Genomic DNA, 57099 nt, shown 5'->3' on the forward strand with positions numbered 1-57099 from the left:
CAACGCCTCGAAGAACCTCGTCTTCAGCGCCTCAAAATCCATGATCCCCGCAACCCCTGAACTCCAGGGTGTTGCGGGGATCAGTAGAACCCACGATCCGGACGGGGGCGCTCGACGAGCGGCTGGCGTCAGCCGATGAGCTCGCGCGCCAGGCGGGCGGTCTCGGACGGCGTCTTGCCGACCTTGACACCGGCGGCCTCGAGGGCCTCCTTCTTCGCCTGGGCGGTGCCCGAGGAGCCGGAGACGATGGCGCCGGCGTGGCCCATGGTCTTGCCCTCGGGGGCGGTGAAGCCCGCGACGTAGCCGACGACCGGCTTGGTGACGTGCTCGGCGATGTAGGCCGCGGCACGCTCCTCGGCGTCGCCGCCGATCTCACCGATCATGACGATGAGCTCGGTCTCCGGGTCCTCCTGGAACGCCTTGAGGGCGTCGATGTGGGTGGTGCCGATGACCGGGTCACCGCCGATGCCCACGGCCGAGGAGAAGCCGATGTCGCGCAGCTCGTACATGAGCTGGTAGGTCAGGGTGCCCGACTTCGAGACCAGACCGATCTTGCCGGAGGTGGTGATGTCGGCCGGGATGATGCCGGCGTTCGACTGTCCGGGGCTGATCAGGCCGGGGCAGTTCGGGCCGATAATCCGGGTCTTGTTGCCCTTCGAACCGGCGTACGCCCAGAAGGCGGCGGTGTCGTGCACCGGGACGCCCTCGGTGATGACTACGGCCAGGCCGATCTCGGCGTCGATGGCCTCGACGACGGCGTCCTTGGTGAACTTCGGCGGCACGAAGATGACGGTGACGTCGGCACCGGTCTTCTCGATGGCCTCGGCGACGGAGCCGAAGACGGGCACCTCGGTGCCGTCGACGTCGACCGTGGTGCCGGCCTTGCGCGGGTTCACACCGCCGACGATCTGGGTGCCGGAGGCGAGCATGCGGCGGGTGTGCTTCATGCCCTCGGAGCCGGTCATGCCCTGGACGATGACCTTGCTGTCCTTGGTAAGGAAGATAGCCATGGTTAAGTCCCCTTCCTTACTTGGCGTTGGCCAGCTCGGCGGCGCGGTCGGCCGCACCGTCCATGGTGTCCACGCGCTGGACCAGCGGGTGGTTCGCGTCGTCGAGGATCTTGCGACCCAGCTCCGCGTTGTTGCCGTCGAGGCGGACGACGAGCGGCTTGGTGACGGCCTCGCCCTTCGACGAGAGCAGCTCCAGGGCCTGCACGATGCCGTTGGCGACGGCGTCGCACGCGGTGATGCCACCGAAGACGTTGACGAAGACCGACTTGACGTCGGGGTCGCCCAGGATGATCTCCAGGCCGTTGGCCATCACCTCGGCGGAGGCGCCGCCACCGATGTCGAGGAAGTTGGCGGGCTTGACGCCGCCGTGCTTCTCGCCCGCGTAGGCGACCACGTCGAGGGTGCTCATGACGAGACCCGCGCCGTTGCCGATGATGCCGACCTCGCCGTCGAGCTTGACGTAGTTCAGGCCCTTGGCCTTCGCCGCCGCCTCGAGCGGGTTGGCGGCGGCCTTGTCCTCGAGCGCCTCGTGCTCGGGCTGGCGGAACTCGGCGTTCTCGTCCAGGGAGACCTTGCCGTCGAGCGCGATGATCTTGCCGTCGCCGGACTTGATCAGCGGGTTGACCTCGACCAGGAGGGCGTCCTCCTTGATGAAGACGACCCAGAGCTTCTGCAGGACGTCGGCGACCTGGTCCGCGATCTCGGCCGGGAACTTCGCGGCGGCGACGATCTCGGCGGCCTTCTCCGGGGTGACACCCTCGTTGGCGTCGACCGGGATCTTGGCGAGCGCGTCGGGGTTCTCCTCGGCGACGACCTCGATCTCCACACCGCCCTCGACGCTGGCCATGGCCAGGAAGGTGCGGTTGGTGCGGTCCAGCAGGAACGAGACGTAGTACTCGTCCTTGATGTCCGCGGTCTGGGCCAGCATCACCTTGTGAACGGTGTGGCCCTTGATGTCCATGCCGAGGATCGCCTCGGCCTTGGCGACGGCGTCCGCCGGGTCGGCGGCGAGCTTCACGCCACCGGCCTTGCCTCGGCCACCCACCTTCACCTGAGCCTTGACGACGGCGCGGCCGCCGAAGCGCTCCGCGATGGCGGCAGCGTCTGCGGCGGTCTCGATGACATCACCGTCAAGCACGGGCACACCGTGCTTGGCGAAGAGGTCCCTCGCCTGGTACTCGAACAGGTCCACGTGTTTGTCCTTGTTCGTGGTCGCGGATTGTGTCTCTACGAGCGTGCCACGGCAGGATCTTCGCTGCGGGTCGTCGGGGCGGTGCGGGTACGCAGAAGTACGGCCTTGCGGCCCACACAGCCACGGGCGCACACGTCAATCAACACGCGCGTCACGTCCGTCTGGCAGGTTATCCCCGGACGACGGGCGTGTTTCGCCCGGGACCGGCCCGTCTTGGGTGAGAACCGTCACAGAGAGCCTGCGACCGTGTGTCGCGCGCCCTGCTCAGCGGGCGGGCGGATCCGGGGCTGTGAGCGGGCGCGGGTTCGCTCGTTCGGGTGAACCCGAGCCCGGGTTGATCACACGCCCTGCTCCGGTACCGGGATCGGCCGCTTCTCGATCGCCGCCGCCATGACGTCCGGGAAGACGTCGGGGGTGCAGGCGAACGCCGGGGCTCCGAGCGCGGCCAGCGCCGCCGCGTGCGCGTGGTCGTACGAGGGCGCGCCCTCGTCGGAGAGCGCGAGCAGCGCGATGAACTGGACGCCGGCCGCCTTCATCGCCGCCACCCGCTTGAGCATCTCGTCCCGGATGCCGCCCTCGTAGAGGTCGCTGATCAGCACCACGATCGTCTCGGACGGGCGGGTGATCCTCGACTGGCAGTAGGCGAGCGCGCGGTTGATGTCGGTGCCGCCGCCGAGCTGGGTGGCGAACAGGACGTCCACCGGGTCGGCGAGCTGCTCGGTGAGGTCGACCACCGAGGTGTCGAAGACGACGAGCCGGGTGTCCAGCGACTTCATCGAGGCGAGCACCGCGCCGAAGACCGCCGAGTGCACGACGGACGGGGCCATCGAGCCCGACTGGTCGATGCAGAGGATGACGTCCTTCTTCACCGCGCGCTGGGCCCGGGCGTAACCGACCAGCCGCTCGGGGACGACGGTGCCGTGCTCGGGCAGGTAGTTCTTCAGATTGGCCCGGATGGTGCGGTCCCAGTCGATGTCCCGGTGACGGGGGCGGTTCACCCTGGCGCTGCGGTCCAGCGCACCGCCCAGGGTGGCCCTGGTGCGGTCGGCGAGCCGGCGCTCCAGCTCGGCGACCACCTTGCCGACCACCGCGCGGGCAGTCTCCCGGGTGGTCTCGGGCAGCGCGTGCTTGAGCGAGAGCAGGGTGCCGACCAGGTGGACGTCGGGCTCGACGGCCTCCAGCATCTCCGGCTCCAGCAGCAGCCGCTCCAGCCCGAGCCGGGTGATGGCGTCCTGCTGCATCAGCTGGACGACGGTGGACGGGAAGTACTCGCGGATGTCGCCCAGCCAGCGCGCCACCTGCGGCGCCGAGCCGCCCAGGCCGGCGCTGCGGCGGCCGGACCGCCCGGCGCGGCCCTCCTCCGGTGCCCCGCGGTAGAGCGCCGCGAGGGCGCCGTCCATCGCGGCGTCCCTGCCGCGCAGGGCGCAGCCCGTGCCGTCCGCCTCGCCGCCGAGCACCAGCCGCCAGCGGCGCAGCCGCTCCTCGGCGGCAGGGGTGGTGGTCACTGCCATCGGATGCTCCTTCACGAGGTCGGGGTCAGGTGTCGCGGCCGGGCGCCGGGGTCGGGCGCCATGGTCGGGCCGGGCCGGGTGCCGCGGCCGGGCGCCGGGCTCAGGTGTCGCGGCCGGTGGCCTGTTTCGGGATGCGCGCCGGGCCGCCGCCGGGGTGGGCCTGGCAGCCGGGCAGGCCGAGCAGGGTGGCGACCACCGGCAGGACGGCGTCGGCGCGGCCCCGGTCGAGTGCCGGGCCGGTGCTCGCGTCCGCCGCCGGCCCGGTGCCGAACGGGCCGGCCGCGACCCGGCTGCCGATGGTGGTCCGGACACCCGCCTCCAGGGCGGAGAAGGTGCGGCGCAGCAGCGGCAGCACGTCGGTGAAGACCTCGGCCGGCACCTCCGTCAGCCAGGCGTCGAGCAGGCCCAGCAGGCGAGGGTCGTGCAGCAGCAGGGCGCCGCCGCCGGTGAGGAAGCCCTCGACCCAGCCGGCCGCGTCCGCCGGGGCGCCGGCGGCGGAGAGGACCAGGCCCATCCGGCGGCCGGCCTCCTCGGAGTCGAGCCGTCCGTCGTCCAGCAGCAGCCGGACGGCGCGGCCGCGCAACACGCCGGGCACGCCGGTGGCGGGGCCGCCGTCCGGCTCGCGGCGGGCGAGCGCCCGCAGGGTGGCGGCCCACCGGTCGGCGAGGCCGCCGTCCGGCGCCAGCAGGCCGATCGCGCCGTGCACCTCATCGAGGTGACCGCGCATCACCGCCGCGCCGGCCGCGTCCAGCCCGGTGCAGGCGGGCGGCAGGCCGATGCAGATCCGGTCGGCGAGGCCGGCCGCGACCTCGCCGAGCGCGCCGTCGTCGGTGCCGCGGACGTCGCCGTAGCGCAGGGCGCGGACCAGGGCGGGCAGGGCGCCGGCGAGGTGGGCGACGTCGGTGTCCAGGGCGGCGCAGTCGGCGAGCACCCGCATCACCGCGGGCAGGGCGCTGCCGAGCCCGGCGAGCAGGCACGTCTCCACCAGCCCGGTCAGCTCGGCGAGCTCCGTCGCCGCCCGGGCCGTGCCGACGGCCTTCGCGCCGGCCGCGTCCTCGACCGTGGTGCCCCACTGGGCGGCCTCGGCGATCCGGACCGCGAACTCCGGCTGCCAGCAGAGCCGCCAGCTCTCCCGGAAGGTGCCGGTCGAGTTCACCGCGGACCGGCTGGGCACGCCCCAGTCGATGCCGAGCAGCCGCAGCCGGTGCAGCAGCCGGGAGCGGGCGGCGCCGGTCTCCTCGCGCAGGTCGAGGTCGAGCTCGCGCGGCTCCGCCCCGGGCTTGAGCCGCAGCGAGCGCTGGAGGCGGGTGAGGTCCCGCTGGAGCGGCACCGCCGGGGCGCCCTCCGGGACTTCGCCGAGCGCGTCGCCGATCACCAGCCGGTCCTGCACGAGGGCGAGGGCGACGTCCGAGCCGTCGCACATCACCGAGCGGACGGCGTCCAGCGTCTCGGTGAGGCCGGCCAGCGGGCGGCCGCGCATCACGGCGAGCGTGCGGGCCAGCCGGACGGCCTCGATGACGTGGGCGGAGGAGACCGGGTGGTCCTCGGCCCGGAGCAGCTCGGCGGCCCTGGTCAGCCACTTCGGCAGCGGGTCGCCCGGCTCCGCGAACAGGTGGCGGTACCAGCCCGGCGAGACGATCCCGGCGCCGTAGCCGCTCGACTGCGCGAGCCGCCGGTGCGTCCAGGGCACCCAGGTGATGTCGGTCCTGACCTTCTTCGGCAGGCCGGCCAGCAGGGCGCGGTCGTGGGCGACGGTCGGCATGCCGGCCAGCGCGGGGACGTGGAAGGCACCGCAGACCACCGCGATCCGCCGGTACCCGGCCCGCTTGGCGGCCCGGATCTGCCGGCGCATGTACGCCTCCCGCAGGTCGTCCCGCCGGGCGGTGCTGCCGGCGGCCAGCCCGGCCTCGCGCAGCGCCGTCATCGCCTCGGCGACCGCGGCGAACGGGGCCAGCGCGTCGGCGCCGGGCGAGCGGTGCTCGATCACGTCCTCCCACCAGCGCTCCGGGTCGTCGTGGCCGGCGGCCTCGGCGAGCAGCGCGATCGGGTCACCCGGCCGCTCCTCCGCCGCCTCGCTCCCGCCGTCCGTCTCCCCCGGCTCCGCGGCGCCCTCGGCGCCCTCGGCCTCGGCTGCCCCCTCGGCCCCGTCGGTCTCCGCGGCGAATCCGTACGCCGCCGGGAGGTCGATGAAGTGCACCGGCAGCCCGGCGTCGACGGCGTAACGGATCGCCACCCACTCCGGGGAGAAATCCGCGTACGGCCAGAACGCGGCCCGGGCCGGGTCGTCCACGGCATGGGCGAGCAGGGCGACCGGGGGCACCATCTCCTTCTCCGCCGCCAGCCCGATGATCGGATCGGCCTCCGGCGGGCCCTCGATCAGCACCACGTCCGGCTCCAGCAGCTCCAGCGCGGCCGCCACCGCGCGGGCCGAACCGGGGCCGTGGTGCCGTACGCCCAGCAGCGTCACCTCTGCGCTGATCCGCTCACTCATCGCGCCCTCCCTCCTCCAACCTCGAACTGCGGTGCAATCAGCGGGCGTTCTCGCGGGCCGCGCGGTAGAAGTCCTTCCAGCCGTCGCGCTCCCGCAGCACGCCCTCGACGTACTCGCGCCACACCACCTGGTCGGCCGCCGGATCCCGGACGACGGCGCCGACCACACCGGCGGCGACGTCGCCGGCCCGCAGCACGCCGTCCCCGAAGTGCGCGGCCAGCGCCATCCCGTTGGTCACCACCGATATCGCCTCCGCCGTCGACAGGGTGCCGCTCGGCGACTTCACCTTCGTCCGGCCGTCCAGCGTGATCCCGGCCCGCAGCTCGCGGAAGACGGTGACCACGCGCCGGATCTCCTCGGCGCCGCCGGGCAGTTCGGGCAGCTCCAGCGAGCGGCCGAGCTGGTCGACCCGCCGGGTGACGATGTCCACCTCCTCCTCCAGCGAGCCGGGCAGGGGCAGCACCACGGTGTTGAACCGTCGACGCAGGGCGCTCGACAGCTCGTTCACGCCCCGGTCCCGGTCGTTGGCGGTGGCGATCAGGTTGAACCCCCGCACCGCCTGCGTCTCGCCGCCCAACTCCGGCACCGGCAGCGTCTTCTCCGACAGGATGGTGATCAGACTGTCCTGCACGTCGGCCGGGATGCGGGTCAGCTCCTCGACCCGGGCGATCTTCCCGTCCGCCATCGCCCGCATCAGCGGCGACGGCACCAGGGCCTCCCGGCTCGGCCCGTCGGTGAGCAGCCGGGCGTAGTTCCACCCGTAGCGGACGGCCTCCTCCGGCGTCCCGGCCGTGCCCTGGACGAGCAGCGTGGAATCACCGCTGATCGCGGCCGCGAGGTGCTCCGACACCCACGTCTTCGCCGTCCCCGGCACGCCGAGCAACAGCAGCGCGCGGTCCGTCGCCAGCGTCGTCACGGCGACCTCGACGACCCGGCGCGGCCCGATGTACTTGGGCGTGATCACCGTGCCGTCGGACAGCTCGCCGCCCAGCAGGTAGGTGGCCACGGCCCACGGGGACAACCTCCATCGTTCGGGGCGCGGACGGTCGTCCTGCGCGGCCAGGGCGGCCAGCTCCGCCGCGAAGGCGTGCTCCGCGTGCTGCCGCAGAACGTCGGTCATAGGGGGCTCCTTCGGGCCGGCCGCCGGACACACCTGTGGCAGGCGGCGAAGTGATCGGGGGGAGCCAGGCCGGCGTTCCGGCCTGCGAGAACAAGCCTGCACCGAGCCACTGACAATCCTGACCGGACCTCAGTTCGACCACCGGGACTGTCAGTCCCTGCCCCTACCGTCGTCGCCATGGAGGAACGCTGGAGCACCGAACACGTCCTGTCCCTGGCGCCCGACGCCGCCTCGCAGAAGGCCGCGGGCAAGCTCTCCTCGCCCGCGGCCTGGTCGGCCACGGGCACCGACGGCGGCGCGCTCTGGGGCGAGTGCCGGGGCAGCGGCAGGACGCCGTACCGCACGGTCGTCGAGCTGGCCACCCCCGCCTACACCTGCACCTGCCCGAGCCGGAAGTTCCCGTGCAAGCACGCCCTCGGGCTGCTCCTGCTCTGGAGCGGCACCCCCGAGGCCGTCCCGGCCGCCGAGCCGGCCGACTGGGCCTCCGCGTGGCTGACGGCGCGCCAGGAGCGGGCCGGGCAGCGCGCCGCCGCGCCGCTGCCGCCCGCCGACCCGGCCGCCGCCCGCCGCCGCGCCGAGAAGCGCTCCGCCCGGGTCGCCGCCGGCGCCGCCGAGCTGCGGCTCCGGCTGGCCGACCGGATCCGCCACGGCCTGGCCGACCAGTCCACCGCCGGCCCCTGGGAGGAGGTCGCCGCCCGCATGGTCGACGCCCAGGCGCCCGGCCTCGCCGCCCGCGTCCGCGCCCTCGACACCACCCCCCAGCAGCACCTCCTGGAGGAGTACGCCATGCTCCACCTGCTCGCCACCGCCGCCACCCGGGTCGGTGAACTGCCCGCCCCGCTCGCCGCCACCGTCCGCGCCCGGATCGGCTACACCACCGACACCGCCGACCTCCTCGCCGGCCCCACCGTCCGCGACCGCTGGCACGTCCTCGGCAGCCGCACCTCCCCGCTGGAGGGCGGCGCCGACGACCGCCTCACCACCCGCCGACTCTGGCTGCGCGGCGCCAAGACCGGCCGTCCCGCCCTCCTCCTCGCCTTCGGCCGCCCCGGCCAGGCCCCCGACCTCGCCCTGCCCACCGGGCACGTCCTCGAAGCCGAGCTCGCCTTCCACCCCGGCGCCCGCCCGCTGCGCGCAGCGCTGGGCACCCGCTACAGCGCTCCCGAACCCGGCCCCGCCACCCCACCGCCCGGCCTCACCGCCGCCGAAGCCGTCGCCGCCTACGGCACCGCCGTCGCCGACGACCCGTGGCTCGACGCCTGGCCCACCGTCCTCACCGACGCCGTCCCCGTCCTCACGCCCGACGGCTGGCACCTCACCGACGGCCGGCACACCCTCCCGGTCCACCGCGCCGCCACGCCCGAATCCGCACTCTGGCGTCTCGCCGCCGTCTCCACCGGCCGCGCCCTCACCGTCTTCGGCGAACACGGCCACCAGGGCTTCACCCCCGTCACCGCCTGGGGCCCGGACCACCGCCCGATCAACCTCACCACCCCGTAGCCCGGCGCCTCACCGCACGCCCGCACCGCCCACACCACAACCTCAGGAGCCCACGTGTCCGACCCCTGGGAGTCCCTCCACACCACCGCCCTCCTCGGCACCGACCGCCGCCCCCTGCCGCAGCCCACCGGCGAGTCCCCCGCCCACCGGGCCGTCGACCGCACCGACCCGGCCACCGCGCTCCTCGAACTCGCCGCCCTGGAGACCGTCCGCCGCCGCGCCGGCGCCCTCCCCGCCCCCGTCACCGAGCCCCTCGCCGCCCCCGCTCCCGAGGACGACCGCCCCGAACTCCCCGCCCCCGCCGCCCGCCGCCTCTCCCTGCTCCTCGGCACCCGCGGCGGCGGCACCACCCTCGCCAACCTCACCGAGCTGCTCCCCCAGTGGCTCACCACCGCCCGCGCCCGCGGCTACCGCCCGCCCGCCGCCCTCGTCCCTGCGCTGCTCGACGCCGCCCGCGCCCGCAGCGAACTGCGCCCCGACGCGGTCGCCCTGGCCGGCCCGCTCGGCCGCTGGCTCGCCCCCCGCAACCCCGACTGGCGCTTCGTGCTGCGCACCACCGCCGTGGAGCCCGCGGAAACGGCCGGCCCCGGCGACGACCGCCTCTGGCACGAAGGCCTCTTCGCCGAGCGCGTCACCCACCTGACGCTGCTGCGCCGCACCGACCCGGCCGCCGGTCTCGCCCTCCTCCGCAGCACCTGGTCCACCGAGCGCGCCGAGGACCGCCTGCTCTTCCTGGACGCGCTCCAGGACGGCCTCTCCGCCGCCGACGAGCCCTTCCTGGAGGCCGCCCTCGGCGACCGCAGCAAGAACGTCCGCGCCACCGCGGCCGAGCTGCTCTCGACGCTCCCCGGCTCCACCCTGGCCGGCCGCATGGCCGAGCGCGCCCGCGCCGCCGTCCGCCTCTCCGACCGCGGCACGCACCTGCTGGTCACCCCGCCCGCCGAATGCGATCCGGCGATGCAGCGTGACGGCATACCACTCAAGTCGCCCACCGGGCGCGGCGAGCGGGCCTGGTGGTTCGGCGAGGTGATCGCCGCGGCACCACTGGCCCTCTGGCACGAGTCCACCGGCCTGACGCCGGACCGGCTCCTCGCCCTGCGGGTCGGTGACAGCATCGACGAGACCAACAGCAGCTGGGCCGACGACCTGCGCGAGGCCTGGGCCCGGGCAGCCGTCCGCCAGCAGGACGCCGACTGGGCGCGGGCGCTCCTCGGCGCGGCCCCGGCCCCCTCCCCGGAGAGCCGGCGGGCCCGCCCGCCGCGGACCACCGGCGCCCCCGCCAAGCTGCTCTCCGTCCTGCCGCCCGCCGAACGCGCCGCCTGGACTGCCGCGTTCATCGAGGTGCACGGCCTCGGCGAGGCCTTCCAACTGCTCGGCGCCTGCGCGACCCCGTGGACGCCGCCGCTGTCCACCGCCGTGGTCGCCGCCCTCGCCCGGGCGGCCGCCTCCGGCGCGTACCCGTGGAGCCACAGCGGGGTGCTCGGGATGACCGAGCGTGCGCTCGCCCCCGAGACCGCCGCCGCCGTCGAGGCGCTGGTGGCCGACAGCGCCCCCGCCACCGCCTGGGCCGAGACCTTCACCCGCCTCGCCGGCACCCTGCGCTTCCGCGAGGCCATGCTCGCCGAACTCGCCTCCTGACCCGCGACGCACCCGCGCCGGTACGGGAGGAGACCCGCGACGCACCCGGGCCGGCACGGGAGGAGACCCGCGACGCACCCGGGCCGGCACGGGAGGAGACCCGTACCGGCCCGAGAAGATGCAGACGTACCAGGGCTTTCTGACAATCCCTAGCTGGCGACCCGCAGGTTCGCCTCGACCCAGGCCACCACGTCCCGGGTCGGCGTGCCAGGGGTGAAGATGTCCGCGACGCCCATGGCCTTGAGCTCGACGATGTCCTCGTCCGGGATGATCCCGCCGCAGAAGACCTTGATGTCCTCCGCCTCGCGCTCCTTCAGCAGCTCCAGCACCCGCGCGCAGAGCGTCATGTGTGCGCCCGAGAGGACCGACAGCCCGATGCCGTCCGCGTCCTCCTGGATCGCGGTGTCGACGATCTGCTCGGGCGTCTGGTGCAGGCCGGTGTAGATGACCTCCATACCGGCGTCGCGCAGAGCGCGCGCGATGACCTTGGCGCCGCGGTCGTGACCGTCGAGCCCGGGCTTCGCGACCACCACACGGATCGGCCCTGACACACCCATCACTGCCTCCTGGACTTCGTCGTCCACCACCCCAGACCTCGTCGGGCACGGGCGCGGTTAACCAGCAATAACCAACCTGAGGGGAGGTTAGCGTCACCCGGCCCCCCTGGCCGTGCCGCCCCTCAAGAGGAGGGGAAAATCACAGCCCCGCCCCTTGCTACCAGTCGGTATACCCCGCAATTCCCACCCACAGCCCACCAACTCACCTCTTGACTTACGGACTTTTGTCCGCATGTCGGCGTTGCGGCTACAGTCTCGGCAGTTTTCCCCTCGTCTTTCCCCTCGCCCGACGACGTGCCGAAGGCCCACCGAGGAGGCAGCCCCCGATGGCTCCCGACGCAGCCGCCCGCCCGACCCGAGCGGAGCTGCGCATGGCCGCCCGCGAGCAGTCGCGTGCCCAGCGGCGCGGTGCCGCCAAGGCCGCCACCAGGACGGCGCTGCTGCGCGTCGCGCTGCCGTCGGTGGCCGCGCTCGGGGTGGCCGCGGCGGCCGCCGTGACCGTCCAGGGCGAGGCCGGCCAGCAGCGCCTCGAGGCGGCCGGCCGCGTGCCGCAGCAGGCCACGGCCGCCGACGCGCCGGACAACGCGGCCGCCCGGACCTCCGCCCAGCAGGCCCTCGCGACGGACAGTGCCGGCCAGGCCTCCCGCAGCGACTCCCGCCAGCCGCTCTCCGGCGGCCAGCCGACCGCCGAACCGATCGCCGAACCGACGGCCGAACCGGCCGCGCCCAAGGTGGTCATGCCGGTCGCCGAGCACGGCCTCGGCGAGCTGTTCGGCGAGGCCGGCACCCACTGGGCCAACCGCCACACCGGCATCGACTTCCCGGTGGACGGCGGCTCGCAGGTCATGGCCGTCGCCGACGGCACGATCCGTACGCAGTGGAACCCGTCGTACGGCTACATGACGATCCTGAAGATGGCCGACGGCACCGAGGCCTGGTACTGCCACCTGCGCTCGTACAAGATCCGCAAGGGCACCGTGAAGCAGGGCGACGTCATCGCCTTCGTCGGCAGCAGCGGCAACAGCACCGGTCCGCACCTGCACTTCGAGATCCGGCCGCCCGGCAGCGGGCCGGTCGACCCGCTGCCGTGGTTCCTCTCGAACGGACTCGACCCGCGCTGAGCGGTCAGAGCTTCTCCACCGGCGCGTACCGCAGCAGCAGCTGCTTGCGCCCCTCCGTCCCGAAGTCGACGGTGGCCTGCGCCTTGTCCCCGACGCCCGTGGTGGCCACCACCGTGCCCAGGCCGAAGGTGTCGTGGGTGACCCGGTCCCCGACCGCCAGCGCCACGACCTCCCGCTCGACCGCCGTACCGGACCGCCGCGCCGACTGCCCCCAGCCCGCCTTCGGCGAGGCCGCCGCGCCGCCGCGCGAAGCACCGCGCGAGGAGCCGCCCGAACCACCCGAGCCGCCCGAGCCGGCGGACCTCCCGCCCCAGGACGACCCCGAGGAGTACCCGCGCGAGGCCGGCACCGAGGCCGCCCCCGTCCGCTTCCACTCCACCAGCGTCTCCGGGATCTCCTCCAGGAACCGCGAGGCCGGGTTGTACGAGGGCTGCCCCCAGGCGCTGCGCAGCACCGAGCGGGTCAGGTAGAGCCGCTCCCGCGCCCGGGTGAGCCCGACGTACGCGAGGCGCCGCTCCTCCTCCAGCTCCTTGACCTGGTTGAGCGCCCGCATGTGCGGGAAGATCCCGTCCTCCATGCCGGTCAGGAAGACCACCGGGAACTCCAGTCCCTTGGCGGTGTGCAGGGTCATCATCGTGATGACGCCCTGCCCCTCCTCGTCCTCGTCCGGGATCTGGTCCGAGTCGGCGACCAGCGCGACCCGCTCGAGGAAGTCGGCGAGCGAGCCGACCGGCGGTGCGCCGTCCTCGCCGGCGTCGGGCCGCTCGCCCGGGTCCTGCTCGTACTCCAGCGCCACCGAGGCGAGCTCCTGGAGGTTCTCCACCCGGGTCTCGTCCTGCGGGTCGGTCGAGGACTGGAGCTCGGCGAGGTATCCCGTCTCCTCCAGCACCGCCTCCAGCACCGCGGCCGGCCCGGCGCCCGACTCGACGACCTGCCGCAGCCCGGCCATCAGCTCGTTGAACTTCCTCACCGCGTTCGCCGAGCGCGCGGCCATCCCGTACGCCTCGTCCACCCGCCGGAGCGCCTGGGCGAAGGAGATCCGCTCGCGCGCGGCCAGCGCGTCGATCATCGCCTCGGCACGGTCGCCGATGCCGCGCTTGGGCACGTTGAGGATCCGGCGCAGCGGCACGGTGTCCTCCGGGTTGGAGAGCACCCGCAGGTACGCCAGGACGTCCCGGACCTCCTTGCGCTCGTAGAAGCGCACCCCGCCGACCACCTTGTACGGCAGGCCGACCCGGATGAACACCTCCTCGAACACACGGGACTGCGCGTTGGTCCGGTAGAAGATGGCGACGTCGCCGGGCTTGGCGTCGCCCGCGTCGGTCAGCCGGTCGATCTCGTCGGCGATGAACTGGGCCTCGCCGTGCTCGTCGTCCGCGACGTAGCCGACCACCTTCTCGCCGTGGTCCCCGGCCGTCCAGAGCTTCTTCTCGCGGCGGCTGGTGTTCCGCTCGATGACGGCGTTGGCGGCGGTGAGGATGGTCTGCGTGGAGCGGTAGTTCTGCTCCAGCAGGATGGTGGTCGCGTTCGGGTAGTCCTCCTCGAACTGGAGGATGTTGCGGATCGTCGCGCCGCGGAAGGCGTAGATCGACTGGTCCGCGTCACCGACGACGCACAGCTCGGCGGGCGGCACCTCGGCCAGCCGCCCGGCCGCCGGGTTCACGAACTCGCCGTCCACGGTGCGCTTCGGCGCGGCGGCGACGGCGCCCCCGCTGAGCTCGCGCACCAGCATGTACTGGGCGTGGTTGGTGTCCTGGTACTCGTCGACCAGGATGTGCCGGAACCGCCGCCGGTAGTGCTCCGCGACGTCGGGGAAGGCCTGGAGCAGGTTCACCGTCGTCATGATGATGTCGTCGAAGTCGAGCGCGTTGGCCTCCCGCAGCCGCCGCTGGTAGAGGAAGTACGCCTCGGCGAGCTTCTTCTCCATCGGGTTGGCGGCCTGGTCGGCGTACGTCTCCTCGTCGATCAGCTCGTTCTTCAGGTTGCTGATCTTCGCGGTGAAGGACTTCGGCGGGAACTGCTTGGGGTCGAGGTCCAGGTCCCGGCAGACGAGCGACATCAGCCGCTGCGAGTCCGCCGAGTCGTAGATCGAGAACGACGAGGTGAAGCCGAGCAGCTTGGACTCGCGGCGCAGGATCCGCACGCAGGCGCTGTGGAAGGTGGAGACCCACATCGCCCGGGCCCGCGGGCCGACCAGCTGCTCGACGCGCTCGCGCATCTCGCCGGCCGCCTTGTTGGTGAAGGTGATCGCCAGGATCTCGCCCGGCTGCACCCCGCGGGCGCCCAGCAGGTGGGCGATCCGGTGGGTCAGCACCCGCGTCTTGCCGGAGCCGGCGCCGGCCACGATGAGCAGCGGCGAACCCGCGTGCAGCACCGCCTCGCGCTGCGGGTCGTTCATCCCCTCCAGCAGCTGCGCCGGGTCCACCACCGTCCGGGCGGCGCCGTTGCGGTACCAGGAGTCCCGCTCCGTCTGGGCGGCGTGGTCGGTGTGGAACAGCCCCTCCGGGATCGCCTCCTCGTACACGTCGTACGGGACGTCGTCCTCGTACGGCGGCGGCTCCTCGTCGATGGGCGCGGCGGCGTGCGGCTGCTTCGACCCGGCGGCGGGCCCGGCGGCGGGGGCCTCGAAACCGGGGAGCGGGAGGTCGTCAAAGAGGCTACTCATGGCACTCCGAGTCTATGGCCCCCCACCGACAAGCCCGCCCGGACCGGAGGGATCCGGACCGGGCGGGCGGGTGCGCGGGGCGTCAGACCAGGCGGCGGGCGGTGGCCCAGCGGGTCAGCTCGTGCCGGTTGCTGAGCTGGAGCTTGCGCAGCACCGCCGAGACGTGGCTCTCCACCGTCTTCACCGAGATGAAGAGCTGCTTGGCGATCTCCTTGTACGCGTAGCCGCGCGCGATCAGCCGCAGGACCTCGCGCTCGCGCTGGGTCAGCCGGTCGAGGTCCTCGTCCACCGGCGGGGTGTCGGTGGCGGCGAAGGCGTCCAGCACGAAGCCGGCCAGCCGGGGCGAGAACACCGCGTCGCCGTCGGAGATCCGGAAGATCGCGTCGACCAGGTCGGTGCCGGTGATGGTCTTGGTGACGTAGCCGCGGGCACCGCCGCGGATCACGCCGATCACGTCCTCGGCCGCGTCGGAGACGGAGAGCGCGAGGAACTTCACGCCCTCCCGCCGCCCGCCGCCGCCCTTGTCCGAGCCGCTCCGCGCCGCCCCTCCCGACTGCTCGCCCATCAGCCCGGCCGAGCGGCGCAGCACCTCGACCCCGCCGCCGCCGGGCAGGTGGACGTCGAGCAGCACCACGTCCGGCCTCGTCTCGGCGACCACCCGGACCGCCGACTCCACGTCGTCGGCCTCGCCGACCACGTCGATCCCGGTCACCTCGGTGCGCCCGATCTCGGCCCGGACCCCGGTGCGGAACATCCGGTGGTCGTCGACCAGGACGACGCGCGCGACCCTCCCCCCGCCGTCGGCCGGGACCCCCATCGGCGCTGCCTCAGTCATTCGTTCTCTCCATCTCCAGCTCGACCTCGGTCCCGCCGTCCGGCGCGGGCCGCACCCGTGCGGTGCCGCCGTTGCGCTTCATCCGGCCGAGGATCGACTCGCGGACACCCATCCGGTCCTCCGGCACCGTGTCGGGGTCGAAGCCGGGGCCGTGGTCGCGGACGAACACCATCACCGTCTTCCCCTCCACCTCGGCGTAGACCTGGACCGGTCCCCCGCCACCGTACTTGGCCGCGTTGACCGTCGCCTCCCTCGCGGCCTGCATCTGGGCCGCGATCCGCTCGTCCATCGGGCAGTCGCCGACGATCACCAGCTCGACCGGCACCCCGTGGCGGTCCTCGACCTCGGCGACCACCGCGCGCAGGCTCTCCGCCATGGTGTCCGGCGCGGCCTCGGCGGCGGCCTCCGGGCGGTACAGCCAGAGCCGCAGCTCGCGCTCCTGGGCACGGGCGAGCCGCAGCACCTCCTTCGGGTCCTCGGCCCGGCGCTGGATCAGGGTCAGCGTGTGCAGCACCGAGTCGTGGACGTGGGCGGCGATCTCGGCGCGCTCCTGGGCGCGGATGCGGGCGGTCCGCTCGGCGCCGAGGTCCTGCCACATCCGCAGTGCGTAGGGGCCGACCAGCACCAGCACGCCGGCCAGCACCGCGAGCGAGGCCTCGATCACCGAGCCGAGCGTGGAGCCGCTGCCCTGCATCGCGAGGAAGGCGATGGTGCCGGCCACCACCAGCAGCACGCCGCCGCCCACCCTGGTGTAGGCGCCGCGCCGCTTCTCGCCCTCTTCCAGGCCGAACCAGCGCTGCCAGCGCGAGTCGTCGGCCTGCCGCCAGACCAGCGCGACGCCGACGCCGATCGCCAGCAGCGGCCAGGTGTACGGCCGGGCGGTCTGCACGCCGAGCGCGTTCAGCAGGGCGATCAGGCCGATCACCACCATGACCAGCGCGGCGAGCTGCCCCAGGCCGCCCTGGCGCTTCGCGGCCGGCCGGACCGGCGCCGTCCCCGTCCCCGGCACCGCGCCGGGCTCCGCGGCGGGCTCGCCCTGCAGCGCGTGCTGGAGCAGCTCCCGCAGCCGGCCGATCCGGCCGCGCCGGCCCTTGCTCAGCTCCGCGCCGGACGCGCCGGAGGCCTGCCAGGACCCGGCCGGCACGAAGGCCCCGTCGACGTACACCCAGTGCGCGCCGCCGCGCTGCGCGGGCTCGCCGATGCCGATCGGCACCACGAACCAGAACGCCGCGTACAGCAGCGCGCCGATCCCCTGCGCGAAGAAGAGCAGGACGAACGCGACCCGGACCCAGGCGACCGGCAGGCCCAGGTGCACCGCGAGACCGTGCGCGACACCGCCGAGCATCCGGCCCTGCGGGCTCCGGTAGAGCCGCCGGTACGGCGACCGCCCGTCGCCGGGGACGGACGGGTCGGCGCCCGCCGACGGCGGGGCGTCGGGGACGAGCGGACGGGGATCGGTACCGGGGGCTGCCACGCGACCGATGGTTCCACGCGGGCGGGCCCGGACGCATCAGGGTGGAGCCCTACCCGTTCTCAGGGACAAGTCAGGGTACGGACAGGGACGGCACCGGTTGGGCGGGCGCGCCGGAGCCACCAGGATGGTGGGCATGACCGAGGACCACCGCACCCAGGAGGCCGGGCCGAGCGCCCCGCCCGAGCCGGACCGACCCCCGCTGAACCGGACCGAGCACCACCGCGTGGTCGCCGGCGTCTGCGGCGGACTGGGCCGGCACCTGGACATCGACCCGGTGGTCTTCCGCGTGGTGACGGTGGTGCTCTGCCTCTCCGGCGGGCTCGGCCTCTTCCTGTACGGGCTGGCCTGGCTGGTCGTCCCGACCGAGCCCGTCCCGGACGGCAAGGGCGGCAGCCGGTCGGGCCGGACCGAGCTCCAGCGGGTGCTCACCGGCCGGGTCGACGGCCAGTCGGTCGGAGCGGTGCTGCTGACCGTGATCGGCACCGGCGTCTTCTTCTCCTCGATGGGCGACGGCGACCAGCTGTTCCCGCTGCTGCTGCTCGGCGGACTGGTCTTCCTGGCCGTCCGCTACGACCCGGAGCGCCGCCACAACCGGCTGCGCGGGCGCCGGCGCGGCCGCAACCGCCACGAGGGCCCGTACGACCGGTACTTCCCCGGGTCCGGGCCGGCCGCCGCCTACTCCTGGCCGCTGACGGACGAGCAGCCGCCGCCCGGTGACGACGAGTCGGCCCGCGAGCGGCACGCCCGGGAGCGGGCGGCCGGCACGGTGCCGGCCGACACCCCGCACGCGGGCCCGAGCGGCTACCTCTGGGACCCTCGCCACCCCGAGCGCAACCCGTACGGCGACACCGGCGCCGCCCCGCACGGCGCCGCGGCCCCGCCGCCCGGCGGCCCGGCCCAGCCCTGGTGGCAGCGCGCCGACCTGCCGGAGGGGGACCCGCTGCGCAAGGACGGCCCGGCCCGCCGGACCCGGCCGCCGGTGGCGGTGCGCCACCACCGCGAGCGCTCGCCGCTCGGTCTGATCGGGCTGCTGCTGGCGGTCGGCGCGGCCAGCGCGGTCTGGGGGGCCTCCGCCCACGGCGACACCGACGTGCTGACCGGCACCGTGCTGGCGACCGCCCTGCTGGTCATCGGGCTGACGCTGCTGGTCGCCGCCAAGTTCGGCCGGGCCCGCAGGCTCGTCGTGCCGGGCCTGCTGCTCACCCTGGCGCTCGCCTTCACCCACGGCTCGTCGATCTCGGTGCACAACGCGTTCGGCGACCGCGACTGGAGCGCCGCCTCGGCCGGCGAGCTGCAGCCGCGGTACACGCTCGGGCTCGGCAACGCCCGGCTGGACCTCAGCCGGATCGACCCGGCCGGCAGCACCCTGCACAGCACCGTCGAGCTCGGCGCCGGCGAGCTGACCGTCCTGGTGCCGTCGAACGTGACGGTCGACCTGGAAACGAGGATCGGCCTCGGCAACGCCGCCGTGCCGGGGCAGGACGAGGTCAGCGGCAACAGCTCCCGCACGTTCCGGCTGGCCCCGGTGAACGGTCAGGCATCCAAGGGCACGCTCGACCTCAAGCTGATGGTCGGGCTCGGCAACATCAAGGTGGTCCAGTCGTGAGGAAGCACCAGCTCGATCTCTTCTCGCTGATCGCCGGGGGGTTGTTCACCGTCATCGCGGTGCTCTACCTGGTGGCGGCCGTGAACGACATCTCGGTGAACGGCCGGATCGTCATCCCGGTGACCTTCATCGTGCTGGGCCTGGGGGGCCTGATCGGGGCGGTCGCGGCGGCAGCCCGGCGCGGCCGGACTGACGCGCCGGACTGACGCGCCGGACTGAGGCCGCGGCGTCAGCTCTGCAGCGGCCCGAGGTTCAGCTTGTCGCCGTCCTTGGTGACGCCGTACTTGGGCAGCGGCTTGGTGGCCGGGCCGTTGACCACGGCGCCGGTGGCCGCGTCGAACCGGGAGCCGTGGCAGGGGCAGTACAGCTGACCGTTCTTCGGTGCGTCGACCGCGCAGCCGGAGTGCGTGCAGACCGCGGAGAAGGCGCAGTACTGGCCGGCCTTGGGCTGGACGATGTAGACCGCGTCGCCGGTGGCCGGGTCCTTGACCTGGGCGGAGCCGCCGACCGGGACGCTCGCGGCGGCCACCGAGACGGGCGGCCCGGCGGGCGCCCTCCCGGCCGGGGCAGCGGACGGCCCGACCGCCTTCTTGTCCCGTCCGAAGGTGGCGGTCAGCGAGCCGGAGAGCAGGCCGGCGCCCCCGATCGCGACGGCCGCGATCCCGCCGTCCACCAGCGCCCGCCGGCGGGTGTGGGCCTCGCCCAGCCCGCGCTCGCGGTCCCGGGCGGCCCGCTTGGCCAGGTAGCCGTCCAGCGAGAGGTACGGGGTGCCGGCCAGCAGCAGCGGGGTCCAGGCCATCAGGTAGGCGAGGTCGTTGCCGAGGTAGTACGGCGAGACGTTCCAGCTGACGGTCAGCCAGAGGCTCAGGTTGATCAGCGCGCCGCCGAGGGCCGCGACCCGGCCCCAGAGACCGAGCAGGGTGCCGAGGCCGACCGCCAGTTCGCCGAAGGCGATGGCGAGCGCGAACAGGGTGGGGGCGTCGAGGGCGGCGCCGAGCAGGAAGGAGATCGGGCTGGAGCCCTTCGCCGCCTGGGTCTGCGAGACGAAGGAGGCCGGGTCGCCCGCGCCCGCGAGGTAGTGCGTGTCGGAGAGCTTGTCGAGCGCCGCGTAGACGAAGGTGACGCCGAGGAACATCCGAAGCGGCAGCAGCGCGTACCGCGAGGCCACCGCCTTGCGCGCGGCCACCCACCCGGTACTGCCGTCCGCCGCCCGCGCGCCGGTCGTCACGGAGCCGCCGGCCACCGTGGGGCTGCTGGCCTCCGTCATCCCTCACACCTTCCTTCACGGCCTGCCAACCGCCTGACAGGTCCGGTCGCATTCTGCACGTTTGTGAGCGCTTTCGGTGGGAGGTCCCACCCGGTGGGCCCCCGTCCACCGCGAACGGCCGCGCCGCCGCTCCCCTGTATACGGGAACGACGGCGCGGCCGTTCAATGCCGGTCCGGGGCCTTCTCAGGGCCGGCCGGCGGGAGTGATCACTCCCACTCGATGGTGCCCGGCGGCTTGCTGGTGCAGTCCAGCACCACGCGGTTGACGTCCTTGACCTCGTTGGTGATCCGGGTCGAGATCTTCGCCAGCACGTCGTACGGCAGGCGCGACCAGTCGGCCGTCATGGCGTCCTCGGAGGAGACCGGGCGCAGCACGATCGGGTGGCCGTAGGTGCGGCCGTCGCCCTGGACGCCGACGCTGCGGACGTCCGCGAGCAGCACGACCGGGCACTGCCAGATCTTCCGGTCCAGGCCGGCCGCGGTCAGCTCCTCACGGGCGATCGCGTCGGCCTCGCGCAGCAGGTCCAGGCGCTCCCTGGTGACCTCGCCGACGATCCGGATACCCAGGCCCGGGCCCGGGAACGGCTGGCGCTGGACGATCTCCTCCGGCAGGCCGAGCTCCTGGCCGACCATCCGGACCTCGTCCTTGAACAGCTTGCGCAGCGGCTCGACCAGCGCGAACTGGAGGTCCTCGGGCAGGCCGCCGACGTTGTGGTGGGACTTGATGTTGGCGGTGCCGGTACCGCCGCCGGACTCCACCACGTCCGGGTACAGGGTGCCCTGGACCAGGAACTCCACCGACTCGCCGTGCTCGCCGGCCTCGGCCACGATCTCCGCCTGGGCCTGCTCGAAGACCCGGATGAACTCACGGCCGATGATCTTGCGCTTCTCCTCGGGGTCGGAGACCCCGGCGAGCGCGTTCAGGAAGCGCTCCTGCGCGTCGACGACCTTCAGCTGCACGCCGGTGGCCGCGACGAAGTCCTTCTCGACCTGCTCCGTCTCGCCCTTGCGCATCAGGCCGTGGTCGACGTAGACGCAGGTCAGCTGCTCGCCGATGGCCTTGTTGACCAGGGCGGCCGCGACCGCGGAGTCCACGCCGCCGGAGAGGCCGCAGATCGCCCGCTTGTTCCCGACCTGGGCGCGGATCAGCGCGACCTGCTCGTCCACCACGTTGCCGGTGGTCCAGGTCGGCGCGATGCCGGCGCCGCGGTAGAGGAAGTGCTCCAGGATCTGCTGGCCGTGGTCGGAGTGCAGCACCTCGGGGTGGTACTGGACGCCGTAGAGCCGGGCCTCGTCGTTCTCGAAGGCCGCGACCGTCACCACGTCGGTGGACGCGGTGACGGTGAAGCCCTCGGGGGCGGCCGAGCAGGCGTCGCCGTGCGACATCCAGACCGAGTGCTGCGCCGGGACGCCCTCGAACAGGGTGGAGCCGGTGCGGGAGACGGTCAGCGGGGTGCGGCCGTACTCACGGGCGCCGCTGTTGTCGACGGTGCCGCCGAGCGTCTTGGCCATCAGCTGGAAGCCGTAGCACATGCCGAAGACCGGCACCCCGGCCTCGAAGATCGCGCGGTCGAGCTGCGGTGCGCCCTCCTCGTAGACCGACGAGGGACCGCCGGAGAGGATGATCGCCTTCGGGTTCTTGGCGAGCATCTCGGCAACCGGCATGCTGCTCGGCACGATCTCGCTGTAGACCCGGGCCTCACGCACCCGGCGGGCGATGAGCTGGGCGTACTGGGCACCGAAGTCGACCACCAGGACGGTGTCGGTCTCAGGTACGGACTGGACGGGAATAGCAGAGGACACGGACGGCCTTCCGGCAGCGGTACGAAAGGTGTCGCGCGCAGCGCTTCCGTCGAAGGGCGGCGGCGGGCGACGAGCGGGGGTCTGTGGTCGAGTCTACCGGGCGGGCCGGTTTCACTCGTCTGCACGTCCAAGAGACCGTGACCGCCCCGGCCGCCGGTTCGTTGCTTCTGACGACCGTACGACCGCGCCGCGCCCGCCAGGTGCGCCGCCTCCGCCCCGGCCAGGGGCGCCGCCGTACGGGCTTGCAGGACCACGCGTGGAGCTCATCCCAGTCCACCGGCGCGCGTGGCGCCGCCGCTGTCCCGGCCCCGCCGGGAGCGGTGCGCCGTGGGACCGTGCGCGGGTGCAGCGGCCGGCCAGCAGGGGACAGCGACCCCGGCCGCGACTGGACCAACGAGGTGGGGTGGCCGGCCTCCGGGGACGCCCGGAAGCCGGCCGCCGCACCCCGGCGCAACCCAGGCGCACACCGTTCACCGTCCCGCGCCGCTACGCGCGTCCCCGTGCGCTCCGGCCGACACCACTACGCACCGTGATCATCGATGTGGCCTTCCCGGACCTCCCCGAGGGCCGCCGGGCGGCCCCTGGCAGACCTCCCCGGACCGGTCCGGCCGAAAATGGACTGTGCCGAATCATGCCGAATCGGTTGCAGAGCAAGCCCTTCGTCCAGCACGATGCTGCTTGGAAGAGGTTCTCCCGGTGGCCGAAGGCCCACTGCGGAGGCCCGGCCCGGTGCCGCCGAGACCCTTGGTGGCAACGATTGTCACCTCACGCTCCGTGAGCGAAGGCCCGGCGCAGCCATGCGCGCCGGACCGGCCGCACCGCGAGCGTGCGCGCCCCGCGCGACCGGCACACCCACGCCGGTGCTGCGACGGCGCGGTCCCAGAAGCCAACCGACAGGACGGCGCTCCTCCCCCGGCGCCGTCACCCCAGCACCGGCGCAGCCCTGACGCCGCGTGCTGAACGACAAAGGGCCCCGTTCCCCCGCGGGGCCCTTTGCCCTTCTCCGGGCCGGTCGGGTCCTTGTCCGGCCTCCTCGTCCGCCCCGTCGGAGGCCTTGTCCAGGCCTTGTCCAGGCCTTGTCCGGGCCTTGTCCGGGGCCGGGCGCAGCGGGGTGACCGCTGCGGCGGGGGGCGCCGGGACGACGCGAGGGGCGCGGGCCGCCGAGGCGCACGCCCCCCGGCTCGCTACGGCTCCTTGCGCCAGACGCTCGCGTCGGCGGCATCCCCACCGTCCCCGGGGGCGGCGGTGCCGGGGGCCGGCGGCTGCTGGTCGTGCGAGCCGATCACCTCGCTCACCCCCGCCACCTGACCCGGCACCAGCGGCCCGCCCTCGTGCACCACACCCGCGGGCGCGGCGTCCGCGTGCACCGTCTCCCGGGGCACCGCTCCCGCGTACGCCGCACCCTCGTACGGGCCGCCCTGCGGCGGCACCGCTCCGAGGGGGCCGCCGGCCGAACCGCCGCGGACGGCCGCCAGCAGCGGCGGCACGGCCAGCGCGCCGACCGCCGCCCAGATCACGTTGGCCGCCAGCTGGGAGCCGAAGAGCAGACCGACCGAGAACTCGCGGTCGGCGCCCGTCCGCCCGCCCGAGGCCCCGCTGCCCGACGTCGCCACGAAGCCGGCCACCGCCATGAGCAGGGTCAGCCCGGTCGCGTACACCACGGCGAGCCGGATCCGGTCGGCCGCGTCGAGCCCGCGGCGGTGGGCCGTCCAGCCGAGGTAGGCCGTCGCGGCCAGGGCGAGCAGTAGGGTCCACCGCCAGTCGGCGGTCTCGCCGTGCAGGTCGAAGAGCGAGAACTCGTCGCGCGGGCCGCTCGACCCGTAGCCCGGGCCGTCCCCGTCGTAGCCGCCGTAGCGGCTGCTGCCGTCGCCCGCCCGCAGGGTCGCACCCGAGCCCAGGCCGAGCAGGCTCAGGCCGAGGTTCGGCAGGAAGGCCACCGAGACACCGGTCGCCCACCCCTCGTCCTGCACGGCGACCAGCACGAACCCGGCCAGCGCACCGAGCCCGACCGACACCGCCGCCGCCCGGCCCGCGGCCAGCCCGGCCACCGCCCACCCGCGCACCGCGCGGTTGCGCCAGGCCGCCCAGCGCAGCGCGTCCGTCCCGTACACGGTGAAGGCGAGCAGCCCGGCCAGCAGCGCGCTCCAGCCGACCGCCTCCAGCCAGCCGGAGTCGGACCGGTACTCCACCGCCCCGTAGTAGTCGCTGAAGCTCGCCCCCCGGCCGTTCGAAGGGGACCAGACGGCGCCGCCGACCAGGCCCACCAGCAGGGTCGCCGCGGCCACCACCAGGGCGGTGCGGACCGCCTCGCCGGCCGCCTGCGCCCGGCTCTGCTGCGCACCGGTGCGGGCCTGTCGCAGGCGTACGCCGGCCCGCAGACCGAGCCAGAGCGCGAACAGCCAGAGCGCGGTGACCGTCATCGGCACCGTCCGCACCAGGAGCGACGGGCCGCTCTCCCCCCGGAACAGCCGGCCGCTGAGGCCGAGCTTGAAGGGTGCGCCGAGAGCGGCCAGGGCCATGGCCAGGGCGGTGCCGAACCGGTCGCCGAAGTCGGGCGAGTCGTAGAGGTAGCCGACGTTGTAGTCGCCCGGGATCGCGGCGATCAGCGCCGCCAGCAGCAGCACCGCGGTCGGCGCGATCACCGCCTTCACCGCCGGCCGCCAGTCCTCGCCGGTGAGCCACCGCAGCGCGGCGGGCTGCGCGGCGGCCGCGTCGTACGGCCGGCCGGTGCCCCAACTGCCCACCGTCGGCGGGACGGCGGGCGGCGCGTACCCGGGCCGGCCGGGCGCCGCGGCCGTCGGGTACCCCGGCGCGGACGGTGGCGGCGGGGGCAGCACGGGCTGGGTGAGCGGTGCCGCAGCTGGCGGGGGCGGCGCCAGCGGCCGCCCGCAGGACGCGCAGCCGAGCGCCCCTTCCGCCGAAGCCGCGCCGCACGATGCGCAGATGGCCATGGACCGTGATCCCCCCGTGAGAACAAGCCCCTGGTCCCCCCAGGGAGCCCGTTTATCCCATCGTGCGCGGACGGCTGTCAACCGGCTCCGGCGCGTCGCGGGCCCGCCCCGGCGAAGCGTCAGGGAGCCTGCGTGCCACGCTTCTTCGGCACCTCGGGGACGGCCAGCAGCGGCAGGCGCAGCGCACCGAAGGCCTCCTTCGGCACCGCCGGGCGTACCGGCGCCACCGACTCGACCCGCCGGTACGCCTCGCCGGGGGCCGGGCGCCGGTCGTCCTCGCCCTTGTTCGGCCACATCGACATGGCCCGCTCGGCCTGCGCGGTGATCGTCAGCGACGGGTTCACCCCGAGGTTGGCGGAGACCGCCGAGCCGTCCACCACGCTGATCCCGGGGTGGCCGAAGAGCCGGTGGTACGGGTCGACCACGCCGGTCTCGGCGGAGTCGCCGATCGGGCAGCCGCCGAGGAAGTGGGCGGTCATCGGGATGTCGAAGATCTCGCCGACGGTGCTGCCCGCGAAGCCGTTGATCTCGTCGGCCAGCGCCTGGGCGCCCTGCTCGGCGGCCGGGATCCAGGTCGGGTTGGGTGCGCCGTGCCCCTGGGTGGAGGTCAGCTGGCCCTTGCCGAGGCCCTTCTTCTTCAGCGAGACGGTGATCGAGTTGTCCAGCGACTGCATCACCAGGCCGATGATCGTCTTCTCCGACCACCGGTGCTGGTTCATCGAGCGGGCGAAGGTCACCGGGTGCCGCACCGACGAGCCCAGGTAACGCAGCCAGCGCGGGCCCTTGCCGCCGCCCTTGACCTGCGCGATCGACAGCGCGCCCATCGCGTTGGAACCCTTGCCGTAGCGCACCGGCTCGATGTGGGTGTTCGCGTCCGGGTGGATCGAGGAGGTGATCGCGACGCCCTTGGTGAAGTCCGTCCGGGCGCCGTACAGACGGTCGGTGGTCTGCGCGCCGACCAGCGCCTCGGAGTTGGTCCGGGTCAGCTCGCCGAGCCGGCCGGAGATCCGGGGCAGGTGGCCGCCGTCGCGCATCCGGTGCAGCAGCGACTGGGTGCCGTAGGTGCCGGCCGCGACCACCACCCGGGCGGCGGTGATGGTCCGTGCCCCCGCCTTCACCGGGTCGGTGGTGGAGCGGGCGTCGGTCCGGCGGACGTCCACCTTGAAGCCCTGCGTGCCGTCGGCGCCGGTGTGCTCGCGGATCCGGGCCACCGTGGTGAGCGGGTGGATCTCGGCGCCGCCGCGCTCGGCCAGGTGGAGGTAGTTCTCGGTGAGCATGTTCTTGGCGCCGTGCCGGCAGCCGGTCATGCACTCGCCGCACTCCACGCAGGCCCGCCGCGCGGGGCCGGCGCCGCCGAAGTACGGGTCCGGGATCTCGTCGCCGGGCGCCGCCTCGGCCGCGCCCCCGGCGTCCTTCCCGTCACCGAAGAAGACCCCGACCGGCGCCATGTGGAAGGTGTCCCCGACGCCCATCTTCTCGGCCGCCGCCCGCAGATGGACGTCGGACGGGGTCATGGTCGGGTTGAGCCGGACGCCCAGCATCCGCTGCGCCTGGTCGTAGAACGGCGCCAACTCCTCCTGCCAGTCGGTGATGTGGGCCCACTGGCGGTCCTCGAAGAACGGCTTCGGCGGCACGTAGAGGGTGTTGGCGTAGTTCAGCGAGCCGCCGCCGACGCCGGCGCCCGCCAGGATCAGCACATTGGCCAGCAGGTGGATCCGCTGGATGCCGTACAGGCCGAGCTTGGGCGCCCACAGGTACTTGGCCAGGTCCCAGGAGTTCTTGGGCAGTTCGTCGCGCTCGAAGCGCCGCCCGGCCTCCAGGACGGCGACCCGGTAGCCCTTCTCGGTCAGCCGCAGCGCGGAGACCGACCCACCGAAGCCCGAGCCGATCACGACCACGTCGTAGTCGAACTCCGCCTCATCGCGGGACCCCACCATGTGCCACTGCTCCTTCGGGAAAAGAACTGACGTCGGGACGGACTGCCGTGAGCCGTCGGCTACTTGAAGCGCAGCGCCTTCAGCACCCGTAGGCCGCCGGTGAACACCGCGGCGAACTGCTTGTCGTCCAGCCCGAACGAGGGCGCGAGCGGCATCAGCCGCTGGCTGGCGACGGTCTGCGCCTCGGTGAACCGCAGGATGCCCTCGGCGCCGTGCCGCCGGCCGAGCCCGGACTCGCCCATGCCGCCCATCGGCGCTCCGACCGAGCCGTACGCCGCCGCGTAGGCCTCGTTGACGTTGACCGTGCCGGTGCGCAGCCGGGCCGCGACCGCCCGGCCGCGCCGCAGGTCCTTCGTCCAGACGCTGGAGTTGAGTCCGTACGGGGTGGAGTTGGCGGCGGCCACCGCCGCGTCCTCGGTGTCGAAGCGGTAGACCGAGACCACCGGGCCGAAGGTCTCCTCGCTGCAGACCGCCATCTCCGGGGTGACGCCGTCCAGGATGGTCGGCTCGTAGAAGAACGGGCCGAGATCCGGCCGGGGCCGGCCGCCGGTGACCACGGTGGCACCGGCCTTGACCGCCTCGTCCACGTGGCGGGTGGTGGTGTCCAGCTGCCGGACGGAGACCAGCGAGCCCATGTCGGCGCCGTACGCGAGGCCGCCGCCGAGGCGCAGGGCGCGGGTCCGCTCGGCGAACTTCGCCAGGAACTCGTCCGCCACCGAGCGGTGCACCAGCAGCCGTTCGATCGAGATGCAGAGCTGGCCGGCCGAGGAGAAGCAGGCCCGGACGGCACCCTCGGCGGCCCGGTCGAGGTCGGCGTCGGCCAGCACCAGCATGGCGTTCTTGCCGCCGAGTTCGAGCGAGACGCCGACCAGCCGGGCGGCGGCGCGCTGGGCGACCTCGCGGCCGGTGCGGGTGGAGCCGGTGAACGAGACGTAGTCGGCGTGCTCGACCACGGCCGGGCCGATCACCGGGCCGTCGCCGATCACGACCTGCCAGAGGTCGGCCGGCAGCCCGGCCTCGATCAGCAGCTCGCGGGCCCAGAGCGCGGTCAGCGCGGTCTGCGTGTCCGGCTTGTTGACCACCGCGTTGCCGGCCACGAAGGCGGGCAGCGCGTCGCCGATGCACAGCTCCAGCGGGTAGTTCCACGGCGAGATGTGCCCGACCACGCCCTTGGGGCGGCGGGCCTCGATCGCCTGGGTGAGCAGCGGCAGCGCGCCGCCGCGCCGCTTGTCGCGCAGGTAGCCGTGCGCGGCGCGCCCGTAGTGCCGGGCGGCCATGGCGACGGCCAGCACCTCCTCGAAGGCGTGCAGCCGGGCCTTGCCGGTCTCGGCCTGGATCAGGTCGAGCACCTCGTCCTGGCGCTTCAGCAGCAGGTCGTGGAAGCGCAGCAGGACGGCGGCGCGACGGCGTACCGGCAGCGCGGCCCAGGCCGGCTGGGCGCGACGGGCCAGCTCGAAGGCGACCTCGACGTCGGCCGGGGTGGACTGCGGCAGGCCGGCCAGCCGCTCGCCGGTCAGCGGGGCGACGGTCTCCACCAGGCTGGGCTCGCCGGTCGCGGTGATCCCGCCGGCCAGGCGGGTGACCAGCGACGACGGGACGGCCGCGGCGACCGTGCGGCCGCCTCCGGGGGCGGCGGGGTTGCGGTCCGCCGCGCCTGCACCGGGCTGCTGGAGGGCCGAGGCATCTGCTGTGAGGTCCGTCATACGGCGCAGCCTAGGCGCTCGGCGGCCGGTTCGGTACCCGTGGGTAACAAGAAACTCCGAGCGGCCCACCCGGCCGGCGGGTCACCGGCTCGGCCGGTCACCGGCTCGGCGCTTCTCGACGGCTCGGCGCTTCTCGACGGCTCGGCAGCTCGGCGCTTCTCCGGGCCAGCGGGTCAGCGCTTCCCGGCGGCTCAGCGGGTCGGGGTGAAGTGACCGAGCACCGCGTTGAACCGCTGCTCCCCCTCCGGCCAGTCCTTGTCCGTCTCCGGGCAGGACAGGTAGATGGCGTAGCCGGTCCCGTCGTCGTCGATGAACTCCGCCTCGATCGCCCGCCGCCGGCCCCCCTCCTTGGCCGCGTAGCTGAACTCCCAGACCGCGGCGTCGTGGCCGTTCACCAGGACGCTGGTCAGCTTGTGCTGGCGGTACTCCTTCAGCTTGGAGACGGTTGTCTCCATCTGCCGCATGTGGTCCAGCGGCTTGACCGACTGGCCGACGGTGACGGCGAACTGGAGGTAGTGCGTCTTGTTGTCCGGGCTGTAGAAGATCTGGTTGGCGGTGTCGGTGCTGCGCTGCCAGGCCGGGGTGGCCACCGGCAGCGGGAACCGGAAGCCCGCCGGGTCGTCCACCCAGCGGTAGCCGGTGGGCGCGGGGTCCGCGTCGCCGGACGCGGTGGGCTGCGGACCGCCGGTGGCGGTCGGGGTGGGGTCGGCGACCGGGGTGCCGGAGTGCCGGGTCACGAGGAAGGTCGCCCCCGCGGCCAGCACGGCGACGCCCAGCCCGATCGCGGCGATCCGCAGCACGTTGCGGCGTCCGGCCGGCCCGCGCGCGGGCGCGACGGGGTGCACCACCAGCGCGGGCCGCCCGGCGGGCGGCCCCACGGCGGCGGCTCCGGCGCCCACGGCGAGGGCTCCGGCGTCCGCCGCGGCGGCGGACGCCGGCGCCGGCGGTGCGACCGGCCCGGGCGTCGTCTCCGGTTCGGAGTCCGGCCCCGGCCCGGGCGCCTCGGTCCGGTCCACCACCGGCACCGACTGGGTCGGCGTCTTCACCGGCGCGACCGGCTTGAAGCCCATGGTGTGCCCGGCCTGCACCTCGGCCAGCATCCGGGCCGCCTCGTCCGCGGTCGGCCGCTCGGCCGGGTCCTTGGCCATCAGCGCGGCCAGCACCGGCCCCAGCGCCCCCGCCCGGCGCGGCTCCGGCAGCGGATCGCCGACCACCGCGGCCAGCGTGGTCAGCGGCGACGTCCGGCGGAACGGCGACTGGCCCTCCACCGCCGCGTACAGCGTCGCCCCGAGGCCCCAGAGGTCGGAGGCCGGGCCCGGGCGGTCTCCCTGGGCGCGCTCGGGCGCCAGGTAGTCCGGCGAGCCGACCAGGTCACCGGGCCGGGTCAGCTCGGCCGAGCCCTCGTACGTCGCGATGCCGAAGTCGAGCAGGACCACCCGCCCGGTGCCGCGCTCCAGCAGCACGTTGGCCGGCTTCACGTCCCGGTGCAGCACACCCAGCTGGTGGCCCCGGTGCAGCGCTGCCAGCACCTGGCTGCCGACCTCGGCGGCGGCCCGCGGCTGCAGCGTGCCGTCCTGGCTGATCACGTCGGCCAGCGAGCGGCCGTCGACCAGCTCCATCACGATCCACGGCCGGCCGTCCTGCTCCAGCACGTCGTGCACGGTGATCACGCCGGGGTGCTTGATCCGGGCGGCCGCGCTGGCCTCCCGCTTCATCCGGGCGTGCAGGATCTGCAGCTCCTCCTCCGGGAGGTGGCTGACGGTCAGCTCCTTGACGGCGACCTCGCGGTCCAGCATCCGGTCCCAGGCCCGCCAGACCGTGCCCATGCCGCCGCGGCCCAGCCGGTCGCCCAGCTCGTAGCGTCCGGCCAGCAGCCGCTCCGCCTCGGCCGCCTCCGGCCGGTCCTGCACGCTCATCGGCGACCGCTCCCCCTCATTCACCTGCCGTCACCTCGACGGAGGGCCGGTGCAGACCATTTTTCAAACAGATCCCACGCACACATTAGGCGCCCCGCCCGCACCCCGGTAATCTCCCCCGCCCGTCCGGCCGGCGGGACGGCCCCGACAGGCACCGTCAGCCTGCGAACATCAGGCCGCGAACACCGGGGCCGCCACCATCAACCCGCGAACGTCAGCCCGCGAACACCGGCACCGCCACCATCAACCCGCGAACACCACGACGGCGACCACCCCGAGCACCAGCAGCAGGAAGACCCCGCCCACCAGCACCGGTCCGAGCAGCGCCGGCGGTATCAACGGACGCCGGACCGGCTCCGGCCCCGCGTCCGCCGCGACCGGCTCCGGGGCCGGCCCGCCCCGGCCGCGCCGACGCGGCGTCAGCGGCACCAGCGGCCCCTCCGGCCGCAACTCCAGCGCCCGCGCCGACCGCTCCTCGTCGGCCGGCTCCGGCGCGCCCGCCAGGAGGCCCGCCAGCTCCCGCTGGACGGCCTCCGCGGTAGGACGCAGCGCGGGGTCGGGCTGGAGCAGCCGCTCCACCAGCGGCGCCAGCGGCCCGCACACCACCGACGGCTCCCGCCGGCCGTCCCGCACCGCCGTGACCAGCTCCGGCACACCGTGGTCCGGGAACGGCGAGCGGCCGGTCACCAGCCGCTGCACCAGCACGCCCAGCGCCCAGCAGTCCCCCGCCGGGCCGCCGTCCAGCGGCCAGCGCTCCGCCACCGGACCGACCAGGGTGGCCCGCACGTCGTACCGGCGGCGCCCGCCGGGCCCGCCCAGCTCCTCGGCCAGCGCCTCCTCGGCCACCCCCGGGAGCAGTCCGCCCAGCAGCGCCGCACCGTCCTCGCAGACCAGCACCGACGCGGTGGTCAGATTGCCGTGCGCGAGCCCGGCCTCGTGCAGTGCCCGCAGCGCACCGGCCAGGTCGGCCGCCAACTCGGCCGCCCGGTACGGCGGGACCGGCCCGGCCGCGACCAGCTCGGCCAGCGGCACCCCGGCCGGCCGTTCCTCGACCGTCCAGAGCAGATCGCCCTCGACGAAGGCCCCCGCCCCCTGCAACAGCCTGGGGTGCGAAGGCGCCGTCGACCCGGCCGTCGCCACCCGGCGGACCAGCCGCTCGCCCTGCTCGGGGACCGGCTCGTCCGGATCGTGACCGCTCGTCAGCAACGCCGGCAGCTCCAGGCCGCGCAGCAGGACCGCCCCCCCGGTCACCTCGTCCACGGCGGAGGCGCGCAGCGCCTCCGGACGGTCCGTCAGCCGGTAACGCCCTGCCAGCACCTGACCCGGACCCGCTCGCATGCGTGTTCCTCTCGCTCGCGCCCCAGCCTAGGGCGTGCGCATTACGCTCGGTCCCATGGACTGGACCGATCTGATCGAGGCGGCCTTCGACGTGGCCGGCAACAGCAACAGTGACACCCGGGCGCAGGCCCTGCGCACCGTCGAGGCGAACGTGACCCCCGAGGAGAGGCCGGTCGCGTCCACGGCGGGGCGCCATCCCGACCATTTCCGCAAGGGCGTCCTGGTCCTCACCACGCACCGGCTGCTGTTCCTGAAGGACGGAAAACCGCCGGTCCCGGTTCCGCTTTCCGCGGTCACCGACGCGACCGTCGCCAAGTCCCGGATCAACGGCGAGGTGCTGCTGGTGGTCGCCCTCACCGGCTCGCACCGGTTCGAGGACGTGGTGAAGGGCGAGGTGTTCGCCGAGCAGATCCGGGCCGCCGCCCGGCTGGCCCGGACCGCCGCACAGAAGGCGCCGGCCAGGCCGGACGCCGCGCCCGCCGCCTCCGGCACCGAGCTGCTGGACCAGCTGGAACGCCTCGCCGCCCTGCGCACCGCCGGGGCGCTCACCGACGAGGAGTTCAGCCGCGCCAAGCAGCGCCTGATCGGCTGAGCCCGCCGGGAGGCCCCGCGGGCCCTCCTACGGCGCGGGCTGGAAGGAGTCGAAGGCGGTCTGGCGGGCCTGGGCGTTCGCGGGGGCGCTCCAGTCCGCGTCGGGGGTGATCCAGTAGATCGCGTAGCCGTACTTGGCGGGCGTGCCGGTGACGAAGCCCCGGTTGAGCGAGTGCGTCCGGGGGTTGCCGCTGATCCACTCCCAGTCGGCGGCGTTGGTCCACTCGCGGTAGGCGACGGCCTGCAGCTGCACGCGCTGGTAGTTGGAGACCTGGGCGCGCAGCCCGGGCTCGGACTCCTGCCAGTCGGCCACGGCACTCGCACCGGGGCTGGTGGTCCATTCGATCTTCAGGGTGCTGCCGTTGCCCTTGAAGGTGCGGCGGGTCGCCTCCGAGCCGGCCGGCTGGAGCCAGTCCGGCAGCACGACCGAGAAGCCGGCCGGGTCCTTGTACTCGTGGAAGCCGGCGGGCACGGCCGGGCCCGCCGGCGTGCCGGGAGCGGGCGTGACGGGAGCCGGCGTGACGGGAGCCGGCGGGGCGGCTGCCGGGGTGCTCGGCGCTGCGGCGGTCGGTGCCGGGGCCGCCGCGCCGGTGGGCGCGGTCGCCGGGGCGCCGGTCGCCGGGGCGCCGGTCGCCGCCGGGCTCGCCGGGCCGCCCGCCGTGGCCGTGGCCGCCGCGCCCTCCCCCACCGGGGAGGTGGTGGCCGCCACCGGGGCGGTGCTGCCCGCGCCCTTGGCCGGCGCGTGGTCGGAGCCGCCGACGGCCTGGATCACCGCGACCACCCCGGCGACCAGCACCAGGACCAGCACCACGGTGACCACGGCGAGGCGCCGCCGTCCCGTGCGCGGGTCGGCGCCGGCCGCCTGGGTCGCGCCCAGGGTCCACTCGCTGGTGACCGGCTTGATCGGGTCGGTGACCGGCGCGCCGGCCCCGGCGGTTGCGGGCTTCTCCGCCGCCTCGGCGCCCTTGGCGGCCCCGGTCTCCCCGGTGACCGCGGCGTCCTTGGCCCGGCTCCCGACCCGGACGGTGCCGAGCAGCCCGCCGACCGGACGCTTCCCGGCCGGCTTCCCGGCGGCCGGCGTCTGCGCGGCCTGCTTCTCCGCGGCCGGGGCCACGGCCGCCTCGCCCTTGGCCTTCGCCGCGCTCTTGCTCTCTCCCGCCGACGGCTTCACCGGCATCGCGTGCTCGGTGGTCGACTCCGCCCGTGCGGTGGCGTCGGCCACCACCCGCTTCAGCATCGACCGGGTCTGCGAGGCGTCCAGCCGCTCGCCCGGGTCCTTCTCCAGCAGTCCCTCGATCACCGGCTTGAGCGGCCCGGCGTTCAGCGGCGTGCTGAGCTCCTCGGTCATCACCGCCGTCAGGGTGGCCAGCGCCGAGCCCCGGTCGTACGGCGGCCGGCCCTCGACCATCGCGTACAGCGTGCCGCCCAGCGACCAGAGGTCGGCCGGCGGGCCGGGCTTCTGCCCGCGGGCCCGCTCGGGGGATATGTACGAGGGCGCGCCGACCAGCATCCCGGTGGAGGTCACCGAGGCGTCGCCCTCCACGCTGGCGATGCCGAAGTCGGTGAGCACCACCCGGCCGTCCTCGCCGATCAGCACGTTGGACGGCTTCACGTCGCGGTGCAGGATGCCGAGCGCGTGCGCGGCGACCAGTACGCCCAGCACGTCGAGCGCGATCTCGGCCGCCCGGGCGGGCGCCAGCGGCCCGTCCTCCTTGATCACGTCCGCCAGCGAGCGGGACTCGACCAGCTCCATGACGATCCACGGCCGGTCGTCCTCCTCGACCACGTCGAAGACGGTGACCGCCGAGCCGTGACGGATCCTCGCCGTCGCCTTGGCCTCGCGCAGCGTACGGACGATCAGCCGGTGCTTCTCGTCCTCGTCGACGCTGCCGTTCATCCGCAGTTCCTTGACCGCGACGATCCGGCCCAGCATCTCGTCCTCGGCGCGCCAGACGGTGCCCATACCGCCGCGCCCGAGCACCGCGTCCAACCGGTAGCGTCCGGCCAGGAGGCGGCCGGTGGAACCCTGCGCCTGGGTCATTCGGAACGTTCCCCCATGTGGTGCTGGCCGGTCGAGGTGACGGCGCGTCGGCCCGACGCCGGGCCCGAACGCCAAGCCTCCATCATCCCCTGTCCCCGGGGCCCGCGGCCACCCACCCCCCGGCCACCCTGGTGACGGCCCGGCCGAACGCGGCCGCTCCGTGCCCGATCTGTGATCGAAAACTCTGTTCGGCCCGCCCGGAGCGCTGCTAACGTTCGGCCGCTCACAGTCTTTTCCGGGGGGATTCGACGCCCATGACCGCACCCGCACCCGGCGCTGACGGCCACTCGGAACGGCCGCGAACGGCCCGGCACTTCTCCGTGGCGCCCGAGCAGGAGGTACCGGAGGGCTATGTCGCCCCCGGCATGCCCGGCGCCCCGGTGACCGGCTACCGGCCGGAGCCCGAGCACGCCGACGGGCCGGTGCGCCGCCGCCGGACCGGCACCGCCGTCGCCGCGGCCGTCGCCGCGATGCTGGCCGGCGCGCTCGCGTACGGCGCCGCCCTGGCCCGGGTCGAGGGCAGCATCGGCTGGCTGGCCATCGCCCTGGCCGCCGCCGTCGCCTGGCCGCTCGGCCGGCTCGGCGGCCGCGGCCACGCGCTGCCCCCGCTGGGCGCGCTGCTGGCGGCCGGCGCGCTCTTCCTCGGCCAGCTGCTCGGCCAGACGCTGCGCCTGCACGACCTGGCCGGCACCCCGTACGGCGAGCTGCTCGGCGACGCCCTCCGGCTCTGGCGCGCCGACCGGCACCCGCTGGACCTCGTCTTCTACGGCATCGCCGCGATCGGCGGCTTCCTGCTCACCCGCCGCACGGCCACCCCCAGCTGAGGCCGGACGCGGCAGGGCCCCCGCCGGATGGTGATCCGGCGGGGGCCCTGGTCCGTCACGGCACGGCGGCTCAGCGGTGGTTGAGCGCCGGGTTCACCGTGACCTCGACCCGCTGGAACTCCTTGAGCTCCGTGTAGCCGGTGGTGGCCATCGCCCGGCGCAGCGCGCCGAACAGGTTCATGGTGCCGTCGGGGGTGTGCGACGGACCGGTGAGGATCTCCTCGGTGGTGCCGACGGTGCCGAGGTCCACCCGCTTGCCGCGCGGCAGCTCCTCGTGCACGGCCTCCATGCCCCAGTGGAAGCCCTTGCCGGGCGCGTCGGTGGCCCGGGCCAGCGCGGCACCGATCATCACCGCGTCGGCGCCGCAGGCGACGGCCTTCGGGATGTCGCCGCTGTAGCCGACGCCGCCGTCCGCGATCACGTGCACGTAGCGGCCGCCGGACTCGTCCATGTAGTCGCGGCGGGCCGCGGCCACGTCGGCGACGGCGGTGGCCATCGGCACCTGGATGCCCAGGACGTTGCGGGTGGTGTGGGCGGCGCCGCCGCCGAAGCCGACCAGCACGCCGGCCGCGCCGGTGCGCATCAGGTGCAGCGCGGCGGTGTAGGTGGCACAGCCGCCGACGATGACCGGGACGTCCAGCTCGTAGATGAACTGCTTGAGGTTGAGCGGCTCGGCGGCGCCGGAGACGTGCTCGGCGGAGACGGTGGTGCCCCGGATGACGAAGACGTCGACGCCGGCGTCCACGACGGCCTTGGAGAACTCGGCGGTGCGCTGCGGCGAGAGCGCGGCGGCGGTGACCACACCGGAGTCGCGGACCTCCTGGATCCGCTGCTTGATCAGCTCGGCCCGGATCGGGGCTGCGTAGATCTCCTGCAGGCGGCGGGTCGCGGCGGCCTCGTCCTCCAGCGTGGCGATCTCGTCCAGCAGCGGCTGCGGGTCCTCGTAGCGGGTCCAGAGGCCTTCCAGGTTGAGCACGCCCAGGCCACCGAGGCGGCCGATGGCGATGGCCTGCTGCGGGGAGACCACGCTGTCCATGGGGGCGGCCAGGAACGGCAGCTCGAAACGGTAGGCGTCGATCTGCCAGGCGATCGAGACCTCCTTCGGGTCACGCGTACGCCGGCTGGGGACGACGGCGATGTCGTCGAATGCGTACGCCCGGCGGCCGCGCTTGCCTCGCCCGATCTCGATCTCAGTCACTTCGTTCGAGCCCTTCTGGTTTGTTGCTCATGCCCGCCGGGTCACCCCGGCCGCCCCCAGTATCCCGCACCCGCCCGTCGGCGCGCCGCGACGGCCCGCCCCCCGGACACGCACGAGGGACCCGCCGCTCGGAAGCGGCGGGTCCCTCGGCGGACGACGGCGTCAGCGGCTGGTGTAGTTCGGCGCCTCGACGGTCATCTGGATGTCGTGCGGGTGGCTCTCCTTGAGGCCCGCCGAGGTGATCCGGACGAAGCGGCCCTTGCTCTCCATCTCCGCGACGGTGGCGGCACCCACGTAGCCCATGGTCTGGCGCAGGCCGCCGACCAGCTGGTACAGCACGGCCGACAGCGGGCCGCGGTACGGCACCTGGCCCTCGATGCCCTCGGCGATCAGCTTCTCGTCCGAGGTGACCTCGCCCTGGAAGTACCGGTCCTTGGAGAAGGACTTCGCCTGTCCGCGCGTCTGCATCGCGCCCAGCGAGCCCATGCCGCGGTAGGACTTGAACTGCTTGCCGTTGATGAACAGCAGCTCGCCGGGCGACTCCTCGCAGCCGGCCAGCAGCGAGCCCAGCATCACGGTGTCGGCACCGGCGGCGAGCGCCTTGCCGATGTCGCCCGAGTACTGCAGGCCGCCGTCGCCGATGACCGGCACGCCGGCCGCCTGGCAGGCGAGCGCGGCCTCGTAGATCGCGGTGACCTGCGGGACGCCGATGCCGGCGACCACACGGGTGGTGCAGATCGAGCCGGGGCCGACGCCGACCTTGACGCCGTCCACGCCGGCGTCGATCAGCGCCTGGGCGCCGTCGCGGGTGGCGACGTTGCCGCCGACCACGTCGACGCCGACGGCCGCCTTGATCTTGGCGATCCAGGCCAGCGCGTTGTGGCTGTGGCCGTGCGAGGTGTCCACGACCAGGAAGTCGACGCCCGCCTCGACCAGGGCCTGGGCCCGGTCGAACGCCTCGGCGCTGGCGCCCACGGCGGCGCCGACCAGCAGACGGCCCTCGGCGTCCTTGGCGGCGTTCGGGTACTTCTCGGCCTTGACGAAGTCCTTGACGGTGATCAGGCCCTTGATCCGGCCCTCGTCGTCGACCAGCGGGAGCTTCTCGATCTTGTGGCGGCGGAGCAGGCCGATCGCGTCCTCGCCGGAGATGCCGACCTTGCCGGTGATCAGCGGCATCGGGGTCATGATCTCGCGGACCTGGCGGCTGCGGTCCGACTCGAAGGCCATGTCGCGGTTGGTGACGATGCCGAGCAGCTTGCCCGCCTCGTCCGCGATCGGCACGCCGCTGATCCGGAACTTGGCACAGAGCGCGTCGGCCTCGGCCAGGGTGGTCTCCGGGCCGACCGTGATCGGGTCGGTGACCATGCCGGACTCGGAGCGCTTCACCAGGTCGACCTGGTTGGCCTGGTCCTCGACGGACAGGTTGCGGTGCAGCACGCCCACGCCGCCCTGGCGGGCCATCGCGATCGCCATCCGCGACTCGGTGACCTTGTCCATCGCCGCGGAGAGCAGCGGGATGTTGACGCGCACGTTCCGGGAGACCCGCGAGGAGGTGTCGACCTGGTTCGGCAGCACCTCGGAGGCCCCGGGCAGCAGCAGCACGTCGTCGTACGTGAGCCCGAGCATCGCGAACTTCTCGGGTACGCCTGCGGCGTTGTAGGACATTTGGGGGTACCTTCCGTGGCCGGCCTATTCCGCTCGCGCCCTGAGGGTGGGGGCGCTGTCATCGCTCACTCGCTCAGGCCGCCGAAAGCTCGGTGCCGTTGGAGGAACCTCCAGGGGAACCCCGCTCGCACCCACGAAACTTTGGCAACCCGCCCAGGCGCCGATACCCCATGGTACTGGCACCACGAATGTGCACTCGTGTGCCCTTGACAACACCCGGCGCCCATGAGCCATTCCGGCGCGGGCGGGCCGGGGCCGGGATCAGGAGGATTCCTCCGCGAGCGCCCGCAGCCGGCTGAGCGCGCGGTGCTGGGCGACCCGGACGGCGCCGGGCGACATCCCGAGCACCTCGCCGGTCTCCTCCGCCGACAGCCCGGCGGCCACCCTCAGCAGCACCAGCTCGCGCTGACGGGCCGGCAGGTTGGAGAGGAGCTCCTTGGCCCAGGCGGCGTCGCTGCTCAGCAGCGCCCGCTCCTCCGGGCCGAGCGCCTCGTCCGGCACCTCCGGCAGGTCGTCCTGCGGGACGACGGTCGAGCCGGGCCCGCGCATCGCGGCCCGCTGCAGGTCGGCGATCTTGTGGGCGGCGATGCCGTAGACGAAGGCCTCGAACGGCCGGCCCTGGTCCCGGTAGCGCGGCAGCGCGCAGAGCACCGCCACGCAGACCTCCTGGGCGACGTCGTCCACGTGGTGGCGGGCCCCGCCGGGCAGCCGGACCAGCCGGCCGCGGCAGTACCGCAACGCCAGCGGGTGGACGTAGGCGAGCAGCGCGTCGATCGCCGGGCCCTCGCCGCGGACGGCGGCCGCGACCAGCTCGCCGACCAGGGGGGAGCTGCCGGTACCGAGCACCGGCGCCCGGCCGATGCCGCCCCGGACGCCCGCCTCGTCGGCGCCCGCGTCCTCACCGGCTCCGTGGCCGGGGTCACCGTCACCGGGATCCGTGTACGACGGAGTGCCCGGGCCGGAGGGCTCGGCCTCCACCGGGTCCGCCTCGCCGGTAGCACCGGCAACGTCGTCACGCATCGGTCCATGGTGCCTGGTCGAACGGGAAAACGCGGCACCGCGTCCGGAGTTGTGCACCGGAACGTTATGCGGTGCGGCGCCGGGCACCGCGCCACCGCGCACCACCGGCCCCTCCTGCACCGTGCCGCCTCCCGCCCCGCCACCGTCGGTGGTCCCGTCCGTCGCGCCGTCCACCGAGTGTCCTGCGGCTTCGTGGTCCGCCACAGTGCCTGTCCGCTGGTCCCCGAGGTGCTCCACTACTCCATGGTGCAACCTCGGGACCGTAACGTCACACGCCCCTGCGGGAGGAACCGCGAGCAGCGCGCCGCGAGCAGCGGCGCCGCCGGTGGTCAGCGGACCAGGCCCCAGCGGAAGCCCAGGGCCACCGCGTGCGCGCGGTCCGAGGCGCCGAGCTTCTTGAACAGCCGCCGGGCGTGGGTCTTGACGGTGTCCTCGGAGAGGAACAGCTCGCGGCCGATCTCGGCGTTGCTGCGGCCGTGGCTCATGCCCTCCAGCACCTGGATCTCACGCGCCGTCAGCGTCGGCGCGGCACCCATGTCCGGGCTGCGCAGCCGGCGCGGGGCGAGCCGCCAGGTCGGGTCGGCGAGGGCCTGGGTGACGGTGGCCCGCAGCTCGGCGCGCGAGGCGTCCTTGTGCAGGTACCCGCGGGCACCGGCGGCCACCGCGAGGGCCACACCGTCGAGGTCCTCGGCGACGGTGAGCATGATGATCCGCGCGCCCGGGTCGGCGGACAGCAGCCGCCGGACCGTCTCGACCCCGCCGAGGCCGGGCATCCGGACGTCCATCAGAACGAGATCGGAGCGGTCGGCCACCCAGCGGCGGAGGACCTCCTCCCCGTTCGTCGCGGTGGTGACCCGGTCGACGCCGGGTACGGTCGCGACCGCGCGGCGAAGCGCCTCGCGGGCGAGCGGGGAATCGTCGCAAACGAGAACGGAAGTCATGACCGTCGTCCTCCGCAGCTGATCCGCGTCACGTTGAGCCTCCTGGCTGGTACGAATCTCTCCGACACGGCCGATTGGCGACGGACTCCGTGCCGATCGCCTGAACTTCCCCGCGATCGTTCCCGACGTCCGGCGCCCGCTAACCGCCTCCGCACTTCCAACGACCGTCACTCGAATGAGTTACGGCCTTCAGGGCCATCTCCACCACTGTACGTGGCCAACCCGTTACCGATCAGCCGCATCGCGGTGCACACGCCGCACTTTTGTGCAGCTCGCGCGCGGTCGGCGTACGACCCGCACACCGGTCCGGAGCGTCGTGCGCCCGTCGGCCACCCGATTGCCACGCCTGCGCCCGCGGAAGTCCATGCCCACTTTGCCCGTTTTTATAGCTTTTGTACGGTCATTGACTGTTGTGCCACTCTGTGGGTGACTTGTCCATGGAGTTGCCGTAAGTCATATTTCCAGGTGTCCACACCAGCGCATCGAAGCCTCGCCGTGCCGCACCGCCCAGCCCGCCGGTGGCCGGCCGGTGGCCGGCGAGCCTCTGAAGGGAATGAGCCATGGCAGATTTCTCCCGCCTCCCCGGCCCCAACGCCGATCTCTGGGACTGGCAGCTCTCCGCGGCCTGCCGCGGCGTGGACAGCTCGCTCTTCTTCCACCCCGAGGGCGAGCGCGGGGCCGCGCGCAGTTCGCGCGAGGCCAGCGCCAAGGAGGTCTGCATGCGCTGCCCGGTACGAACCGAGTGCGCCGCGCACGCACTGGCGGTCCGGGAGCCGTACGGCGTCTGGGGAGGCCTGACCGAGGACGAGCGCGAGGAGATGATGGGCCGCTCGCGCAACCGTCTGGTGGAGGTGCCGCTGGCCGCGCCGACGGGGCTGCAGCGCTAGGCGCTCGCCCGCGCCGTGCCGTGAAGAAACGTTTCTTCGCGGCGCTTCACGCCGCACGGCCGCCCGGCCCGGGACGAGACGTCCACGGCCCCGTGAGCCACGGTCAGCGCCCGGCGGCCGCCGCGCCCGCCAGCCGCTCCAGCATCAGCGCCACGGCCGGCACCTCGGCGAGGTCCGGCAGGGTCAGGGCGACCACCTGCCGCACCGCCGGCGCCCCCGACGCGGTCCGCACCGGCACCGCCGACACGCCGTCAGGGCGCACCGACTCCAACGCCAGCCCGGGCAGTACCGCCACCCCGAGCCCGGCCGCCACCAGGCCGACCACCGCCGGGTAGTCGTCGGTCGCGAAGTCGATCCGGGGCTCGAAGCCCGCTCCCGCACAGAGCTCCACCAGGTGCCCCCGGCACTGCGGGCAGCCGGCGATCCACTGCTCCCCGGCCAGCTCGGCCAGCTCCACCGGGCCACCGCCGCCCCGCCCGGCCAGCGGGTGCGCGGCGGGCAGCAGGCCGACCAGCGGGTCGTCCAGCAGCGGGGTGACCACCAGATCGGACCAGTCGGTGCCGGCGCTGAGCTGCTGGGCCTCCAGGTTGGCCTCGGCCCGCGCCTCGCGGGGCGTGCCGTGCGCGGGCGCGGGGACCGGCGCCGGGGCGCCGCCAGGGGCCTGCGGGTAGCGGAAGGCCAGCGCGACCTCGCACTCGCCGCCGCGCAGCATCGCCAACGACTCCGGCGGCTCGGCCTCGACCAGCGACACGCGGACCCCCGGATGGCTGTCCCGCAGCCGGGCGACGGCGGGCGGCACCAGAGTGGAACTCGCGGTCGGGAAGGAGACCAGCCGCACCCGCCCGGCCCGCAGCCCGGCGATCGCCGCCACCTCCTCCTCGGCGGCGCAGAGCCCGGCCAGGATCCCGGTGGCATGCTTGAGCAGCACCCGCCCGGCCTCGCTCAGCTGCATGCCGCGGCCCGAGCGGACCACCAGCGGGGTGTCGACGGCCTTCTCCAGGGCCTTCATCTGCTGGCTGATGGCGGGCTGCGTACAGCCCAGCTCGCGAGCGGCGGCGGAGAAGGAGCCGGTGCGGGCGACGGCACGCAGGACGCGCAGATGGCGGGCCTCGATCATGCCTCAGTTATAAGCCAAACTTTGCCGTATGCAAAATTCTTCTGATAGTTGAACGGTGAAGCACGCCCAACGCCGGAGGCCCGGCCCGGCTCCCGAAGGAGCGGGACCGGGCCTCCGGTCACTGATCAGGCGTCAGTGGGAGTGGCCGTGACCACCGTGCGAGTGGCCGTTGTCGGCCTCCTCTTCCTTCTTCTCCACCACGAGGGTCTCGGTGGTGAGCAGCAGGGAGGCGATCGACGCGGCGTTCTCCAGCGCGGAGCGGGTGACCTTGACCGGGTCGATGACGCCGGCCTTCAGCAGGTCGCCGTACTCGCCGGTGGCGGCGTTGAAGCCGTGACCGGCCTCCAGCTCCGCGACCTTGTGGGTGATGACGTACCCCTCGAGGCCGGCGTTCTGGGCGATCCAGCGCAGCGGCTCGGCGAGCGCCTTGCGGACGACCGCGACACCGGTCGCCTCGTCGCCCTCCAGGCCCAGGCCGCCCTCCAGCACCTTGGCGGCGTGGACGAGCGAGGCGCCACCACCGGCGACGATGCCCTCCTCGACCGCGGCACGGGTCGCCGAGATGGCGTCCTCCAGGCGGTGCTTGCGCTCCTTCAGCTCCACCTCGGTGGCGGCGCCGACCTTGATGACGCAGACGCCGCCGGCCAGCTTGGCCAGGCGCTCCTGCAGCTTCTCGCGGTCCCAGTCGGAGTCCGTGTTGGCGATCTCGCCCTTGATCTGGGCGACGCGGCCGGCCACGGCCTCGGAGTCACCGGCACCGTCGACGACGGTGGTCTCGTCCTTGGTGATGGTCACGCGGCGGGCGGTGCCCAGCACGTCCAGACCGGCCTGGTCGAGCTTGAGGCCGACCTCCTCGGAGATGACGGTGGCACCGGTCAGGGTGGCCAGGTCGCCCAGGATCGCCTTGCGGCGGTCACCGAAGCCCGGGGCCTTGACGGCGACCGCGTTGAAGGTGCCGCGGATCTTGTTCACCACGAGGGTGGACAGCGCCTCGCCGTCGACGTCCTCGGCGATGATCAGCAGCGGCTTCGAGGCACCGCCCTGCAGGATCTTCTCCAGCAGCGGCAGCAGCTCCTGGATGGAGGAGATCTTGCCCTGGTTGATCAGGATGTACGGGTCCTCGAGGACCGCCTCCTGACGCTCCGCGTCGGTGACGAAGTACGGCGACAGGTAGCCCTTGTCGAACTGCATGCCCTCGGTGAAGTCCAGCTCCACGCCGAAGGTGTTGGACTCCTCGACGGTGATGACACCGTCCTTGCCGACCTTGTCGATCGCCTCGGCGATCAGCTCGCCGACCTGGGTGTCCTGCGCGGAGAGGGACGCGACGGCGGCGACGTCGTCCTTGCCCTCGATCTCGCGGGCGACGGACAGCAGGTGCTCGGAGACGGCGGCGACGGCCTTGTCGATGCCCTTCTTCAGAGCGGCCGGGCCGGCACCGGCGGCGACGTTGCGCAGACCCTCGTTGACCAGGGCCTGGGCCAGCACGGTGGCGGTGGTGGTGCCGTCACCCGCGACGTCGTTGGTCTTGGTGGCGACCTCCTTGACGAGCTGCGCGCCAAGGTTCTCGTACGGGTCGTCCAGCTCGACCTCACGCGCGATGGTGACACCGTCGTTGGTGATGGTCGGAGCGCCGAACTTCTTGTCGATGACGACGTTGCGGCCCTTGGGGCCGATGGTCACCTTGACGGTGTCGGCCAGCTTGTTGACACCGCGCTCCAGCGAGCGGCGGGCGTCCTCGTCGAACTGCAGGATCTTCGCCATGTTCCCTATTCCCTCGGGGCTGCGGCCGGCATGCCGGCCGCCGGACTACGTGAACCAACAACCACGCCCCGGGCCCCTGTCACTGGGACACGGATCCGGGGCGGGCTGGAACGACTGACTTCTCGGTGCTGCTTACTTCTCGATGATGGCGAGAACGTCGCGCGCCGAGAGGACGAGGTACTCCTCGCCCTGGTACTTCACCTCGGTGCCGCCGTACTTCGAGTACAGGACGATGTCACCGACGGCGACGTCGAGCGGCAGACGCTGGCCGTCCTCGAAGCGGCCCGGGCCGACGGCCAGGACGACGCCCTCCTGGGGCTTCTCCTTGGCGGTGTCCGGGATAACCAGGCCGGAGGCCGTGGTGGTCTCGGCGTCGAGCGGCTGGACCACGATGCGGTCCTCGAGCGGCTTGATGGCAACCTTGCTGCTGGTGGTCACGTCCGAGCTCCCCTTCGGAGATTACGGGGTTGTCTAACGGGTAGTGGCGAAGCTGCGGGCCTGCCGTCGCGGGGGTCAGACACGCTTCTTCGCGTTAGCACTCTCCTGGTGGAGAGTGCTAAGGACGACCATAGGCCGCGGTTAGCACTCAGTCAACCAGAGTGCCAACGGCGCGCCCGTCCGCTTCGGCAGCGGGATGAGCAGCCGTACACATGTGCGACACCGGGGCCTCCGTTCCTCCCGCCGGCCCGGGCCTTCGCGGGCTCCCCCGGCAGGTGACCGGCGAGAATGGCCCTGTGGAGACCGAGAACCTGCAGCCCCTGCTGACCCCCGAGGGCCAAGCCCTGCTCGCCGAGCTGCGCGAGTTCGCGCCCGAGGAGGAGCTGGCGCTGGCCACCCGGCTGCGGCGGGAGCACCCGGCCGGGCTGGTGTCGGCGGCGTTCGGGCAGGCAAGGCTGCGGCAGCGGGCCCGGGCCAAGTTCGGCGAGGACGCCGACCTGATGTACTTCACGCCCAACGGGGTCGAGCAGTCCACCCGGCGCAGCGTCGCCGAATGGCGGGCGCGGCGCTTCGCCGAGCTGGGGGTGCGCCGGCTGGCCGACCTCTGCTGCGGGATCGGCGGGGACGTGCTGGCGCTGGCCCGGGCGGGGATCGAGGTGCTCGCGGTCGACAAGGACCCGGCGGCCTGCGCCGCCACCGCCGCCAACGCCGCCGCGCTGGGCCTGGACGGCCTGGTCGAGGTGCGCTGCGCGGACGTCGCGGAGGTCGACGTCACCGGCTTCGACGCGGTCTTCACCGACCCTGCCCGCCGCACCTCGCGCGGCCGGGTGTTCGACCCCGAGGCGTACGCCCCGCCGCTCTCCTGGGCGGTCGAGGCCGGCCGGCGCACCCCGATCGGCGCGCTGAAGGTGGCCCCCGGCATCCCGCACGAGGCCGTCCCGGCCGACGCCGAGGCCGAGTGGGTCTCCGACCACGGCGACGTCAAGGAGGCGGTGCTCTGGTTCGGCACCAGGGCCGAGCGCCCGCACCGGGCCACCCTGCTCCCCCGGCAGGCCAGCCTCGCCGGCGGCGACCTGCCCGACCCGCCGGCCGGCCCGGTCGGCCGCTACCTGTACGAGCCGGACGGCGCGGTGATCCGTGCCCACCTGGTCGCCGAGGTGGCCGGGCAGGTGAACGGCCGGCTGATCGACCCGAAGATCGCCTACCTCACCTCGGACGAGCTGGTCGCCACCCCGTACGCGCACGCCTTCGAGCTCACCGACGTACTGCCGTTCCACATCAAGAAGCTGAAGGCCCTGCTGCGCGAGCGGGCCGTCGGCACGGTGGTGATCAAGAAGCGCGGGATGGCGATCACCCCGGAGGAGCTGCGCCGCCAGCTGAAGCCGAGCGGCCCGAACTCCGTCACGGTGATCCTCAGCCGTACCGACCACGGCCCGCTGATGATGCTCGGTCAGCCGGTCACGTTCCCGTAGCGCCCGCTCAGCTGGCGGGCGCCTCGATGTAGTCCTCCAGCCGGGCCACCGCGAAGCCCTGTTCCTGGATCCGGGCCAGCATCTCGCCGAACATCTGCGTCATCGTCTCGCCCTTGAGGTCCTTCGGGCCGCGGAAGTGGGCGAGGACGATGTCGCCGGGCTTCAGCTTCTTGTCGGCGGCCTGGTACTGCATGTCGTGGATCTGCATCGACTCGCGCCAGAGCACGATCGCCCGCGGCCCGCACTGCTGCACCGAGGTGTTCAGCGCCGGCGTGTTGGCACCGTCCCCGTACGGCGGGCGGAACAGCAGCGGCGCGGTGCCGTACTGCTGGGTGAGCGCGGCCTGGGCGTCGCAGATCTCGGACTTCTGCTTCTCCGGCGCGACCTTGCTCATCTGGGCGTGGTCCACGGTGTGGTTGTGGATGTGGTTGCCGAGCGCCTGGAGCGGTTTGAAGTAGCCGTAGTTGTCCTTGACTATGTCCCGGGTCAGGAACATCGAGACCGGCACCTTGAGCTCGGTCAGCATCTCGACGAACTTCGGGTCCTTCTCGGCGCCGTCGTCGATGGTGATGAAGACGACCTTGTCGGTGGTCTTCACCTCGCTGAACACCGGTACGGGGCCGGTCCGTTGGAGCTTGACCGGCTTGTCGGCGGGCGCCGCCGGCGCGGGCGGCAGCGGCTTGAGGTTCCACTTCGCCCAGGCCGCCGCGTCCCCGGCGGCGGGTGCCGCGGCGGGCGTGGTGGCGGCGGGGGCCTGGCCGGCCGGGGCGGGCGTCGCCGCGGACCCGGCGGCCGTCGGGGGCGGGGTGGCGACCATGGCCGCCTTGCCGGACCCGCCGCTGCTGCCGCACCCGGTGGCGGCGGCCAGCAGGGCCAGCGCCCCCACCGCGTACGTCCTCGTCCTGCTCCGCCCGTACCTCTTCACCGCGCCGCGCTCCCCGGTCCCGTCCAGCTTTCTCTCAGCTATGCACGGTAACGGTCGGGTGTTCGGTTCCCGGACAGGCTTACGAGCGGCTACTCCACATGCTCGCTGACGAAGGACCAGCGGTGCACCGGGCGGCCGACCAGTGCGGCGGGCGGCTCGGGCACCGGCACCGGCTCGCCCGTCCACCAGGTGATGAGCAGCACGCGGTCGCCCGGCGCGCCGAACAGCTCGGTGCGGACCAGGCCGCCCGAGCCGCGCAGCGCGGGCAGCGCGGTCCCGCGCACCCAGGCGGCCAGCTCGGCACCGCGCCCGTCGGCGGCGCGGGCCTCCCACATGGCGGCGGTCGTGGTCACTTCTCCCCGCCCAGCGCCCGGTACGCCTGGCCGTGGACGTCCCCGTGACCGGTCGGCACACCCGGCACGTGGACCTCGGTGACCGGCAGCGAGGAGTCGGCCGAGAGGTCGAAGGCGGACGGCGCACGGTCACGCCAGACCATCTCGGACCCCAGCGCGGCGACCATCGCGCCGTTGTCGGTGCACAGGCCCGGACGCGGCACCCGCAGCCGGATGCCGGCCTTGTCGCAGCGCTGCTGGGCCATCTCGCGCAGCCGCGAGTTGGCCGCGACCCCGCCGCCGATCATCAGGTGGTCGACGCCGTTGTCCCGGCAGGCCTTGACCGCCTTGCGGGTGAGCACGTCGGTCACCGCCTCCTGGAAGGACGCCGCCACGTCGGCGATCGGCACCTCCTCGCCGGCCCGGCGCTTGGCCTCCACCCAGCGGGCGACGGCGGTCTTCAGGCCGGAGAAGGAGAAGTCGAACTCCGGGTCCTTCGGGCCGGTCAGGCCGCGCGGGAAGGCGATCGCCTTGGGGTCGCCCTCGCGGGCGGTGCGGTCGACCACCGGGCCCCCCGGGAAGCCCAGCCCGAGCACCCGGGCCACCTTGTCGAAGGCCTCGCCGGCCGCGTCGTCGATGGTCGCGCCGAGCGGGCGGACGTCACTGGTGATGTCCTCGCTGAGCAGCAGCGAGGAGTGCCCGCCGGAGACCAGCAGGGCCATCGTGGGCGAGGGCAGCCGGCCGTGCTCCAGCTGGTCCACGCAGATGTGCGAGGCGAGGTGGTTGACCCCGTACAGCGGCTTGTCCAGCGCCCAGGCGTACGCCTTGGCCGCGCTGACGCCGACCAGCAGCGCGCCCGCCAGGCCGGGGCCGGCGGTGACGGCGATGCCGTCCAGGTCGCTCGCCTTGATGCCGGCGGTGTCGAGGGCGCGCTGGATGGTCGGGACCATCGCCTCCAGGTGCGCGCGGCTGGCGATCTCCGGCACCACACCGCCGAAGCGGGCGTGGTCGTTGACGCTGGAGGCGACCGCGTCGGCGAGCAGGGTGGTGCCCCGCACGATGCCGACGCCGGTCTCGTCGCAGGAGGTCTCGATGCCGAGGACGAGCGGTTCGTCAGCCATGGCGGGTTTCCTTCAGGTCCTTCGGTTCGATGCTTGGGTGGTCGAGGCGCATCACCAGCGCGTCGACGTTGGCCGGTTGGTAGTAGCCGCGCCGGATGCCGACCGGTTCGAAGCCGAACCGCTCGTACAGCCGCTGGGCGCGCGGGTTGTCCACCCGCACCTCCAGCAGCAGCTCCGCGCAGCCGCGCCGGGCGGCCTCCCGGATCAGGTCGATGAGCAGCGCCGCGCCGAGACCGGAGCCCTGGTGGCGGTGGCCGACGGCGATGGTCTGCACGTCGCCCTCGCCGGCCACCACCATCAGCCCGGCGTACCCGGCGATCGCGCCGTCGGCGGTGGTGGCGACGGTGTAGTGGCGGGTGCCACCGGGGTGGGCCTCCGCGAGCTCGGACCAGTACATCCCGGTGGACCAGGCGTCCTCCGGGAAGAGCTCCAGCTCCAGCTCCATCACCGGGGCGATGTCCCACCAGCGCATCGGGCGCAGGGTGGCGGGGGTGGCAGGGGCGGCTTGCGCGGGGGCGGCCTGGTCGCCGGGGCTCGTGACGCTGGTCGGGCCGGTCAGGCTGCTCGGGCCGGTGACACCGGGCACGCCGGTCAGGCCGGTCACGCCGGGAGCACCGCCTTGTAGCCCGCCGGGACCTGGGCGTCCGGGCGGCGCAGGTAGAGCGGCACGTTGGGCAGCAGCTCACGGCCCGCGGCCAGCTCGGCGGCTGCGAAGTCCGCCAGCGCGCCGGCCGAGACGTGCTCGGGCCCGTGCGCACCGGGGAAGGCGTCCGGGTAGAGCAGCGCGCCTGCGCCGACCGCGCGCGGCTGCGGCGTCAGCTCGGCCGGGCGGTCCACCGCTGGGCCCTCGGTGCGGCGGCCGTCGGCGTCGTACGAGGCCCAGTAGACCTCCTTGCGGCGCGCGTCGGTGGCCACCGTGAACGGCTCGCCGGCCAAGCCCTCGGCGCGCGCCCGGTGGGCGATGGCGTCCAGGGTGCAGACGCCGTGCACCGGCACGCCGAGCGCGTGGCCGAGCGCGGCGGCGGTGACCAGGCCGACCCGCAGGCCGGTGTACGGGCCCGGGCCGACGCCCACGGCGATTCCGGTCAGCCGGTGCTTGTCGACGCCGGCCGTCCGCAGCACCCGGTCGATGGCGGGGAGGAGCAGTTCGCCGTGGCGCCTGGCGTCGACCTGGTCGGTCTCGGCGAGGACGGCCGTGCCGTCATGGACGGCGGCGGTGACGGCGGGGGTAGCGGTGTCGAACGCGAGCAGCAGCACGGGTCAAGGTTAGACCGGTCGGGGCGGAGGACGGCCGCCGGTCTTGCTCCGCCCGTTCCTGCTCCGCCCGTCCGCGTCTTCCTGCCCCACCCGTCCGCCGTTCCCGCTCCGCCCGATCGACAGGGCGTCCGGGTTCGGAACACACGTCCTACGGGGTGCGGGTCCGGGCGGACGGACCTGGCACGATGGGGCCGACGGGTTTTGGGACGGCGGTGGGAGCACACGTGGCGAAGATGGGTCCTGGAGTGGTGGTCACGGGGCTGACCCTGGGGGCCCTGGCGGTGGTGAGCCTGCTGGCCTTCCAGGCCAACGGCGCGCAGGGCCGCGCGGACGCCGCCCGGCCGAGCACCACCGTCTCCGCGTCGTCGAGCGGACCGGCCGCCTCGGCCACCCCGACCGCTTCGGCCACCCCGACCATCCCGGCACTGCCGGCCAGCTCGGGCACCGGGCTGCGCGTCGTCTACTCGGTCGGCAGCCACCACGTCTGGCTGGTCGACCCCAGGAAGAACCCGCAGGTGGTGGCCGCCTTCGCGGTCACCCCGGGCTCGGTGGAGCCGACCCCCGGCAGCTACCCGGTGTACAGCCGGACGCCCACCGCCACCGGGACGGACGGACGGCAGATCGAGCACGTGGTGCGCTTCGCCCAGCAGAACGGCGTGGTGTTCGGCTTCAGCGCGGCGGTGGACGGCGCCACCCCCACCGCCGACCCGAAGGCCAAGACCGGTGGCATCCGCAGCGGGCGGCCCGAGGGCCAGCTGCTCTGGGACTTCGCGTCGAACGGCACCAAGGTGGTCGTGATCGCCTGACCGGCGCTGGCCGCCGTGGGGGGCCTCGCCGGTCTCGCGGGAGGGATTCAGGCCGCGCGCGGGGTGCCGACCGCCGGCCCGGCCGTCTCCGATGCCGCTGCCGCCTCCGTCGCCTCGGCGCTCTCGTGGCGTTCCGGCGGGGTGGAGACCGCCTCCGCGGCCGCACACGCGGCCAGCAGGGCTCGCATCGGCGCGCCCTGAACACTGCGGGCGGGCTCTCCGGCCCCGGTGCCGCGCGGCGCGCGCTCCGGGTCGGGGGTGGTGCTCGACATGGCGCCTCCCTAGTTAGGCAGACCTAACCGCAGCACCCATCCCATCACGCCCGGTCCCCCGCCCGCAACACTTTGCCGACAGCCTGTCGGCAACAACCGGCGACCGGGGAGCCCGGGCCTGTCCGTCCGGCGCGGCTCAGGCGAGCTTCTCCAGCTCCACGCCCGCCCAACGGGGGCCGATGCCGGTCAGCACCACCCTGCGCGGATCCAGGTCCTCCTGGTCCGCCGTGTCGCCGACGGCGCGCTCGATCCGGACCTCCAGCCGGTCCTCGGACAGCCGCTCGACCTTGCCCTCGCCCCACTCGACGACCACCACCGACTCCGGCAGCGAGACGTCCAGGTCGAGGTCCTCCATCTCGTCCAGGTCCCCGCCCAGCCGGTACGCGTCCACGTGCACCAGCGACGGCCCGCCCACCAGCGACGGGTGCACCCGCGCGATCACGAAGGTCGGCGAGGTGACCGCCCCGCGCACCTGCAGCCCCTCCCCCAGGCCCCGGGTCAGCGTGGTCTTCCCCGCTCCCAGCTCGCCGGAGAGCAGCACGAGGTCCCCCGGCCGCAGCAGCGCGGCCAGCTCCCGGCCGAGCCGGCCCATCCGCTCGGGGGTGGCGACGGTGAGGGTGGCGTGCGAGCCCATGCGCGAATCAAGCCCTTCGGTGCGTTCCGTACAGCGGCGCACCGACCGCCGGGCGCCCCCGCTACGGTGCCACATCCCCGCCCGCCCGCGCTCCGGGCCCGGCCCCGCCCCGGTCCGCCCCGGTCCGCCCCGGTCCGCCCCCGGGTGGCCGTCTGCACGCCCCGGGCCGCCGGATCATGGACAGGTCCCCTCAGGGGGCGTGCGGGAGGCCGGCGCCGCGTTGGTCGCGGCTCCCCGTTCGGACGCTCGCGCGGGCCGCCCGCACCGCGGCGCTCAGGCCAGTTCGCAGACCGAGGGCGGCAGCGGGGCCGCCCGCCGGAAGTCGACCGCCTGCTTGAGCAGGGCGGCCAGACGCTGGTCGACCAGGTCGGGGCGCTCCAGCATCACCAGGTGGCCGGCGTCCTCGACCAGGACCAGCTCCGCGCCGGGCAGCTGCTCGGCCATCGCCTCGCTGTGGCCGGGCGGGGTCAGCAGGTCCTTGGTGCCGGCCAGCACCAGGGTGGGGATGCCGCGCAGGGCGGCCAGCGCGGCGGACTTCTCGTGCGCGCCGAAGACCGGGTAGAACTCGGCCACCACGTCGATCGGGGTGGCGTCCAGCAGCTGCTCGGCGAACCGCACCACGCCCGGGTCGACGTCCTTCCCGCCGAACGAGAACTTCCGGTAGAAGACGGCGCTGACGTCCGCGCCGAGCCGGCGGGTCGCCTCCACCAGCTCGACCTGGCGGCCGAGCAGCTTCATCACGCCCGGCGCGACCTTCTTGAACAGCTTGGCCCCGACGGCAGGAAGGCCGAGAGTGACGGCGTCCCAGTCACCCGCCAGGGTGCCGATGAGGGCGACCCCGGCGACCCGCTCCCGGAACAGCTCCGGGTGCTGGTCGGCCAGTGCCATCACCGTCATGCCGCCCATCGAATGGCCGACCAGGACCAGCGGCCCGGCCGGCGCGACGGCGTCGATCACGGCCTTGAGGTCCCCGCCCAGCTGGTCGATGCTCGCGGGTTCGCCGGCCAGGTACGAGCGGGAGCGCTCGGAGCGGCCGTGGCTGCGCTGGTCCCAGAAGACCAGTCGCATGCCCTCGCGGAGGGCGGCGCGCTGGAAGTGCCAGCTGTCCTGGTTGAGGCAGTAGCCGTGGCAGAAGACCACGGTCAGCGGCTCGGCGTCGGGGGAGCCGGCGGAGGCCGGGGCGGCGGCAGCGGCAGCCGCGAGGCCGGATCGGCGGCCGGCCCGGACGAGTGCGCCCGAGCGGCCGAGCAGCCCCGGCAGTCCGGTGCGGTCCACCGGGCCGTTGGGGTTGGGGTGGCTGGTGGCGTCGTCGTCGGCGCCGACGGTGGTTTCCGTGGCGTCCGCGCGCCGACGGGTGAGCCGGCCTCGCCGGACCGGCGCGCCGCCTGCCTCGTCGTCGGCCCGCCTCGACTCCGGCTCCGGCTCCACGTCCGATCCCGCCCCCGGCTCCGCGTCCGGCCCCGTGGGCGCGGGGCGCAGCCGGACGGGCTCGGGCCAGCCGGTGCCGTCCAGTTCGACGTACAGCTCGGTGCCGTCGGCGGTGGTCACCGTGCGGGGGCGTCCGCGCAGCGAGCCGTACGGGGCGTTGGCATCCAGTTCGGCGCGGGCCCGGCGGCGGGTGGCCCGGCCGACCGTCAGCCGCTCTATCGCCACACCGGCGGCCGCGCCGGCCGCGACCACGCCGACCGAAATGCCGATCAGGCCGGCCCGGCTCACTCCGGACGCCGCGCCCGCGGCCTTGGCCACCGCCGCCACCGGCCCGGACCCGGCCTCCTCGCTCATGCGCGCGGGCCCTCGGCGAGCTGGTCCTGGCCGAGCGGGCCGTGGCCGAACGAACTCCGGGCGAGCCGGCCTGCGGCGAGCGGGTCCGCCGTGAGCCGGTCCGTCGTGAGCCGGTCCGTCGTGAGCGGGTCCGCAGCCAGCAGGTCCGCGACGAGCTGCTCCTCGGCGATGCCGCCGAGGTAGCGGCGCGGCACCCGGGCGCCGATCCGGGTGACGATCTCGTACGAGATCGTGCCGCAGGCGCGACCCCAGTCCTCGGCGGTCGGCTCGCCCTGCTCGCCGTTGCCGAACAGCAGCACCTCGTCGCCGACCGCGGGGGTGTCCCCGCCGAGGTCGACGACGAACTGGTCCATCGCCACCCGGCCCGCCACCGTCCGCCACTTGCCCGCGATCTGCACCGGGCCGGTGCCGCTGGCGTGCCGGGGGATGCCGTCGCCGTAGCCGACCGGGACGAGGCCCAGGGTGGTCGGCCCCGAGGTGGTGTAGTGGTGGCCGTAGCTGACCCCGTGCCCGCCGGGGACCTGCTTGACCAGTGCCAGCCGGGCGGTCAGCGCCATCACCGGGCGGAGCCCGAAGTCCGCGGGCGAGCCGACCTCCGGGACGGGCGACAGCCCGTACATCGCCAGGCCGGTGCGCACCATGTCGTAGTGCGACTGCGGGAGCAGCAGGGTGGCGGGCGAGTTGGCCAGGTGCCGGACCTCGGGGCGCAGCCCGGCCGCCTCGGCGAGGGCCAGGGCGTCGCGGTAGGAGTCCAGCTGGGCCTGGATGGAGGGGTGGCCGGGCTCGTCGGCGGCCGCGAAGTGCGACCAGATGCCGACCACGGTGAGCAGGCCCTCCGCCTCGGCGCGCCGGGCGGCGGCGACCAGCTCGGGCCAGTCGTGCGGCTGGCAGCCGTTGCGGCCGAGACCGGTGTCGGCCTTCAGATGCACCCGGGCCGGGACGCCGGTCGCGCGGACGGCGGCCAGCAGCTCGTCCAGCGCCCACTGGCCGGACACGGAGATGTCGATGTCGGCGAGCAGCGCCTCGCGCCAGGGGCCCCCGGGCGTCCAGAGCCAGCAGAGGACGCGGGCCTGGTCGGGGCGGATGCCGGCGGCGCGCAGCGCCAGCGCCTCCTGCGGGAGCGCGGTCCCGAGCCAGCCGATCCCTGCGGCGACCGCCTCGCGGGCACACCGGACCGCGCCGTGGCCGTAGGCGTCCGCCTTGACCGTGGCCATCACCGTGGACCCGCCCACGCGCTCGCGCAGCGCGGCCAGGTTGCCGCGCAGGGCGGCCAGATCAATGGTCGCCTCGGCCCGTACGCCGTCGGTGAGGGTGGCCGTGCCGGTCGTCTTCGCAGTTGTCATCAGGGTCAGTCTCCCAGACGTCCCGGAGTCCTCGCCGAACGGCCCGTCGGCGCGGCGGCCCCCACACCCCACCCCGCTGCTCCGGACGCGCGCGAAGCGCCGCTGGTTGCACCGGCCGCCGGAGTGGGAAGTCGACCCCGCGGACTTCCCACTCCACGGCCGCCACCCCGGCGCTCGAACTATGTAGACCGGTCGGTCTATTCGCCCTCCCGCTCCCACGCGCTCCCCGCCGAGGCCCGGACGTCGCGCCACACCACCGGGAGCGCCGCGGCCACCTGCAGCGCCGTGATCGGAGCCCCCGGGGTGCCCGCCGCGTGCCGGCCGGCGAGGCCGTGCAGGTAGGCGGCCACCGAGGCGGCGTCCAGGACCGGAAGGCCGGCCGCGAGCAGGGAGCCGGCCAGACCGGCCAGCACGTCCCCGCTGCCGGCGGTGGCCAGCCAGGGGGTACCGGTCGGGTTCACCCGCACCTGGCCGCCCGGGTCGGCGACCACCGTGGTGGAGCCCTTCAGCAGCACCGTCGCCCGGTACGCCGCGGCGAGCCGGCGGGCGGTCGCCAGCCGGCTCGCCGCCAGCTCGTCGGCGGCCGGCGGGGCGGTGCCGTCCACCCCGGCGAGCAGCCGCGCCGCCTCGCCGGTGTGCGGGGTGAGCAGCGTGGGCGCCGTCCGCCCCGCGAGCGCTCCCGGGCCGAGCCGGCCCAGCTCGGTCAGGCCGTCCGCGTCCACCAGCACCGGCACGTCGCTCGCCAGCGCCTCCGCGAGCGCCTGCCGCGCCCCCTCGCCGCCGCCCGGGCCGACCACCCAGGCCTGCACCCGCCCGGCGCCGGCCGGTCCGCCCTCGGTGACCAGCGCCTCCGGGAACCGCCGGACCACCTCCTCGGCCGCCGTCCCGACGTAGCGCACCGCACCCGCGCCGCCGTGCAGCGCCCCGGCGACCGCGAGCAGCGCAGCCCCCGGATACGTCGCCGAACCGGCCGCCACGCCCACGACGCCGCGCCGGTACTTGTCGCTCTCCGCCCCCGGGAGGGGCAGCAGCGCCCCGGCCTCCGCGTGCTGCAAGGCCTCCACGCCGGCCGGCGGCAGGTCCAGCCCGATCCCCACCAGCTGCACCGCACCCGCGTACGCGGCGCCCGGGTCGATCAGGAGCCCCGGCTTGTACGTCCCGAAGCAGACCGTGACGTCCGCCCGCAGCGCCACGCCCGCCACCTCGCCGGTGTCGGCGTCCACCCCGCTGGGCACGTCCACGGCCACCACCACCCCGCGCCGCCGCGCCCGCGCGTACGGCTCCGCCTCCGGGCGCAGCCCGCCGCGCCCGCCGATGCCGACGACGCCGTCCAGCACCAGGTCCGCGCACGAGAAGTCGGCCAGGCCGACCTCCTGCTCCAGCACCACCCGCCCGCGCGCCGCCCGCAGCGCGGCGAGACCCCCGGCGTGGGCGCGGGAGGGCGCGAGCAGCACCGCCGTCACCCCGGCCCCGCGCCGGGCCAGCGCGGCGCCGGCGTACAGCGCGTCACCACCGTTGTCGCCGCTGCCCGCGAGCACCACCACCCGGCTGCCGTAGACCCGGCCGCGACGGCGCGTCAGCAGCCGGGCGCAGGTGGCGGCGAGGCCGGTGGCGGCCCGCTGCATCAGCGTGCCCTCCGGCAGTCGGGCCATCAGTTCGGCCTCGGCGGCCCGGACCTGTTCGACACGGTGAGCGCGGCGCATCCGCAAGCCCCTTACCCTCGGCTAACCCTCGGCGATGACTACCGCCGACGCTACGCCCGCGTCATGGCTGAGCGACACGTGCCACGACCCGACGCCCAGTTCGGCCGCCCGCGCGGCCACCGTCCCCCGCACCCGCAGCTCCGGCCGGCCCGAGTCGGCGCTCACCACCTCGGCGTCCGTCCAGTGCAGCCCGCCCGGCGCGCCGAGCGCCTTGGCCAGCGCCTCCTTCGCCGCGAACCGCGCCGCCAGCGAGGCCACCCCCCGCCGCTCCCCCGACGGCAAACGCAGCTCGCCCGGCGTGAACAGCCGCTCCGCCATCCCCGGCGTGCGCTCCAGTGCGGCCTCGAACCGGTCGATGGCGGCCACGTCGATCCCGACCCCGATGATCACCTGCTGCTCCTCCGGCTTTGCGGGACACTTTCGAGTGACAACCACTTCGATCCCCCACCGGTGTCGGTCCGTACGCCTACCGTGTCGCCCGCAAGGCAGGCAAGAGAGGGACCAGCAGGAGGGAGAAGGGCCATGGTCGCCATGCCAGCAGTCGAGGGCCCCCCGGACCAGGACGGCATCCTCCAGGCATTCCTGGAGCTGGACACGCCGCCGGGCTTCAAGGCTGAACTGATCGAAGGGGAGATCATCGTGACCCCACCGCCGGACGGTGACCACGAGGATGCGGTGGCCAGGTTCGGCCGCGCCGTTGCGCGGCAGGCGGCCGAGGAACTCTACGTCAGCGGGGGCAAGGGGCTGATCACGCCGAAGGGGCGGTTCATCCCGGACGCCACTGTTGCTCCTGTGGGCCATTTCCGTGCCCAGGACTCGTGGTCGTCCACGATCGGCATCGTGCTCGTCCTGGAAGTCACGTCGACCAGTCCCGTCAAGGACCGCGAGGTCAAGCGGCTGGGCTACGCCGCCGCCGGTGTCCCCTGCTACCTCCTGGTCGACCGCAGCGAGAGCAAGGTGACACTGTTCACCGAACCGAAGGACGGCGACTACACCGCCCTCACCCAGGTCGACTTCGGCAAGCTCATCGACCTCCCCGCTCCGTTCTCCTTCACGCTCGACACGGCGCCCCTGCGGTAGGCCGCAGCCACCGCAGGGGCACCGGGCCGGGTACTACTCGACCGTGACCGACTTCGCCAGGTTGCGCGGCTGGTCGACCTCGTGGCCCTTGGCCGTGGCCAGCTCGCAGGCGAAGACCTGCAGCGGCACGGTGGAGACCAGCGGCTGGAGCAGCGTGGGCGTCACCGGGATGCGGATCAGGTGGTCCGCGTACGGGACGACGGCCTCGTCGCCCTCCTCCGCGATGACGATCGTGCGGGCGCCACGGGCCCGGA

General features: G+C 74.2%; 46 protein-coding genes and 1 pseudogene (1 of these 47 only partly in view). 11 read left to right on the forward strand and 36 right to left on the reverse strand.

All coding sequences use genetic code 11. The features are described from left to right. Positions 1-128: 128 nt before the first annotated feature. From sucD to ACZ5WK_RS20710, 5 genes are all read right to left on the reverse strand, one after another. Positions 129-1010 carry a succinate--CoA ligase subunit alpha gene (gene sucD, locus ACZ5WK_RS20690; protein ID WP_396321412.1) on the reverse strand — a complete coding sequence of 294 codons (882 nt, stop codon included), beginning with the start codon at positions 1008-1010 and terminating at the stop codon, positions 129-131. Between the two features lie 16 nt (positions 1011-1026). Beyond that, positions 1027-2202: an ADP-forming succinate--CoA ligase subunit beta gene (sucC, locus tag ACZ5WK_RS20695; protein WP_452155228.1), complete on the reverse strand. Its 1176-nt coding sequence runs from the start codon at positions 2200-2202 to the stop codon at positions 1027-1029. Positions 2203-2540: 338 nt separating this feature from the next. Further along, positions 2541-3713 (reverse strand): VWA domain-containing protein, encoded by a 1173-nt coding sequence (locus tag ACZ5WK_RS20700; protein ID WP_465548808.1) that lies wholly within the window; start codon positions 3711-3713, stop codon positions 2541-2543. A 100-nt stretch (positions 3714-3813) separates the two neighbouring features. After that, positions 3814-6204: a DUF5682 family protein gene (locus ACZ5WK_RS20705; RefSeq protein ID WP_465548809.1), complete on the reverse strand. Its 2391-nt coding sequence runs from the start codon at positions 6202-6204 to the stop codon at positions 3814-3816. Positions 6205-6241: 37 nt separating this feature from the next. Continuing rightward, positions 6242-7324 (reverse strand): ATP-binding protein, encoded by a 1083-nt coding sequence (locus ACZ5WK_RS20710; RefSeq protein WP_465548810.1) that lies wholly within the window; start codon positions 7322-7324, stop codon positions 6242-6244. A 177-nt stretch (positions 7325-7501) separates the two neighbouring features. On the opposite strand from ACZ5WK_RS20710, the gene ACZ5WK_RS20715 reads away from it, so the two are divergent. Both ACZ5WK_RS20715 and ACZ5WK_RS20720 read left to right on the forward strand, forming a co-directional pair. Beyond that, complete coding sequence (locus tag ACZ5WK_RS20715; protein ID WP_465548811.1) at positions 7502-8824, forward strand: SWIM zinc finger family protein; 1323 nt, start codon at positions 7502-7504, stop codon at positions 8822-8824. Between the two features lie 54 nt (positions 8825-8878). Continuing rightward, entirely contained in the window at positions 8879-10462 is a 1584-nt protein-coding gene (locus tag ACZ5WK_RS20720; protein WP_465548812.1) for a DUF5691 domain-containing protein, read from the forward strand. Positions 10463-10611: 149 nt separating this feature from the next. Here ACZ5WK_RS20720 and ACZ5WK_RS20725 read toward each other — a convergent pair whose 3' ends face one another. Further along, positions 10612-11019: a cobalamin B12-binding domain-containing protein gene (locus ACZ5WK_RS20725; RefSeq protein ID WP_360191583.1), complete on the reverse strand. Its 408-nt coding sequence runs from the start codon at positions 11017-11019 to the stop codon at positions 10612-10614. Between the two features lie 326 nt (positions 11020-11345). Between ACZ5WK_RS20725 and ACZ5WK_RS20730 the strand changes: the two genes are divergently transcribed. Then, entirely contained in the window at positions 11346-12140 is a 795-nt protein-coding gene (locus ACZ5WK_RS20730) for a M23 family metallopeptidase (RefSeq protein WP_465548813.1), read from the forward strand. Between the two features lie 4 nt (positions 12141-12144). Here the strand turns inward: ACZ5WK_RS20730 and pcrA are convergent, their stop codons facing one another. The 3 genes from pcrA to ACZ5WK_RS20745 form a co-directional block, all read right to left on the reverse strand. Next, positions 12145-14805, reverse strand: a complete 2661-nt coding sequence (gene pcrA, locus ACZ5WK_RS20735; protein ID WP_465548814.1) for a DNA helicase PcrA — start codon at positions 14803-14805, stop codon at positions 12145-12147. An 82-nt stretch (positions 14806-14887) separates the two neighbouring features. Continuing rightward, entirely contained in the window at positions 14888-15640 is a 753-nt protein-coding gene (locus ACZ5WK_RS20740; protein ID WP_465548816.1) for a LuxR C-terminal-related transcriptional regulator, read from the reverse strand. Next, positions 15633-17114, reverse strand: a complete 1482-nt coding sequence (locus ACZ5WK_RS20745) for a PspC domain-containing protein (RefSeq protein WP_465548818.1) — start codon at positions 17112-17114, stop codon at positions 15633-15635. The genes ACZ5WK_RS20740 and ACZ5WK_RS20745 overlap by 8 nt, the downstream gene beginning before the upstream one ends. Before the next feature lie 133 nt (positions 17115-17247). Here ACZ5WK_RS20745 and ACZ5WK_RS20750 point away from each other — a divergent pair, with 133 nt between their 5' ends. After that, on the forward strand, positions 17248-18720 hold the full coding sequence (locus tag ACZ5WK_RS20750) for a PspC domain-containing protein (protein WP_465548820.1): 1473 nt from the start codon (positions 17248-17250) through the stop codon (positions 18718-18720). Continuing rightward, positions 18717-18926 (forward strand): hypothetical protein, encoded by a 210-nt coding sequence (locus tag ACZ5WK_RS20755; RefSeq protein WP_396321426.1) that lies wholly within the window; start codon positions 18717-18719, stop codon positions 18924-18926. The genes ACZ5WK_RS20750 and ACZ5WK_RS20755 overlap by 4 nt, the downstream gene beginning before the upstream one ends. Before the next feature lie 23 nt (positions 18927-18949). On the opposite strand, the gene ACZ5WK_RS20760 is transcribed toward ACZ5WK_RS20755, so the two are convergent. The 7 genes from ACZ5WK_RS20760 to ACZ5WK_RS20790 all read right to left on the reverse strand — a co-directional run bounded on the left by ACZ5WK_RS20760 (position 18950) and on the right by ACZ5WK_RS20790 (position 31635). Next, entirely contained in the window at positions 18950-19987 is a 1038-nt protein-coding gene (locus ACZ5WK_RS20760) for a Rieske 2Fe-2S domain-containing protein (protein WP_465548822.1), read from the reverse strand. A 207-nt stretch (positions 19988-20194) separates the two neighbouring features. Then, positions 20195-21778 (reverse strand): glutamine-hydrolyzing GMP synthase, encoded by a 1584-nt coding sequence (gene guaA / locus ACZ5WK_RS20765; RefSeq protein WP_465548968.1) that lies wholly within the window; start codon positions 21776-21778, stop codon positions 20195-20197. A gap of 1196 nt (positions 21779-22974) precedes the next feature. Further along, positions 22975-24741, reverse strand: coding sequence for a hypothetical protein (locus ACZ5WK_RS20770; protein WP_465548824.1), 1767 nt, complete (start codon positions 24739-24741; stop codon positions 22975-22977). A gap of 119 nt (positions 24742-24860) precedes the next feature. Then, positions 24861-26678, reverse strand: coding sequence for a GMC oxidoreductase (locus ACZ5WK_RS20775; RefSeq protein ID WP_465548826.1), 1818 nt, complete (start codon positions 26676-26678; stop codon positions 24861-24863). 59 nt (positions 26679-26737) lie between these two features. Next, complete coding sequence (locus ACZ5WK_RS20780) at positions 26738-28381, reverse strand: succinic semialdehyde dehydrogenase (protein WP_465548828.1); 1644 nt, start codon at positions 28379-28381, stop codon at positions 26738-26740. A 191-nt stretch (positions 28382-28572) separates the two neighbouring features. After that, the gene (locus ACZ5WK_RS20785) at positions 28573-30297 is read right to left on the reverse strand and encodes a serine/threonine-protein kinase (protein ID WP_465548830.1); all 1725 of its coding nucleotides are present in this window, start codon (positions 30295-30297) and stop codon (positions 28573-28575) included. A gap of 243 nt (positions 30298-30540) precedes the next feature. After that, positions 30541-31635 carry a protein kinase domain-containing protein gene (locus ACZ5WK_RS20790; protein WP_465548832.1) on the reverse strand — a complete coding sequence of 365 codons (1095 nt, stop codon included), beginning with the start codon at positions 31633-31635 and terminating at the stop codon, positions 30541-30543. 55 nt (positions 31636-31690) lie between these two features. Between ACZ5WK_RS20790 and ACZ5WK_RS20795 the strand changes: the two genes are divergently transcribed. Continuing rightward, positions 31691-32227: an SHOCT domain-containing protein gene (locus ACZ5WK_RS20795; protein ID WP_465548834.1), complete on the forward strand. Its 537-nt coding sequence runs from the start codon at positions 31691-31693 to the stop codon at positions 32225-32227. A 27-nt stretch (positions 32228-32254) separates the two neighbouring features. On the opposite strand, the gene ACZ5WK_RS20800 is transcribed toward ACZ5WK_RS20795, so the two are convergent. Next, entirely contained in the window at positions 32255-34267 is a 2013-nt protein-coding gene (locus tag ACZ5WK_RS20800) for a serine/threonine-protein kinase (protein WP_465548836.1), read from the reverse strand. 254 nt (positions 34268-34521) lie between these two features. Between ACZ5WK_RS20800 and ACZ5WK_RS20805 the strand changes: the two genes are divergently transcribed. Beyond that, entirely contained in the window at positions 34522-35091 is a 570-nt protein-coding gene (locus ACZ5WK_RS20805) for a hypothetical protein (RefSeq protein WP_465548838.1), read from the forward strand. Between the two features lie 70 nt (positions 35092-35161). Here the strand turns inward: ACZ5WK_RS20805 and ACZ5WK_RS20810 are convergent, their stop codons facing one another. From ACZ5WK_RS20810 to ACZ5WK_RS20825, 4 genes are all read right to left on the reverse strand, one after another. Next, on the reverse strand, positions 35162-36289 hold the full coding sequence (locus ACZ5WK_RS20810; protein ID WP_465548840.1) for a GuaB3 family IMP dehydrogenase-related protein: 1128 nt from the start codon (positions 36287-36289) through the stop codon (positions 35162-35164). A 162-nt stretch (positions 36290-36451) separates the two neighbouring features. Beyond that, positions 36452-37954 (reverse strand): IMP dehydrogenase, encoded by a 1503-nt coding sequence (gene guaB, locus ACZ5WK_RS20815; RefSeq protein ID WP_396321436.1) that lies wholly within the window; start codon positions 37952-37954, stop codon positions 36452-36454. 261 nt (positions 37955-38215) lie between these two features. Beyond that, complete coding sequence (gene shbA / locus ACZ5WK_RS20820; RefSeq protein WP_465548970.1) at positions 38216-38800, reverse strand: RNA polymerase sigma factor ShbA; 585 nt, start codon at positions 38798-38800, stop codon at positions 38216-38218. A 503-nt stretch (positions 38801-39303) separates the two neighbouring features. Beyond that, complete coding sequence (locus ACZ5WK_RS20825; RefSeq protein WP_014136228.1) at positions 39304-39915, reverse strand: response regulator transcription factor; 612 nt, start codon at positions 39913-39915, stop codon at positions 39304-39306. Positions 39916-40475: 560 nt separating this feature from the next. On the opposite strand from ACZ5WK_RS20825, the gene ACZ5WK_RS20830 reads away from it, so the two are divergent. Next, entirely contained in the window at positions 40476-40802 is a 327-nt protein-coding gene (locus ACZ5WK_RS20830; RefSeq protein ID WP_148644417.1) for a WhiB family transcriptional regulator, read from the forward strand. Positions 40803-40905: 103 nt separating this feature from the next. Here the strand turns inward: ACZ5WK_RS20830 and ACZ5WK_RS20835 are convergent, their stop codons facing one another. From ACZ5WK_RS20835 to groES, 3 genes are all read right to left on the reverse strand, one after another. Next, complete coding sequence (locus ACZ5WK_RS20835) at positions 40906-41919, reverse strand: LysR family transcriptional regulator (RefSeq protein WP_465548843.1); 1014 nt, start codon at positions 41917-41919, stop codon at positions 40906-40908. 132 nt (positions 41920-42051) lie between these two features. After that, the gene (gene groL / locus ACZ5WK_RS20840) at positions 42052-43680 is read right to left on the reverse strand and encodes a chaperonin GroEL (protein ID WP_396321438.1); all 1629 of its coding nucleotides are present in this window, start codon (positions 43678-43680) and stop codon (positions 42052-42054) included. Positions 43681-43812: 132 nt separating this feature from the next. Next, positions 43813-44118, reverse strand: coding sequence for a co-chaperone GroES (groES, locus tag ACZ5WK_RS20845; protein ID WP_014136232.1), 306 nt, complete (start codon positions 44116-44118; stop codon positions 43813-43815). Between the two features lie 296 nt (positions 44119-44414). Here groES and ACZ5WK_RS20850 point away from each other — a divergent pair, with 296 nt between their 5' ends. Next, entirely contained in the window at positions 44415-45590 is a 1176-nt protein-coding gene (locus ACZ5WK_RS20850) for a THUMP-like domain-containing protein (protein WP_465548845.1), read from the forward strand. A 7-nt stretch (positions 45591-45597) separates the two neighbouring features. On the opposite strand, the gene ACZ5WK_RS20855 is transcribed toward ACZ5WK_RS20850, so the two are convergent. From ACZ5WK_RS20855 to tsaB, 5 genes are all read right to left on the reverse strand, one after another. Further along, complete coding sequence (locus ACZ5WK_RS20855) at positions 45598-46515, reverse strand: polysaccharide deacetylase family protein (RefSeq protein WP_465548847.1); 918 nt, start codon at positions 46513-46515, stop codon at positions 45598-45600. An 89-nt stretch (positions 46516-46604) separates the two neighbouring features. Further along, the gene (locus ACZ5WK_RS20860) at positions 46605-46868 is read right to left on the reverse strand and encodes a hypothetical protein (protein ID WP_465548849.1); all 264 of its coding nucleotides are present in this window, start codon (positions 46866-46868) and stop codon (positions 46605-46607) included. Next, on the reverse strand, positions 46865-47968 hold the full coding sequence (gene tsaD / locus ACZ5WK_RS20865; protein ID WP_405360132.1) for a tRNA (adenosine(37)-N6)-threonylcarbamoyltransferase complex transferase subunit TsaD: 1104 nt from the start codon (positions 47966-47968) through the stop codon (positions 46865-46867). The genes ACZ5WK_RS20860 and tsaD overlap by 4 nt, the downstream gene beginning before the upstream one ends. Next, positions 47961-48440: a ribosomal protein S18-alanine N-acetyltransferase gene (gene rimI, locus ACZ5WK_RS20870; RefSeq protein ID WP_396321545.1), complete on the reverse strand. Its 480-nt coding sequence runs from the start codon at positions 48438-48440 to the stop codon at positions 47961-47963. Before rimI ends, tsaD begins: the two co-directional genes overlap by 8 nt. 128 nt (positions 48441-48568) lie before the next feature. After that, positions 48569-49225, reverse strand: coding sequence for a tRNA (adenosine(37)-N6)-threonylcarbamoyltransferase complex dimerization subunit type 1 TsaB (tsaB, locus tag ACZ5WK_RS20875; RefSeq protein WP_396321443.1), 657 nt, complete (start codon positions 49223-49225; stop codon positions 48569-48571). 233 nt (positions 49226-49458) lie between these two features. On the opposite strand from tsaB, the gene ACZ5WK_RS20880 reads away from it, so the two are divergent. Next, positions 49459-50031: a hypothetical protein gene (locus tag ACZ5WK_RS20880; protein WP_465548972.1), complete on the forward strand. Its 573-nt coding sequence runs from the start codon at positions 49459-49461 to the stop codon at positions 50029-50031. A 47-nt stretch (positions 50032-50078) separates the two neighbouring features. Here ACZ5WK_RS20880 and ACZ5WK_RS20885 read toward each other — a convergent pair whose 3' ends face one another. The 6 genes and pseudogenes from ACZ5WK_RS20885 to ACZ5WK_RS20910 form a co-directional block, all read right to left on the reverse strand. Beyond that, complete coding sequence (locus tag ACZ5WK_RS20885; RefSeq protein WP_465548851.1) at positions 50079-50303, reverse strand: hypothetical protein; 225 nt, start codon at positions 50301-50303, stop codon at positions 50079-50081. A 136-nt stretch (positions 50304-50439) separates the two neighbouring features. After that, positions 50440-50937, reverse strand: coding sequence for a tRNA (adenosine(37)-N6)-threonylcarbamoyltransferase complex ATPase subunit type 1 TsaE (gene tsaE / locus ACZ5WK_RS20890; protein WP_465548853.1), 498 nt, complete (start codon positions 50935-50937; stop codon positions 50440-50442). Positions 50938-51210: 273 nt separating this feature from the next. Next, positions 51211-52719 carry an alpha/beta fold hydrolase gene (locus tag ACZ5WK_RS20895; protein WP_465548855.1) on the reverse strand — a complete coding sequence of 503 codons (1509 nt, stop codon included), beginning with the start codon at positions 52717-52719 and terminating at the stop codon, positions 51211-51213. A gap of 176 nt (positions 52720-52895) precedes the next feature. Continuing rightward, a pseudogene (gene alr / locus ACZ5WK_RS20900) lies at positions 52896-54062 on the reverse strand (alanine racemase); the annotation flags it as partial. Between the two features lie 197 nt (positions 54063-54259). Next, a complete protein-coding gene (locus ACZ5WK_RS20905) occupies positions 54260-55765 on the reverse strand; it encodes an NAD(P)H-hydrate dehydratase (protein WP_465548857.1) in 1506 nt (501 codons plus the stop codon). Between the two features lie 21 nt (positions 55766-55786). Next, complete coding sequence (locus ACZ5WK_RS20910; protein ID WP_465548859.1) at positions 55787-56155, reverse strand: holo-ACP synthase; 369 nt, start codon at positions 56153-56155, stop codon at positions 55787-55789. Positions 56156-56287: 132 nt separating this feature from the next. Here ACZ5WK_RS20910 and ACZ5WK_RS20915 point away from each other — a divergent pair, with 132 nt between their 5' ends. Then, the gene (locus ACZ5WK_RS20915) at positions 56288-56845 is read left to right on the forward strand and encodes a Uma2 family endonuclease (RefSeq protein ID WP_465548861.1); all 558 of its coding nucleotides are present in this window, start codon (positions 56288-56290) and stop codon (positions 56843-56845) included. Between the two features lie 33 nt (positions 56846-56878). Here the strand turns inward: ACZ5WK_RS20915 and glmS are convergent, their stop codons facing one another. Further along, positions 56879-57099: the 3' end of a glutamine--fructose-6-phosphate transaminase (isomerizing) gene (glmS, locus tag ACZ5WK_RS20920; protein ID WP_465548863.1), read on the reverse strand. The gene runs 1636 nt beyond the window's last position; the window shows 221 of its 1857 coding nt (coding positions 1637-1857); the start codon falls outside the window, past its right edge — the gene reads right to left on this strand; the stop codon is at positions 56879-56881.

It is taken from the genome of Kitasatospora sp. NPDC032757, from assembly GCF_055579305.1.

What these genes read in the sequence shown, in the direction of transcription:
- sucD (WP_396321412.1), bottom strand. Translation starts at nt 1,010, where the DNA reads ATGGCTATCTTCCTTACCAAGGACAGCAAGGTCATCGTCCAGGGCATG.
- ACZ5WK_RS20700 (WP_465548808.1), bottom strand. Translation starts at nt 3,713, where the DNA reads ATGGCAGTGACCACCACCCCTGCCGCCGAGGAGCGGCTGCGCCGCTGG.
- ACZ5WK_RS20705 (WP_465548809.1), bottom strand. Translation starts at nt 6,204, where the DNA reads ATGAGTGAGCGGATCAGCGCAGAGGTGACGCTGCTGGGCGTACGGCAC.
- ACZ5WK_RS20710 (WP_465548810.1), bottom strand. Translation starts at nt 7,324, where the DNA reads ATGACCGACGTTCTGCGGCAGCACGCGGAGCACGCCTTCGCGGCGGAG.
- ACZ5WK_RS20715 (WP_465548811.1), top strand. Translation starts at nt 7,502, where the DNA reads ATGGAGGAACGCTGGAGCACCGAACACGTCCTGTCCCTGGCGCCCGAC.
- ACZ5WK_RS20725 (WP_360191583.1), bottom strand. Translation starts at nt 11,019, where the DNA reads ATGGGTGTGTCAGGGCCGATCCGTGTGGTGGTCGCGAAGCCCGGGCTC.
- ACZ5WK_RS20730 (WP_465548813.1), top strand. Translation starts at nt 11,346, where the DNA reads ATGGCTCCCGACGCAGCCGCCCGCCCGACCCGAGCGGAGCTGCGCATG.
- pcrA (WP_465548814.1), bottom strand. Translation starts at nt 14,805, where the DNA reads ATGAGTAGCCTCTTTGACGACCTCCCGCTCCCCGGTTTCGAGGCCCCC.
- ACZ5WK_RS20740 (WP_465548816.1), bottom strand. Translation starts at nt 15,640, where the DNA reads ATGACTGAGGCAGCGCCGATGGGGGTCCCGGCCGACGGCGGGGGGAGG.
- ACZ5WK_RS20750 (WP_465548820.1), top strand. Translation starts at nt 17,248, where the DNA reads ATGACCGAGGACCACCGCACCCAGGAGGCCGGGCCGAGCGCCCCGCCC.
- ACZ5WK_RS20760 (WP_465548822.1), bottom strand. Translation starts at nt 19,987, where the DNA reads ATGACGGAGGCCAGCAGCCCCACGGTGGCCGGCGGCTCCGTGACGACC.
- ACZ5WK_RS20770 (WP_465548824.1), bottom strand. Translation starts at nt 24,741, where the DNA reads ATGGCCATCTGCGCATCGTGCGGCGCGGCTTCGGCGGAAGGGGCGCTC.
- ACZ5WK_RS20775 (WP_465548826.1), bottom strand. Translation starts at nt 26,678, where the DNA reads ATGGTGGGGTCCCGCGATGAGGCGGAGTTCGACTACGACGTGGTCGTG.
- ACZ5WK_RS20780 (WP_465548828.1), bottom strand. Translation starts at nt 28,381, where the DNA reads ATGACGGACCTCACAGCAGATGCCTCGGCCCTCCAGCAGCCCGGTGCA.
- ACZ5WK_RS20785 (WP_465548830.1), bottom strand. Translation starts at nt 30,297, where the DNA reads ATGAGCGTGCAGGACCGGCCGGAGGCGGCCGAGGCGGAGCGGCTGCTG.
- ACZ5WK_RS20790 (WP_465548832.1), bottom strand. Translation starts at nt 31,635, where the DNA reads ATGCGAGCGGGTCCGGGTCAGGTGCTGGCAGGGCGTTACCGGCTGACG.
- ACZ5WK_RS20795 (WP_465548834.1), top strand. Translation starts at nt 31,691, where the DNA reads ATGGACTGGACCGATCTGATCGAGGCGGCCTTCGACGTGGCCGGCAAC.
- ACZ5WK_RS20800 (WP_465548836.1), bottom strand. Translation starts at nt 34,267, where the DNA reads ATGACCCAGGCGCAGGGTTCCACCGGCCGCCTCCTGGCCGGACGCTAC.
- ACZ5WK_RS20805 (WP_465548838.1), top strand. Translation starts at nt 34,522, where the DNA reads ATGACCGCACCCGCACCCGGCGCTGACGGCCACTCGGAACGGCCGCGA.
- guaB (WP_396321436.1), bottom strand. Translation starts at nt 37,954, where the DNA reads ATGTCCTACAACGCCGCAGGCGTACCCGAGAAGTTCGCGATGCTCGGG.
- ACZ5WK_RS20825 (WP_014136228.1), bottom strand. Translation starts at nt 39,915, where the DNA reads ATGACTTCCGTTCTCGTTTGCGACGATTCCCCGCTCGCCCGCGAGGCG.
- ACZ5WK_RS20830 (WP_148644417.1), top strand. Translation starts at nt 40,476, where the DNA reads ATGGCAGATTTCTCCCGCCTCCCCGGCCCCAACGCCGATCTCTGGGAC.
- ACZ5WK_RS20835 (WP_465548843.1), bottom strand. Translation starts at nt 41,919, where the DNA reads ATGATCGAGGCCCGCCATCTGCGCGTCCTGCGTGCCGTCGCCCGCACC.
- groL (WP_396321438.1), bottom strand. Translation starts at nt 43,680, where the DNA reads ATGGCGAAGATCCTGCAGTTCGACGAGGACGCCCGCCGCTCGCTGGAG.
- tsaD (WP_405360132.1), bottom strand. Translation starts at nt 47,968, where the DNA reads ATGGCTGACGAACCGCTCGTCCTCGGCATCGAGACCTCCTGCGACGAG.
- rimI (WP_396321545.1), bottom strand. Translation starts at nt 48,440, where the DNA reads ATGCGCTGGTGGGACATCGCCCCGGTGATGGAGCTGGAGCTGGAGCTC.
- ACZ5WK_RS20880 (WP_465548972.1), top strand. Translation starts at nt 49,459, where the DNA reads ATGGGTCCTGGAGTGGTGGTCACGGGGCTGACCCTGGGGGCCCTGGCG.
- ACZ5WK_RS20885 (WP_465548851.1), bottom strand. Translation starts at nt 50,303, where the DNA reads ATGTCGAGCACCACCCCCGACCCGGAGCGCGCGCCGCGCGGCACCGGG.
- tsaE (WP_465548853.1), bottom strand. Translation starts at nt 50,937, where the DNA reads ATGGGCTCGCACGCCACCCTCACCGTCGCCACCCCCGAGCGGATGGGC.
- ACZ5WK_RS20895 (WP_465548855.1), bottom strand. Translation starts at nt 52,719, where the DNA reads ATGAGCGAGGAGGCCGGGTCCGGGCCGGTGGCGGCGGTGGCCAAGGCC.
- ACZ5WK_RS20905 (WP_465548857.1), bottom strand. Translation starts at nt 55,765, where the DNA reads ATGCGCCGCGCTCACCGTGTCGAACAGGTCCGGGCCGCCGAGGCCGAA.
- ACZ5WK_RS20915 (WP_465548861.1), top strand. Translation starts at nt 56,288, where the DNA reads ATGGTCGCCATGCCAGCAGTCGAGGGCCCCCCGGACCAGGACGGCATC.